The sequence below is a fragment of the Pseudoalteromonas sp. G5_S1_54_S4 genome (assembly GCF_054968565.1).
In genome coordinates, this window is sequence record NZ_JBQKUL010000001.1 from 1 (window position 1) to 57,671 (window position 57,671).

The following is a 57,671-nucleotide window of genomic DNA, read 5'->3' on the forward strand; positions in this document are numbered from 1 at the left end:
AGGTTTAAGCCCATTTAAAGCGTTCCAGGCAGACATTGGTGTTGAATGGTATTTTGATGACGATGCTATGTTAAGCGTCACATACTTCACTAAAGAAGTAAGCTCATTTATTTCTACCCAACAACAAACAAACCAACAAATTGGTATCGACATCCCAGTTTATACGACTAACCCAGATGCCGGCGAGCCACCGTGTGGTGCTCAGCAATATGACTGTTGGACAGTAAGCTCATCAACAAATGGTACGGGTGGTTCAATCGAAGGTATTGAGTTCCAAATTCAAGATTCATTCGATAACGGCTTTGGTTATTCATTTAACTACTCTTATTCAGATGCGCAAGCACCAGCAGAGAATTACCCAGACCGTGTTGGGGTATTCTCTGATTCATCGAAAAACAGCTATAACGTAGTTGGTTTTTATGAAAATGATGATTTCTCTGCTCGTTTAGCATATAACTGGCGTTCAGAGTTTATTATTCGTGAAGCACCAGGTTGGTACGGTAACCGCGAGCATCAAGACTACGGACAGCTAGATTTCAGTGCAACATACTCTGTAACTGATTACTTAGATGTTACTTTCGAAGGTATTAACCTAACAGAGGAAGACAGCGTTCAGTTGGGTAACAATGATGCATCTACCTCATTACCAAACCCTGATTTACTGAATGACTTCCCAGTGTGGAGTTTTGAAGGTGAAGCACGTTACAAGCTTGGTGTAACAATGCGTTTTTAATACGCTAAATGAGTAAAAATAACCTAGGCCCAGCATTGCTGGGCTTTTTTACGAGGTTAAACTTTATTGGTGATTTATGGATATAAAAAAAGTTGCAATTGTAGGTGGTGGAACAGCCGGTTGGTTAGCTGCAAACCACATTGGCAAAGAGATGCTCAATCGTAAAGGTATATCTGTTACTTTAATAGAGTCCCCAGATATACCGCCAATTGGTGTCGGTGAAGGCACAGTCCCCGATATTAGGAATACCCTAAAAAGCTTTGGTATTCGTGAAGATGAATTTATTAGGCAATGTGATGCAACGTTCAAGCAGTCAATAAAGTTTATTAACTGGATGGATAAGAAAAAACATGGCGAAGGCAACTTTTTTCATCATTTATTTGATGTGCCAAGCTCTTATGATGCCAAGCATTTAACTTCTTATTGGTTAAATAACAAAGAGAAAAGTCAAAGTTATGCGCAGGGCTTATCTTCTCAGCATGTTATTTGTGAGGCAGGCTTAGCACCTAAAAATATCACTAATGCTCAATATGAAGGGGAGTTGGCTTACGCGTATCATTTTAATGCAGGCAAGTTTGCGCAACTACTTGCTTGTAATGCAAAAGAAAAATTTTCTGTAGAGCATATACACACCCATGTTACACAGGTAAAGCTTGGCGATGACGGCGCTATTGCTGCACTTATTACAGATAACAATGAAGAGCTTGAGTTTGACTTTTATATTGACTGCTCAGGCTTTGAATCTTTACTTATGAGTAAAGCGTTAAAGATCCCTTTTGTTGATGTATCTGAGAGTTTATTAATTAACAGCGCATTAGTGGTGCAAGTACCAACCAAAGCCGATGATGCTATTCCTCCTTATACACTTGCCACCGCTCATCAAGCTGGCTGGATTTGGGATATTGCGCTCACCAATAGGCGTGGAGTCGGTTTTGTTTATTCAGATAACCATATGACGGATGAACAGGCACATGAAAAACTTGACCGTTATTTAGGTGACAGTAAGCAAGATCTTACCTACAGAAAAATACCAATGCGGGTCGGTTACCGGAAAAAGTTTTGGCATAAAAATTGTGTTGCCCTTGGTTTAGCGCAAGGCTTTTTAGAACCATTAGAGGCAACGTCAATATTATTAACTGACTTTTCAGCTAAATTTTTAACGTTGCGCTTTCCATCATCAACAACGCAGCTAGAGCAATTAGAAGAGCGTTTTAATCATGCTATGGGGTATGCATGGGAGCGGGTGATTGATTTTATTAAACTTCACTACTGTATATCAGACCGCACTGATTCAGCTTTTTGGATAGCAAATAAAAACCAAGACACTATTTCCACGTCATTAAAAGAAAAACTTAATTTGTGGAAAGAGTTTACCCCAGTCAGAGATGATTTTTTTAGTCAGTTTGAAGTGTTTTATCTAGAGAACTTCTTATTTGTACTTTATGGAATGAATTACAATACTAAGGCGTCTAACAGCCCCGATAAAGAACAGGCACACTGTTTAGCGCGTTTAAAACAAAGAGCTGAGATTGATCACTATTTAATAAATAAGCTTCCTGATCACAGAGCGCTTTTAAATAAAATTAAACAGTATGAGCTTCAGTCAATCTAACCCTTATCTTACACTTGCAAAAGAGGCTATCGACAGACGGCCTTTTTTAGCATCGGCTAAGCAGCTTTGCTCAGAGTAAATATTTGCACTGTGCAATAAGTTGCCTTGGTAAATAACAAGGCGGTTAAATTTAGCATCAACTTTAAAGATCTGCTCAAATAAACTGGTGTTGCCAGATAAATAGCCTTGATGTTCATCAGGGGCTTTTTTAACATCATTAACTATATCTGCAAGTAGTGGCTTATGTTGTTGCTTAAATTCAATAATGTTTTTAGGTATATACTTATAAATACTTGTTCCACCAAGCTCCTCTGGCGATAAGTAATGTACAAATGCGTAATCTCTTTCATCACATGAATCAATATGTGGTACTTTTTGATCAGCAATTAAATTTGCAGGTTTGCATGAAACTAATGAAAGTAAACTTTTATGAAGAATAGACTCTCGATAATTTTTATTGTCTATTTTAGGCAGTATTTCATTTTGAAAAAATGCGTGCAGCAACCTCAAGTACGGTTGTGGCATATTATCGCGGATCCCCGGATAAAAGGAATTATCTGAGAACATAGGATTAAAGTAAGCTATGTTATGAGCAAAATTCATTACACTGCTTGTATCTAAAAGAAAATCATCAACAACGTAAGCGTATACCTGTGTGCCAGGGATCATCAACTTTTCAATTTTTAACTGTGGATTTATGGTTAAATTTTTCATTTTTAAGGTCTAATTTTTGATGAGAATATTTAAGTGTAAACATCATACCTCGCTGTAAAATTAATATATCACCTCTGACAACGCTGTCAAAGCTATCAGCAAGTGTATTTAATGGCTAATAGACCAGTGAACGTTGGCAAAAGTAACGTTTTTTATATATTTGTCTAAATAATCAACGATAATTTTTTGTTAATTAATATCCTACAAACTGCCACAAAATTTTCACTTCCTTTTTGTTGCCAAAACCTTTAGCCTTATGGCACTAACAGTAAAAAATCAAATTTATAAAATAACGGAGCAGTAACATGGCGGAGCAACAAGTACAGCCTTTACACAACGAAAAACATGCCAACACTAAAATTAAAAATGGCATCAATATCGAATTTATGAAAACTCAACACTTAGTGCCAGTTGTAGCACACGAGTTTGCGCGTATCGCCAATGAGTTTCCAATGTCTTTTGTTAAAAATAACGAAACAGGTACTTTTCAAGCGGTTGCTATGTTTGGCTTAGAGCCTGGCGAAAACTTATTTGTTGATGGCGACAAATGGACAGCAGCATTTGCACCTATGGCAACAACGCGTTACCCATTAGGTTTAGTAAAGCATCCTGAGCAAGATCAATTTGGTATTGTAATTGACGAAGCGAGCTCATTAGTTGGTGAAGAAGAGGGTAATGCATTATTCGAAAACGGTGAAGAAACTGATTACCTTAAGCGTCGTAAAGAAGCGTTAGTATCGTTCATTGAGTTTTCACAAGTCACTGATGCGTTTACTAAATTCCTTGCTGATAAAGAACTACTTGTAGCACAAACGCTAACGGTTGATATTAAAGGCGAGAAAAAAGACATCAACGGTATTTACCTTATCGATGAGAAAAAACTAAATGAGCTAAGCGATGCAGACTTTCTAGAGCTTCGTAAACGCGGTTATTTAGCACCTATCTATTCTTTCTTAACGTCTACTCACCAAGTAGCACGTTTAGCACGTTTAAAAGCGCAACAAGCGTAATTTTTAAACAGAATTTAAAAAGCGCCTCAGGGCGCTTTTTTTATGCCATTAAACTCAGTTCACTTGAAAAACCCCACGTAACCATTCACATTAGTTTTAATCCTAACTAACGAAAGAACGCACAATGAAAAAATCACTATTACTAGGACTGCTTTGCGGTAGTTTAATGAGTGTGAGCTCATCTGCATTGAGTGCGAGCACGCCGTTTGCCATTGCGATTCATGGCGGGGCAGGCACAATCGAAAAAAGTAAATTTACACCTGCTCAAGAGCAAGCTTACCGCGATAAATTAGCTCAAGCTGTTGAGGCTGGGTATAAGGTACTTGAACAAGGCGGAGAAAGCCTTGATGCAGTCACAGCAGCCATTGAAGTGTTAGAGCAATCGCCTTATTTTAACGCCGGACGCGGCGCGGTATACACCTATGATGGTAGCCATGAGTTAGATGCCTCTATTATGGATGGTCGTAAACGCCAAGCTGGAGCGGTTTCGGGCATTAAGCACATAGAAAGTCCAATTAAACTTGCCCGTTTAGTGATGGAAAAATCAGTGCATGTGATGTTAAGTGGTCAAGGTGCAGAAGAGTTTGCTAAAGAGCAAGGCGTTAGCTTAGTAGAGAATAATATATTTGATACAAAGCATCGCTATGAAGCTTTATTAAAAGCAAAGGAAAAACTAGAGGCGAGCAAAAGCACCAATAAAGATTATCAAGCAGCGCACAAGGCGTTACCTGCTAATTATAAAATGGGGACTGTGGGTGCGGTGGCACTGGATAAACAAGGTAATTTAGCCGCGGGTACGTCAACTGGCGGAATGACCGCAAAACGTTTTGGCCGTATTGGTGATGCACCAGTTATTGGCGCGGGTACCTTTGCAGAAAACGCCTCGTGTGCGGTATCGGCAACTGGCCATGGCGAATATTTTATTCGTTATAATGTGGCAAGCGATATTTGCGCACGAGTAAAATATCAAGGTAAAACCATTGCTCAAGCTGGGAATGAAGTAATAAATGGGGTGCTTAAACCGATTGGCGGCACAGGCGGTGTTATTATTGTTGATACAAAAGGCAATATTAGCCTGCCGTTTAACACCACAGGCATGTACCGTGCGAGTAAATCGAATACGCAAGCGACTTATGTAGGTATTTTTAGCGACGAATAAGCGTTTTTCTTTAGTGGCTGGAGGTTTATATAATAATCCGCTGATTGTTATGTCCTTTACAGGATTAACCCCAGCCATTTAATTTGCTACAATCGGGGCTCTTTGACTAATTTTTATAAGGTATGCAGGTGGTAAACCTAGGTCAGTTGTTTGGCGAGCTAAAAACGTGCTTAAAAAAAGATCAATTCAGTTTTAAAAAGCGCCTTCATGGCGTAAAAAAAATTACCGACGAGGCAAAACTTACCAGTGCGCTTGAAAAAATTACGGCTGATATCAGTCGCAGTCAATCGCTTCGCGAGCAGCGTTTAGCTGGGCTACCTAACGTTACTTATCCTGAGCAATTACCGGTCAGTCAAAAAAAAGACACCATTAAAGAAGCCATTGCTAATAATCAAGTGGTGATCATTGCTGGTGAAACCGGCTCAGGTAAAACCACACAAATTCCTAAAATGTGTTTAGAGTTAGGACGTGGGGTTGATGGGTATATAGGCCATACTCAACCTAGACGTTTAGCTGCACGTAGCGTTGCCAATCGTATAGCAGAAGAAATGCAATGCGAGCTTGGTCAGCAAGTGGGTTTTAAAATTCGTTTTAGCGATCAGGTTTCTAATAACAGTTATATAAAACTGATGACCGACGGTATTTTATTAGCTGAAATACAACAAGACCGTTTTTTGAATCAATACGACACCATTATTATTGATGAGGCGCATGAGCGCAGTTTAAACATTGATTTTATTTTAGGTTACCTTAAAAATTTACTTCCTAAACGTCTTGACTTAAAAGTTATTATTACCTCAGCGACCATTGATCCAGAACGTTTTTCTAAGCACTTTGATGATGCGCCAATTATTGAAGTATCAGGCCGGACATTCCCTGTGGATGTACGCTATAACCCCATCAGTGATATCCAAAAAGAAGACATGGAAGCCGAAGGCGACCAGTTACAGGGGATTTTTGATGCGGTCGATGAGCTTTGCGCTGAAGGCCCCGGTGATATTCTGATCTTTTTAAACGGTGAACGAGAAATACGCGATACCGCCGATGCACTAAGTAAGCGCAATTTAAAACACACCGATATATTACCTTTGTATTCAAGGCTATCGAACGCTGAGCAAAATCGTATTTTTGCGCCGCATTCGCGCCGCCACATTATTCTCTCAACCAACGTCGCTGAAACATCGCTAACGGTGCCAGGTATTCGTTATGTTATTGACCCGGGTACGGCGCGTATTAGTCGTTACAGTTACCGTACAAAGGTTCAACGTTTACCCATAGAGCCTATTTCGCAAGCTAGTGCTAATCAGCGAATGGGGCGTTGTGGACGTGTTGAAGCGGGTATTTGTATTCGCTTGTATTCAGAGGACGATTTTTTATCACGTCCTGAATTTACCGATCCTGAAATATTGCGTACTAACTTAGCGTCAGTTATTTTACAAATGCTGGCATTAGGGTTGGGTGATATGGCGCAATTTCCTTTTGTGCAAGCACCAGATAGCCGCAACATTAACGATGGTTTAACACTGCTTGAAGAGTTACAAGCGGTAAAAGAAGCTAAACGTCATCAAAAAACCAGTTTAACGCAATCTGGTCGAGAGCTGAGTCGTTTGCCAGTGGATCCGCGTTTAGCAAAAATGGTGCTGACTGCGTATAAGCTGGGTGCATTGCGTGAGGTGATTATTATTGTTGCTGCGCTCTCAATTCAAGACCCACGAGAACGACCACAAGAAAAACGCCAGGCAGCGAATGAAAAACACGGTCGCTTTGACGATCCAGACTCTGACTTTATCGCCTTTTTAAACTTATGGAATTACCTCGAAGAGCAGCAAAGTGAGCTGACCAATAGCCAGTTTAGAAAGCTATGTCAAAAAGATTTTTTAGCGTATATGCGCATTCGTGAATGGCAAGATATCGTTTATCAAATCAGCACTGTGTGCAATGAAATGAAAATGAAAGCCACCACTAATGTTGCAGACAGCGAGCTTATTCACAAAGCACTGTTAAGTGGCATGCTCAGTCATATCGGTTTTAAAGACGAAAAGCAGCTGTATAAAGGCGCACGTAATAGCCAATTTCATATTTTTCCAGGATCTGGCTTGTTTAAAAAGAGCCCCAAGTGGATGATGTCGGCTGAATTGGTAGAAACCAGTAAACTCTATGCCCGTATTAATGCCAAAATAGATGTGAACTGGGTAGAACCGTTTGCTCAACATTTGGTAAAACGAAGCTATACAGAGCCACACTGGGAGAAAAAGCCCGGTGCAGTCATTGCCTTTGAGCAACAAACACTTTACGGCCTGCTTATCGTTAATAAACGCCGGTGTGTGTATAGCAAGATTGATCCTAAAGTAAGCCGCGAATTATTTATCCGCTCGGCGCTGGTTGAACAAGAGCTTGGATTAAATGAAGCATTTTTAGCGTATAACCGCGAATTAATTGAAGATATTCAAGTGCTCGAGAACAAGTCTCGTAGACGCGATATTTTAGTTGATGAGCAAACCTTGTTTGAGTTTTACGAGAAGAAAATACCCAGCGATATTAACAATCGTGCTGCGTTTATTAACTGGTATAAAACACAAAAACAACAAGACAAACACTACCTGCACATGACGCGCGAAGAGCTCATGCAACATGGCGCCAGCAGCATTACCGAATTTGACTACCCAGATACATGGCAGCAAGATAATTTGATGCTGCCGCTTACCTATCACTTTGATCCAGGCCAAGCGGTTGATGGCGTTGCCGTACAAATACCCGTTGCACTGTTAAACCAAGTGCAAGAAAGTGGCTTTGATTGGCATATACCGGCATTTCGTCATGAGTTAATTTGTGGGTTAATTAAGTCATTACCAAAGTCATTGCGTCGTAACTTTGTCCCTGCGCCCAATTATGCCGATGCGGTGTTAGCGGCTATAGAGCCATTACAAGGCTCGTTAATCGACTCGCTAAGCAATCGATTACTGCGTATGACCGGCGTCCGTGTAGACCCTGAGGCGTGGGATTTAACTGCGCTTGCTCCGCATTTAAGGCTACAATTTGAAGTGCGCGATGAACACGACAAGCTACTGGCACGTGGACTCGATTTAGCTAAACTTAAAGCGCAGCTACAAGGCAAGGTCACCGACACCTTATCTAAAGTCGCCGACAAAGGCATAGAGAAAACCGATTTAACACAGTGGGATTTTGGAGAGTTACCAACATCCTATGTGAAAAAGCAAGGTCAGTACGAAATTAAAGCGTACCCTGCGCTGGTGGATAAAAAATCAACGGCGGCAGTGGAGTTATTCGATAACGAAATTAAAGCGCAATTAGCGCACCAGCAGGGGTTGCGTCGTTTAGTGTTATTAAACGTGCCATCACCCATTAAATACCTGCAGCAAAATTTACCAAACAAGGCTAAGCTAGGGTTGTATTTTAATCCTTTTGGTAAAATTGCCGATTTAATAGATGACTGCATTGCATCGGGTGTTGATAGCCTATTAGTTAAATATGGTGATATTCGTACAAGTGATGCATTTGAAGCGGTTAAAGAGCATATTCGCGGCGAATTAGGCGACACCGTAGTAGCAATTGCAACCCAAGTAGAACAAGTACTGAGTATTGCTCATGCGCTGCATAAAAAAATGAAAGGGCGAGTAGATTTAACCATGATCACTGCCCATGGCGATATTAAATCTCAGTTAGAATCGCTTATTTTTAAAGGTTTTGTGAGCCAGCATGGGGCGGATAAGCTCGGCGATTTAATTCGTTACTTAAAAGCGATTCAAAAACGACTAGAAAAGCTACCCGTTGACCCAAATCGTGATAGATTATGTGTGCTAGAGCTTGAAAAAGTGGCGCAAGAATATAAAAAACTGACGAATAAAACCCCTAAAGGAATGCCATTGCCTGATGATGTTGAGGCTATTTTTTGGATGCAGCAAGAATTACGCGTATCCTTATTTGCGCAAACCTTAGGTACACCTTATCCAATTTCAGCAAAACGTGTGTTAAATGCGATAAAAGAAATTGAATAATCCCTTTATTCGCTATTAAGCTAGGGTCTGTTGACCTTTGTGGATTAAAATTTGTTCAAACTAAGGGCGGTTTAATCGCGGCGCGAGGTTTGTAACCTAGTGGGCTAAGTAAAAACTACACCACATAGGCTCTGCCTTGCCTAAATACCAAACAGGCTACTGCAAATTCAACCTTGAACGGTCAACAGACCTTAAGGGACTAACTTGAGAAGGAAATGACATTGCTATGTCCTCATTACTAAAACACCAAGCGCGACAATTGTTAGTGGTTGATGATGAGTATTTCAATTTTGAAATACTCAAAGCAGGGTTAGCATCAACATTTGATTTAAGCTATGCTGATTCTGGTAAAAGTTGTTTAGCATCTGCCATTGCTAATCCGCCTGATATTATTTTGCTTGATGTATGTATGCCGGGGCTTGATGGTTATGATACCTGTCGCATACTTAAACATACGCCAGAGACAAAACACATTCCGGTGGTGATGATATCAGGACTTGAGTCAGAGCTTGAGCAACAAGCAGGCTTTGACTCAGGGTGTGATGCTTACGTTGTAAAACCTTTTTCTATCGCCGTACTACGAGAAAAAATTAATAATATTGTGTAGAGGGAATTATGTTTACTGAAGATAAGCGAAACTACAGACGTATGCAGGTTAACACACCCGCTAAGTTAACCTCGATTGAGCCCGTCGCAGGACTAAGTTACACAGGCACCTGCCTTGACTTAAGTGCAACAGGGCTCTCCTTGCAGCTCGATGATTTATTAGAGCTTAACTCAATTTTATCGGTTGATATTGCATCAACCCATCCAAGCATTGCACCGTTAAAAGCCACTGCAAAGGTGATACGTGCCAGCACAGAAGAGGATGGCACGATAACCGCAGGGCTAGAAATTATTGAGTTTAACTAAAATTAGTGTTTAGTAAACCTTACAAATAAGGCCTTTAAGATAAAAGCCTTCAGGGTAGCTGCCCGCAATAGGGTGGTCAGCTGCTTGATTTAAGCGCTCCATGATCAGCAAATCTTTACCTGCATCAAGTGCTGCATCTGCAACCACTTTTTGAAACAAATTTTGTTCCATTAAACCAGAGCATGAGAAAGTAAGCAGTGTGCCGCCTGGTTTTAATATTTGCATCGCAATCATATTAATATCTTTGTAACCCCGACATGCCCCAGTTAACTGCGCTTTATTATCAGCAAATTTAGGCGGATCCATCACAATCGTATCAAACATCACGCCGTCTTCACGGTATTGGCGCAATAACTTAAATACATCTTGTTTTACAAAGTCGACTTTATTTAAATCAAGGTTGTTATGTTCAACATTGCGCTTTGCTGTATCAAGAGCTGGTTGTGAAACATCGACATTGGTTACATGCTTACAGCCACCACGCAGGGCATAGAGAGAAAACGTCCCCGTATAACTAAAGCAATTTAATACGGTTTTATCTTTTGAAAAACGCTCCAGCGCAGCACGGCTATCACGTTGATCTAAATAAAAGCCGGTTTTATGGCCTTCAAGAATATCAACTTCAATTTTTAAACCATTTTCTTCAATGATAACTGACGCTGTGGGTTCATTACCCCAAAGCACTCCTTTAATTGGCTCCAAGCCTTCTTTAGTGCGCACATCTACATCTGAGCGCTCATAAATATTAGAGCCTGGGAAAATAGCCATTAATGCGCCAACAATTTCACCTTTGTGGCGCTCAGCACCGGCACTGAGTAACTGACAAACCAAGGTGTTATCAAATTTATCTATGGTAACACCCGGTAAATAATCTGATTCAGCGGCGCAAAGCCTAAAACCGGTCAGTCCACCTTCTTCAATCGCATGGCTGCGAGCTTCTAAAGCACGACGTAGGCGACGCTCGAAAAAATGTTGATCTATGACTTCTTTTTCATCAAAGCTCCATACGCGCGCGCGAATTTGTGAATGCGGGCTGTAAGCCGCGGTGGCTAAAAACTTACCTTCACTGTCGTGTATGGTTACCGTGTCACCTAATCCAGGTTTACCTTTAATTTTTTTGATGGCTTTAGAAAATAACCAAGGGTGTTTTCTTTTTAATGATTTATCGCGACCAGCTTGCAGGTAAACGGCAGATGACATAGGGCTTCTCTGTAGTAATAAATAAGCGCTGTATTTTAGTCAAGCCACGCGCAACATACAATGAATGTTTTGCAAGGGCCTTATAAATCGCGTTAAAGTAGCGGATATTACCTCGTTTAAATAGATTTTTGGAAATTCGGTGGACAATTCAGCCCTTAGCCCTTCATTAAAGCAACTTGATCAGCAATGCAGAGAATTTATAACAGCGCTTATTCATGCTGATGTAGCCCATGATATCACTCATATTGAACGCGTTGTCCGTGTCGCAGTTAAATTATGCACTGCTGAAAAAGCCAATATGAATGTTGTTTTACCTGCTGCTTGGTTACATGATTGTGTTGCGGTGGCAAAAAATCATCCAGACAGAGCGAAAGCATCAACACTGGCTGCCGATAAAGCGATTAGTTTTTTAGCGTCTATTGGCTATGATGAAGCGCTATTTGATGATATTCACCATGCTATTGCCGCGCATAGTTTTAGCGCCAATATTGCTATTAAAACCGTTGAAGCACAGATTGTACAAGATGCTGACAGAATGGATGCTTTAGGGGCTATTGGTGTTAGTCGTTGTATGAAAGTGGGGGGCTCAATAAGCCGACTTTTATACAATCCTAATGATCCATTTTGTTTAGAGCGTGAACCTGATGATAAACAGTACACCTTAGATCATTTTTTTATAAAGTTGCTGCATATTGCAAAAAGTATGAATACACCTTCAGCTAAAGCTGAAGCACTTAGAAGAACAGATTATATGTATGACTTTTTAGAGCAGTTAAAATCTGAAATTGGAGGGTAAGACAGTGAGGCCAAAATTGAGCGGTATTGATCATTGTCATTTAAATGTTCAAAGCCTCACCCAAGCCGTTGATTGGTATGAAAAGGTGCTTGGTTTTACTGTAGTAGAGGAATTAGCATTTTGGAATGAAGAAGGCAAAGGCCCTTTAACGCTTGAAGATGAAAACGGATCGACACGTTTAGCTTTATTTGAGGCGCCAGGGCGAAGTAAAGGAATCGCTTTTGCTGCAATCGGTGAGCAATTTATAGCGTGGTTAGCACATTTTGAGCAGCTTGAAATTAAAACGATACTGGCTGATCATGGCGTGACTTTTTCTATGTATTTTAAAGATAACAGTGGGAATAGCCATGAGATCACTTCCCATGACTACCGCATTATAAAACAGCATTTTCCAGCTGTAGCGTTAGGCTCTCACAATGCCAAAAGAGGCTAGGTCCTGTTGAACTTTGTGCAGTAATATTTGTTCAAAAAAGAGACGATTTAATCACGTTCTTGATGAGCCTTTTTTATCGCTAAAATAGCGTCTATTTTGCTAATAAAAAGATCAACCAGCTGAGGGTCAAAGTGTTTTCCTGCTTGTTGTTGCATATGCTCTAGTGTTTGCTTAATGCTCCACGGCTCTTTATAAGGACGTTTTGATGTAAGTGCATCAAATACATCAGCAATCGCTACAATCCGCCCCTCAATAGAGATTTCCTCGCCTTTCAATCCATTAGGATAACCTGTGCCATCCCATTTTTCATGATGTTCGATAGCCAATACATGGGCAAGTTGCAGTAAGGGGGAAGGTGAGTTGGCCAATATTTTAGCCCCTATAGCGGCATGCTCTTTCATGTGTGCAAATTCGTCGGGGGTTAATTTGCCAGGTTTTAACAGTATCGAATCAGGAATACCTATTTTTCCGACATCGTGCATTGGCGCAGCTTGGCGTAATAATTCTGCGTGTTGTTCGTTCATTCCCAACGCTAAAGCAAGTACTTTGCTGTATTGGCTCATTCGTGCAATATGCTCACCCGTATCAGTATCTTTATACTCTGCCGCGCGACCCAATCGCTCAACTAAATCTACATGTGCTTGTTTTAGTTGCTCGGCTTGTACTAAAGAAAGATGAGTTTTTACCCTTGCCTTTACTATCGCAGGGCTAATAGGTTTGGTTATATAGTCAACCGCACCTAGCGAAAACCCTTCCGATTCATCTTGTTCTTGCGTGAGTGCGGTGACAAAAATGACCGGAATGTGTGCGGTTTTAGGATTAGCTTTTAAAATTTTGCACACTTCAAAGCCATTCATATCTGGCATCATTACATCAAGTAAAATGAGTTTTGGCGGATCGTTTTCTATTAATTGCAGTGCCACAGCCCCCGATTTAGCAAACGATAAACGGTAGTTACTCGCTAAGACCTCGCGCATTACTTTTAAATTTGCAGGTTCATCATCGACGATTAATATTCGCGCCTGACTTATCGATTGATCCATCGTCATCCTCAGAAGAGCTAGTTATTGAGTGTTGTTAATAATGCGTTGATCTGTGTTTGTGCATTATCAAATTCAAAGTCATTAAACTGCTCATAAATATTCAAAATAGCAGCTTTGTGTTGTTCGGGTGTTATTCTTTCAATATAACTTAATAACGTATCATCCAACTCTGCTCGTTTAGCTTGGCTGAGTAAAAGCGTTAATTGGTGAATAAATTCAGCATCTGACACGGTTTCTTTTTGTAATTCATTCTCTTTAAAAGCAATGTGTAAGTGTGATAATTCATCTGCTAGCTGCTGCCACTCTTGCTGACATTTTAATATGCACTGAGTATAACTTGTTATATCACGTTGTTTTTCAGCTTGCGTAATTAAGTAAGATAAATTATTGAGCGCTAAATTACCGGCAAGACCTTTTAAATTATGCAAAATATGAGCATGATGTTTATCGTTTAGCTTAATGGCCGCCAAGGTTTGCATACTATTTTGATGCTGAGCTAAAAAGAGTACAACCTCTTTGAGATGTTTCTCTTTGCTGCCCCACATTTTTTCACCTTTATTAAAATCTATACGAAGTTTTGAATCTATTGGATCGTTAGTTACTAACTGGCTGATAGCAAGCCCAAGCACCCGCGCTATTTCTTGGTTGAGTTGGTTTATGTCAACGGGTTTCGTTGTAAAACCATTCATACCCGCTTGTTTGGCTGTTAGCTTATCTTGCTGTAGCACACTGGCCGTTAAGGCAATTATTGGCGTGTGCTTTAGTTGTTTTTGCTGCTCTAAAGAGCGAATTGATGCTGTGGCACTGATCCCATCACATTTAGGCATATGAATATCCATTAGGATAATATCAAAGCGATGCTGATTAAACATGTCAATGGCCTCAAAACCATTATTTGCTTTACTTACCTGGTGGCCTGCTTGGGAAAGCATAATAGTGAGTAGTTCGATATTTTGTTCAATATCATCCACCACTAAGATTTTTAATGGGGGTAAGCTAAATGCGTTTTTACTAATGGCTTGCACCTGACTTTTTTCGCCTGCCTCAAGCCCAACAGTAAAGGAAAAACAGCTACCTTGACCAAGGGTACTTTGTGCATATATTTTGCCGCCCATTAATTCAACCAGCTGCTTACTAATTGTTGTGCCAAGCCCTGTGCCACCAAATCGGCGTGTTGTGGTGCCATCTGCTTGCTCAAAGGGTTTAAAAATAGCTTCAAGGCGACCTTTTTCGATACCTATACCACTATCTTGTACTTCAAATAAAATGGGTTGATTGGGTTTATGAGTAACCGAAACAGTAACATGGCCTTGCTCAGTAAACTTTATCGCATTGCCGATTAAATTGGTTAGCACTTGGCGTAAACGCGTATCATCACCAAAATAAAATGGATTTACATTGTCAGCTATTTTTAAAATGAGCTGTAAGTCTTTTCGTTTTGCATCAAGCCAAAATGTCGACACAATATTATCGAGCAATTCTTGCAAGTTAAAATGTACTTTTTGAATTTCGAGTTTACCTTTCTCTAGCTTTGCTGAGTCAAGGATATCGTTGAGTAAATGCAATAAAGAACGCGCAGCGTTATTAACGGTAATAATTTGTTTTTGTTGGTCTTTATTAAGCGGACTATCCATTAAAATATCACTAAAGCCAATAATTGCATTCATGGGGGTACGTATCTCATGGCTCATATTTGCCATAAAAGACTGTTTAGCTTGCGCGGCTGCTTCAGCCTCGTATTTAGCTTGCTTTAAGCTTTGCTCATATTCATGGCGCTTGGTTATATCAACTAAAACGCCATCAACCCAGCGTGTATCATCTTTAGAGTTAGTGATAATACTTGCTTGATCAAGTACCCAAATAATATTGCCGTTGCGATGGCGAATGCGATACTCAATTGAGTATTGACTGGTCGATGCAACTGCTTGATCAATCGCTAAAGAAATAGCCGCTTCATCTTCTTTAACAATAAGCTCGGCAAAGGTAATACGCTGCTCAGTAAATTCTTCAGCGCGATAACCCGTTAGTTCATAGACGCTAGGGCTGATAAACAACATACTCCAGTGTTCATCTAACAAGCAGCGAAATACCACACCGGGCATATTGTTCATCAAGGTACGGTATTGTCGCTCTTTTTCAATTAAGCTTTGTTGTAACGCTCTTTGCTCAGTTAAATCGGTAATAAAGCCCACAAACAATGTTTCAGTTTGTAATTGCTTTACTTCACCAATCCCTAAGCGAATTGGAAATTGATGACCATTTTTATGTTTTGCCCACACATCGCGATTAACACCAATAACACGTTTTACCTCATGGTTTGTTGTATTTTTTAAAAAAGCATCGTGTTGATTAGCAATATCATCAGCCATTAATATTTTTACATTCTGGCCAATGACCTCATTATCTTGCCAGCCAAAAATTGTTTCTGCGGCTTTATTAAAGCTCAAAATAGTGCCTTTAATATTGATAGTAACGATGCCGTCAATGGCAGTTGATAAAATAGCATCAAGGCGAGACTCTTCAGCTGATTTTTTCCCCAACAGCATTCTGTAACGGATCATGCCATTGATGATCACAACCACCGCTGTTAATAAAAGCGTGGCGAACGACACACTAATAGCAATAAAGGTTAGATGTGATTGGTTTGTTTGCTCGTTAATTATCGGGCTTGTTGCAATAAATCGCGTAGCAGCCATGCCCATATAATGCATACCAGCCACGGCAAGGCCAAGAATAAGGGCGCAAATAATACGATTATGCACAGGCGTTAATTTTTTAAAGTGTGCTGGTAAATGAAAACGTGCATAGAGACTTATAAAAGACAGCAGCACTGCAACAACAATTGAAGCGCCAAACCATATTGGATCATAACGAAGTAAAGGACTTAATTGCATCGCTGCCATACCGCTGTAATGCATGGTGCCAACACCCGCGCCAAATAAAAGAGAGCTTAGAATTAAATTGATAATACGAGGGTTAGAGCTATATGTTTTCAAACAAGAAAAAGCAATGGTACATGCCAGTAACGCCGGTATAAACGACACAAAAGTGAGTGTGGGGTCGTATTCAATTGTAGTGCACAAAGAAAATGCGAGCATAGCAATAAAGTGCATGCTCCAGACCCCTCCGGCAAGGACTAAGGCTGCGGTTATATTGGCTAACTTTCGATAAGATTTAAAATGTGTATTATTTGCTAAATCGATAACGTGCAAAGAAAAATAAGCTGCAAAAATTGCGGTGAGTATAGATAGTGTCACTAAACTTGGGTCGTATACACCATTAATAATTAGGCTTGGATCTGGTTCGTTTATAAAAAAATTAGCTAACATCAATCATTCACATAATAACTCTTAAATTCAGTCTAATATAAAATACAATAATAATCACAAGGTATTGAGTTATAAATTACAAAAGCAACGTAAGTGTTTTAAGCTCTAAACCATACTATTTATTGAGTAGCACTAAATGCATTGTTATTAAAATGGCATTTAGTGGGGATTATTTATAGATCAGCCGTTATGGTACAAGGTAAAATAAAACCCAGTGGTTAATTATAAATAGGCAGCATTCATTGTTGGATTACACTTTAAAGCGAAGTAAGCAAAGAAAAACAGTGGCTATCAAAGTCGCACAACGTGAGCTTACGGTATATGCGCCCCATTTTGTAACGAAAACACAAATTAATGAATGGCTGTTAAGTAAACAGAACTGGATTGATGCTCAGTTACATAAGCAACAAATTCAAGCCGATACACGACAGTTTCCACTCAAAACCCAGAGTATTAAATTATTTAATGAAGCTGTTAATGTGCAATTTGAAAACGCAGCACGCACTCAATGGCAGCAGCACAATGAAAGCCAAACGCTGTTACTGAGTATTTCTTCACGTGTAAAGCATCAAACGCAAATGTATCAAAGTTTGCTAGAGCAGTTTTTGCATGAGAAATTAGAAAGTTATATTGAAATGCGAGTTAACGATTATTGTCAGCTGATGGGTGAAAAGCTACCGAGTAATATTCGTATTCAATTGTATAAACGTCGCTGGGGTAGTTGTAATCGCAGGCGTGAAGTAACCTTCAACTTACACTTGGCAAGTGCACCGACATGGGTCATTGACTACGTGATTGTTCATGAATTAGCACATTTAAAATATTTAAATCACAGCGCTCAATTTTGGCAACGTGTGGAATTATTTTATTCAGATTATAAACAAGCAAGTAACTGGTTAAACAATCATGGTATGAGTTTACAGTGGGTATTTGAATAAAAAGAAATAAGGTAGAGAAGAGAAGTGGTGGAGGGAGCTGGATTCGAACCAGCGAAGGCTGAGCCGTCAGATTTACAGTCTGATCCCTTTGGCCGCTCGGGAACCCCTCCACACTAATTGTTATTGCATTTGGCCCCACTTAACTTAGCCTAAGAAAAGTGGTGGAGGGAGCTGGATTCGAACCAGCGAAGGCTGAGCCGTCAGATTTACAGTCTGATCCCTTTGGCCGCTCGGGAACCCCTCCAATGCAACGCGGCAGATAATAGCAAACTTCTTATTTAAGTAAAGAAAAAAGCTAAAGAAAATTCAAATTTAGCCGATAAATACTTATTAATTAGTTAAATAGGCTAAAGTCTATGCAGATTGGTGATTTGTTAATCACGGAGAGCCAGTTAAAAACGAGGCTTAACGAAAGTGTGCACGAAAACCGCCGAGGCGAGTTTGCACTTTTATTAGCAATGCTCTCTCACGATGCACTCGATTTTAGTGAATTCCACCTACCCAAAAGTGACACTAAGCATTATCAAGCTGATGAAGATGCTCTGCGTAAACAATTTGGCGCAGGTCCAAAGCAGCCATTAGCGCCAGATACCTTTAATATGTTAATTGGTAAAAATAACACAGAGCTTTTAGCAAAAATGGGAAGCGCTGTAGGGATGAGTGATATAAAGTTAACTCAGTGCTTAAAGCCTGAGCCATTTAATATTCGTGATGATAAAAACCACATTCCACTGACTGTCATTGATAACTGTGAATTAGCGGTACGTCGACGAATTAAAAATACCAACACCGAGTTATCAAACCCTCAAATGGATGCGGTGGCATTTTATGATGATTTACAAAATGAAGCTATCCACCAGCCATTACATTTGTTTAGTGCCTAATTATATGTGTTCAATTGCTGCTTTATACATGCCATTTGATTGTAATAAACTGTGTTTATAGTAGTAAGTAACTATTGGTTTTATAGGTGCTTTATTTTAATAACTGATTTAATATAAAAAAAGCATCCAAAATTTAAATGCAATTGCTATAATGGCGCAAATGGTATGACATTAAATGCCATTATCATTAAACCAAGGTAATTAGGAACGTAATGAAGAAAACATTCACGCTGAATCATGAGAAAATCAAATACCCTCGTATGGTTGATGCTGCAAAGCATGAAGTGAAAAAATATTTGAAAAGAGAACGTAATAAAACTTTACCTGTTGATGCCGACTACTGGGCATTCGATTGTAAGTTTGGCAACACGGCTGAAGAAGCCCAAGTGGTTCACGTTGCTGAAATTAACAATCACATCAGTGAAATTGAAAAGCAAGGTTTAACTTCTTTTTACTTAGAGATTTTAGCAAGACCTGCACAGCGTCAAGATTTCGATGAAGATGATGGCGAATAAAACGCTAATTTGCGTTTAGTGTAGTTTTTGAAAATGGGCCTTGTGGCCCATTTTTTGTAGCTGTTATTTATACACTATGACATTTTTTGTATTTTTTATTACTGCCACAAGGGCACGTATCATTGCGTTTTACTTTAATATCGGCAACCGGTGTAATCTCACCATCAAGGTATCGCCATTGTCCATCTTCTTTAATAAACCTTGAATTTTCTGCTAACTGGCAATATAAATCTTGATAAAAGTAGTGAGCTTTAAATGTAACAAATCCTGTTTCATCATTATAACCAGAGTCTAATACGGTTAAGTTTATAAAACGGCAACTATTTGCAAAATCTTTAATTTCTGAAATTGAATTTTCAGCTTGTTTTTCTTTTGCATAACTTTCACGAACAAAAACCGCGTTTTTAACAGCATAAGCACTGTAGCGTGCACGCATAAGTTGCTCTGGTGTGTGTGGCTGTTTGGTTTTTAAATGAAAAGGCTCGCAGCAATCAGCATAAGGTTGCTGACTGCTACAAAAACATAATAGGGCGTTAGAAGTCATGATAAATGTACTGTGTATTAAAACGCTAGTTTATCAAGCTTATTGCGTAAGTGAAATCTCAGGGTGAGCGCTTTTTTTGCTAAAGCAATACAACTTAGTGCGCGTATGGCTCAAGTTTAATGATAACTGCGACAGTTGTTGGTTATTTATTATGTCAGTCCAGGTGATCACCGCGGCAAAATTTCCATTGTGAAGTGCAGAACTTAAAACATACTCTAAATTAACTAAATGCTTTTGACGAATAACCAGCAATTTACTGGTATCAATTGAGCATGAATCAAGTAGCGCTTTGCTCGGTACGTTATCGGGTGCTATTAACAGTGTCCATGCGTTTAGGCTGTTGTATTGGTGTAATACTTTTAATAACTCAAACGTTGCTGAAATTTCATCTTCAATTTGTACAACGTTAACACAATCTGATTGGTCATCTTGTTGATAGCTTTTAACTGTTCTTAGGGTAATTGGCTGTAACATAATCTTCTCACTCACTGGGTTTTTATACAGTACATTCATACAGTAGTTTATACAGTTGTTTGGTGCAAGTGTTTTTTGCTATTTTTTTGTACAGTTATTCATCTTAAAACGCGACAGTTATTATAAATATACAAATAATCTATATATAACAAAGGTTTAATTTTTATTGGAAATTAATCCCCACAGAATTAATTTTAAGGCTGGGAGCAAATAAATACAGATGAACAGGGGGTATACAGTAGTTTAAATTAATTAAGCGTGCTTGCTTTGGCTATAAACGCTTAATTAATTTACAGATGAAATGAGTTGCTGCGCAGTGAAATTATTTTTCGCTACTAGAGGGGATCAAATGTGAGAATTGTAACTGATGAATTTGTTCATACAGGCTGGCTGCGTAGCATTGAGCATCTTTAAGTCGTTTGGTACTAATATGTTTTCGTATATCGCTCATTGCTTCTATGGCGGGTTCATAGCCTTGACTACCGGCTAAGCTAAGCCACGCAGCACCATGAAATACACTTTGCGGCACACCTTGTCCTTTTATAAAAAACAGCCCTAAATAAAACTGCGCGCGATAATTTCCTGCCATTGCTGCCAAACGTATCCATTTTGCGGCTAAGGCGCCTTGTTCATTTTTAAGGTAATAAAGGGCTTTATTTAATATGTCTTGATCGGTGTTTTTAGAGCTCGCAGGGAGATTTGCATCGCTTGGTTGCGTTACAAAAGAAAGAATGTTGTCTAATTGTTGCTCTAAGTCTTGGCCACTTGGTGTCGTTTTGATCATGCTACTTCGTTTGTTATTTTAATCACTTAGCTAGTTTAGTATATAGCAAGGTAAAATGTCCTGTAAAAAGTTATTTTTATGCTAAAATCTCGCCACTTTTTACAACCACAAGTTTATTATGCTCGAAGCCTTATTCAAAATCCGTGCAAATGATTCTTCGGTTCGCCGTGAATGTATTGCCGGTATGACTACATTTATTACGATGGTTTATATCGTATTCGTAAACCCAGCTATGCTTGCAGAAGCCGGTATGGACCAAGGTGCTGCTTTTGTTGCCACCTGTATTGCTGCTGCAATAGGGTGTTTTATTATGGGTTTGTGGGCCAATTATCCACTGGCATTGGCACCGGGTATGGGATTAAATGCATTTTTTACCTATGGTGTTGTATTAGGTATGGGTTATAGCTGGCAAGCTGCGTTGGGTGCGGTATTTATGTCAGGGTGTATATTTTTAATTCTAAGCTTATTTAAGGTGCGAGAGTGGATTATTAATGCAATCCCTTTGGTGCTCAAGCAAGCAATAGCAACGGGTATTGGCGCATTTTTAGCTCTCATCGCACTTAAAAGTGCCGGTATTATTGTATCAAGTCCTGCAACACTGGTGCAGTTGGGTGATATTACCTCGCCAGGTCCTTTATTGGCTATTTTCAGCTTTTTTGTTATTGCTGCACTGCTTTATCGCGATTTTAAAAGTGGCGTACTGATTAGTATTTTACTAGTCACCGCGATTGCTGTGTCTATGGGGTTAGTGGAGTATCATGGTGTTATTGCTATGCCACCTTCTATCATGCCGACCTTTATGCAACTGGACTTTAGTGCCGCGTTTGAACTGTCGATGTTGAGTGTTATTTTTGCGTTTTTATTCGTTGATTTGTTTGATACCTCAGGCACGTTAGTTGCGGTAACTCAGAAGGCTGGTTTAGCAGATAAAAACGGTAATATGCCGCGTTTAGGTCGTGCATTAAGCGCCGACAGCACAGCAACTATTGCAGGTGCAATGCTCGGTACTTCAACAACCACGTCATACATTGAGTCTGTTGCAGGTGTATCTGTTGGTGGTCGAACGGGTTTGACCGCTGTGGTTGTGGGTTGCTGCTTTTTACTGATGATGTTTTTTGCGCCTTTAGCTCAAATGGTGCCTGCATACGCAACCGCGGGAGCTATTTTATATGTATCTGTATTGATGCTACAAAACTTAAAGTTTGTAAATTGGGACGACATGACTGATGCAATTCCGGTGAGTGTTGTATTGTTAATGACACCGCTGACTTTCTCAATTGCACACGGTATTGCACTTGGTTTTATTTCTTATACGGCAGTAAAAGTGCTGTGTGGCAAAAAAGATCAGGTAAGCATTAGTGTTTGGATTTTAACTGCCTTGTTTATTGTTAAGTTCGCATTTTTATCTTAATGCAGGCAGCTTGTTAGAATATGTATATGTCTTAGTATGTAAACACAAAGTGGGGCAAAATCCTATTCAAAAAAAAGCCCATGCAACTGCATGGGCTTTTTTATTTAGAAAGGAGTTACCATTTCTTTTTAGGTGCAAATAATACGTCTAAATCATCTTGCTCTTGTTCGTTCTTTTTCTTCAATGATGTAGCATTTGATGCCTTGAGTTCATTACTTATCGTTTCAAGGTAGCCTTCAACTTCAGCTCGTTTTGCCGTAATGTAATCGTCATTAAATGAAACACTGTTAAGTGTGGCAGCTGCTTTTTCAAAGTACTGCCTAGCAGAGCCTATCATTCCAGCTGTTTGCGCTGATAACCCTCGTTTTATTTGGCTTTCAATGTTGATTCTTAGTTGTAGCTTTTCAAGGCGTTTGTCTTCTGCAATAAATACCTGGCTGTCTACTTTGCCTTTATTATGCTCAGAACGAATAATAGTGCGTAACTTTTTAATACCTTGTATCAGCGATATCAGTTGTTTGTCGTTGCCTGGTAATACAAAGCCATCTGAACCGTCTTGAATTGGGTTTTGTAGTCGCTCTTTTGCTTCTTTTAAGCGGTTTTTTAGTCCACTACCTCCGCTTGAAATAGACACCATTTGACTGAGCGCATCATGAATTCGTCGTTGTAATATTCGCTGAGTTGCCTCTGAAAGTGGAATGTTGGCGCTATTCATTAATGCTTCTTCGGTTTCTTCAATGATTGCTTTTTGTTTTGTTAACTCTTTGCGTCGTTCAGCTTCTTGTTTTTCTTTGTGTTGCTGAACAGCACTAACCCATAGTGCAATGACTATAAGTGCAACAATTAATACAATTATAATGGAAACTATCATGTTATAATTCTCAAATTCTTAACCTTATTATCTAATCTTACATTAAATATATAAAAGGTGGGAAACTTTGCTCAGATTAACTGAAAAAAGCGTCACCATAAAGCGTTTAAATCTTAATATGTTATGTTTCGATTGCTGATAATCATTGCTATCTCAAGTTTATTTATTGTGTTAACCTGAAATTTCAACAAATTAATTGTTATATTATGTAACATTAATCAGCCTTTTATATAGCTACCTATAGTTAGGGTGCGCTTTTATCTGTCAATGTGAATTATAACGAAACTACATAGCCATGAAATTACAACAACTTAGATATATCGTAGAAGTTCAAAATCATAAATTAAATGTTTCAGCTACGGCTGAGAGTTTATTTACCTCCCAGCCTGGTATTTCTAAGCAAGTACGTATGTTAGAAGATGAGCTCGGTGTACAAATTTTTGGCCGCAGTGGTAAGCATTTAACTCATGTTACAGGCGCTGGCGAGGAAATCATTAACATATCACGCGAAATACTCTCAAAAGTTGAGGGTATTAAAGCGGTGGCGAATGAACATACTTTACCGGATCAAGGCAAACTTAATATTGCTACCACGCATACACAAGCACGGTATGCGTTACCGAGTGTAATTAAAGGCTTTACTCAAAAATATCCTGCGGTATCACTGCATATGCATCAAGGTACACCACAGCAAATATCGGATGCAGCCGCTCGCGGTGATGCTGACTTTGCCATTGCCACAGAAGCGCTTCATTTATATTCAGATTTAGTAATGCTGCCTTGCTATCATTGGAATCGTAGTATTGTGGTTGCTAAAGATCATCCCCTTGCGAAAAAAGTGGATAATTTAACAGTGGCTGATATAGCCCAATACCCACTCATTACTTACGTATTTGGCTTTACAGGTCGTTCGGAGCTCGACAAAGCATTTAATGCTTACGGATTAGAGCCACATATTGTATTTACTGCCACCGATGCCGATGTCATTAAAACGTATGTGCGTTTAGGGCTAGGTGTGGGTGTGGTTGCATCTATGGCAATTGATCAGGTAAACGACAGCGACTTAGTGTGCATTGATGCTAGCCATTTATTTGAGGCGAGTACGACTAAAATTGGTTTTAGAAAGGGCAGCTTTTTACGCACCTACATGTATGACTTTATCGAACGTTTTGCACCGCATTTAACTAAAGAGCGAGTAGAGCGTGCGAGTTTACTGCGAAATCAAGAAGATGTTGATAAGTTATTTGCTGATATTGAACTTCCTGTAAAGTAACGGCCATAAACAGCAATGAAAAGCCGCTTAGTTTTGCAACTAAGCGGCTTTTTTTGTGCTATGTAATTAACCTGAACTGTGGATAATAAATCCATCTTAAGCAGCTATTTTCAGCGCTAACTGCGTTGAATTTACTTGCAATAGGCTAGCTATTGACGCGTAATTTCGCCTTGTTTTCACTAAAAATCTCTAGCTAGAGAAAATAAACATAAATATCATTTTGATTCAATATGTTAGTAAATCTCTTAACCAGAGTTCAGGTTAATTAGCACTCGATAATATTAACGGCTAGTCCACCGCGAGCGGTTTCTTTGTATTTTGTTTTCATATCGTTACCCGTATCGAGCATGGTTTTTATTACTTTATCCAGCGATACTTTTTGCTCACCACTACCGCGTATAGCAAGGCGCGACGCATTAATTGCTTTAATAGCGCCCATTGCATTACGTTCAATACAGGGGACTTGCACTAAGCCGCCAACAGGGTCACAGGTTAACCCTAAGTTATGTTCCATACCAATTTCAGCGGCATTTTCTACGTGTACAACGTTACCACCAACAATTTCAGTAAGTGCGCCTGCGGCCATTGAACAAGCAACACCGACTTCGCCTTGGCAACCCACTTCAGCACCAGAAATAGAGGCATTCTTTTTATATAAAATGCCTATTGCAGCGGCAGTTAATAAGTAGCGGGTAGCAATATCACGGTCTACTTCTTTAATAAAAGTATGATAATACATTAATACTGCAGGTAAAATTCCGGCTGCGCCATTTGTGGGGGCAGTTACTACACGTCCTCCGGCTGCATTTTCTTCGTTTACAGCTAATGCGAATAAATCAACCCAGTCCATGGCGCGCAGCGGATCGTTACTGACTTCTACATTAAGCTTTAAATATAAGCTTGGCGCACGGCGTTTTACTTTTAATCCGCCAGGTAAAATACCTTCGGTGCGCATACCTCGCTCAATACAGGCTTTCATTACTTGCCAAATATTAAATAGCTCATCTTTAATGGCTTCTTCACTGCGTAACGTTTTTTCGTTTTTCATCATTAACGTTGATACGCTGTAACCCGACTCTTTACACATTTCGAGTAATTCTTTAGCCGAGCCAAACGGGAACGGGGCTGGGTTTTCTTCACGGATATCTAAAGCGGCTTGTTTTTCTTTTTCAAACTCTTCATCCGTAACAATAAACCCGCCACCAATAGAGTAGTAAACTTTGCTATATACTTTTTCGCCATTGTTATAGGCAATAATTTCCATTGCGTTGGAATGTTTAGGGAGTGTCTTTCTGCGATGAAAAACAATAGCGCCCTGCTTAGGGAATTTAGCTTTATGAGTTTGGTTTAGGTAAATAACCTGTTCTTTTTCAATTTTAGCGAGTATGTCATCCACTAAATCGGCATCAATGGTTTCAGGATCATAACCGGCTAAGCCAAGTATTACTGCTTTTCCCGAACCGTGGCCAACACCTGTTTGGCCCAGTGAGCCGTAAAGCTCTACTTTTACATCGGTCACATTTGCTAATAGTTGTTGCTCGTTTAGGTCATTAACAAATAAGCGTGATGCACGCATTGGGCCAACGGTATGTGACGATGAAGGGCCAATACCAATGCTAAACATATCAAATGCACTGATCATAATGTGTGTCTCTACTTAGTTTTCTCAGCATTAAGCTGTTCTTTGAACGGTCGACTATAATAACGTGGAAACGCAGGTGTGTAACCCTTATTAGTAAAGATTTAAACTGGTATGGCGAGTTGTTTTGTAAAGTTTTTAATAATGCTGGCTGTGGCTCCCCACAAAAGCCCATGTGGGGTGATAAAGCCATTTAAGGTAATGATTTTTCCACCTCGTTCAAATGGCAAAGGTTGCCAGTTAGCCGCGTTATTCAGCGCTTTTATAGAGAGTAAAAAGCTAGCTTGCACTTCGTTGTGGTCGTTTTCCCACACTGTTTCTTTTTTAATTAAGCCTACAAAGGGGCGTATAGTAAATCCGGTCAGGGTTGAATATTCAGGTAACTGACCTAACACATGGACATTTTGCGGGGCAATATTAAGCTCTTCATGTAATTCACGCAGTGCGGTGGTGCGTAGGTTAACATCATCAATTTCAAACTTGCCGCCCGGTAAACAAATCTCCCCAGGGTGGTGATGAAGGTAGGTTGGTCGCTTACACAATAAAATGTGTGCTTCGTTATCTATATCAATCAATGGCAGCATTACTGCGCTTGCGCGCTTTTTTTTATTATCTTTGAGCTGATCCACGGCTAAACTGCGGTTTAATTGAAAACGAGCCGAAATGGTTTCACTATTCAAAGCGACCTTCATTTAATATAGGAAGTATTTTATTTACTTTATCGTAAGTTTCTTGATATTCCAATTCGACTTTTGAATCAGCAACAATACCACCCCCAGCCCAACAATATATTTGTTGTTGATGTGTGACTAAAGTTCGAATAGTAATACTGGTATCCATATTGCCGCAGCCACTAATGTAACCAATAGAGCCACAATAAATGCTACGTCTATGTGGCTCTAGTTCTTCTATTATTTCCATGGCACGGACTTTTGGTGCGCCTGTAATTGAACCACCGGGAAACGCAGCTTCCAGTTGATCAACCGCTGTTTTACCCTCATCAAGGGTTGAGGTGACCGTACTCACTAAATGGTGTACCGCCGGAAAACTTTCAATAGCAAATAATGAGGGCACAATAACCGAGCCCGGTTTAGCGACTTTTCCTAAATCATTTCGCAGCAGGTCCACTATCATGACATTTTCGGCGCGGTCTTTACTCGAATTTGCCAGCAAGGTCGCTTGTTTTGCATCCTCAAGGGCATCTGCTTTGCGAGGTAAAGTCCCTTTAATGGGTTTTGTTTCTACTTTATTGTCGTGTACTGCAATAAAACGCTCGGGTGAGATTGACAAAACAGCGCCCTGGGGATGATTAATAAAACTAGAAAAAGGCGCTTTATTAGCCTGAGTTAATTTAACATAGGCGCTCCAAGGCGAGCCTTGGTAATGCGCACTAAAACGCTGCGCTAAGTTAATTTGATAGCAATCACCACTTTTTAGGTATTCTTCAATCGCGGCAAACTTTTCGCTATAGCTAGTCTGACTCATATTTGACTGCCACGGTGATGTAAGCGAAAAGCTTTCGTGTTTAGTTGGTTGCGCTAAATGATGTTGATACAGCCAAAGGCGGTCTACATTGGGCTGCGAAACATAAAACCACGTGCGCAGTTGTTTATCGTAAATCAGTGCATCGAGGTAAAGTCCAACCGCCATTTGCGGTAAATTTATGTCGTGTAAAGCGCTGCTTGGAAGTTGCTCTATAGTACGGCCTAAGTCATAGCCAAAATAACCCAGCCAGCCACCATTAAAAGGTAAGTTGTTGGCAGCTTTAGTGCTGTCTAACTTTGCCAGTTCATTATTCATTATTTCAAAGCAGCTTTTTATGTTTGGCTGGTTATTAAAAACGCTTTGATTATTTTCGACTTCAAGGGTGCTCTGGGGGTCAATCGCAATCATGTCAAAACGACTGTTTATGTGATCGCTATCACCCGAATCTAGCAAAATAGCGTAGGGTAAATGAGCAAAATGCGAAAATACCTCAAAACAATTTTGTGATATGGCTAATTCAACACAATTTTTTTTATTGTTTAGCATTTACTACCCCTTTAATAACTGGCTCGAAACGGGCTGGGAGGGTATCATAAGTCAAATTTTTTTGGCAGCGTTTAGTGAGCGCTGTGGTTGAAAACAGTTCGAACCACCGTCACGGGTTTGATAAAGCTTACGTGCAGCGTGCGTAACAACAACTTAAGGAACCACTATGAGTACAATTCGTCAGCAAGACTTTATTGATAGCATCGAAGATGCCTTGCAATACATCTCGTTTTACCATCCTCTTGATTTTGTTCAAGCGCTAGAAAAAGCGTATAACAAAGAGCAAAGCAAAGCCGCTAAAGATGCGATTGCGCAGATTTTAATTAACTCGCGTATGTCGGCAGAAGGTAAGCGCCCGCTGTGTCAGGATACCGGGATCATCACTTGTTTCGTAAAAGTAGGGATGGATGTTAATTGGGATAAAACCGACTTAACCGTACAACAAATGGTTGATGAGGGAACGCGTCGTGCGTACTTAAATCCAGATAACCCTTTACGTGCATCGATTGTTGCAGATCCTGCGGGAACACGTAAAAACACTAAAGATAATACGCCATCAGTGGTTCACATTGACTTAGTTGCAGGCGATAAAGTCGAAGTGATGGTCGCTGCTAAGGGCGGCGGCTCAGAAAACAAAAGTAAAATGGTGATGTTAAACCCATCTGACGATGTGGCTGAGTGGGTAGAAAAAACGTTACCAACAATGGGGGCGGGTTGGTGTCCACCAGGCATGCTAGGCATAGGTATTGGTGGCACGGCAGAAAAAGCAGCGGTAATGGCCAAAGAGTCATTAATGGATCCGGTTGATATTCATGAACTCATTGAGCGCGGCGCAGAAACAACAGAAGAAAAGCTGCGTTTAGAAATCTTTGAACGTGCGAATAAATTAGGTATTGGTGCGCAAGGCCTTGGCGGTTTAACCACGGTTGTTGATATTAAAATTAAAACGGCGCCAACTCACGCGGCTTCAAAGCCAGTGGTTATGATCCCAAATTGTGCTGCTACGCGCCACGTTCACTTTACTCTTGATGGTTCAGGCCCTGCGAATTTAGAAGCACCTAAATTAGAAGATTGGCCAGAAGTGACTTTCGAAGTGGGTGAGGGCACACGCCGTGTTAATTTAGATACTCTTACTAAAGAAGACACTAAAGAATGGAAAATGGGTGAAACCGTTTTACTCTCAGGTACTATTTTAACGGGTCGAGATGCTGCTCATAAGCGTCTGCAAGATATGATCAACTCAGGGGAAGGTTTACCTGAAGGTGTTGATTTTGATAACAAGTTTATTTATTACGTTGGCCCTGTGGATGCAGTAGGCGATGAAGCAGTAGGCCCAGCGGGTCCTACAACGGCAACACGTATGGATAAATTTACCGATATGATGTTAGAAAAAACCGGCATCGTGGGTATGATTGGTAAAGCTGAACGAGGCCCTGCAACGGTTGAGTCTATTAAAAAGCACCAGTCAGTGTATTTGATGGCGGTAGGCGGTGCGGCTTACTTAGTATCTAAAGCTATTAAAAAAGCACGTGTTGTTGCCTTTGAAGATTTAGGTATGGAAGCTATCTACGAATTTGAAGTAGAAGATATGCCAGTAACAGTTGCCGTAGACAGTGAAGGAGCAAATGCTCACACCCAAGGCCCTGCTATTTGGAAAGCAAAAATTGAAGAGCTAGACAGCAAAATGAAGTAAATTTTTACTTAAAAAGCAATCATATAAGCGAGCACTGTGTGCTCGCTTTTTTATTTACTTTTACATTTGCAAAGACTTATACACCTCAGACCAGTTTATGCTGCGTAGGCAATTAGTGTATAAGCCATTGTATTTTAAGCTGTAGTATACTTTTTTAGGGTGTATGGTTAAGTTTACAAATAACTGCAAGGTGACGTTCACGTAAGCGTAAGCTTTAATTGCGATGGTGTTTTTAGCTTTTATACTTAATCAAATGGTTATTTTTGGAATTTTTATGCTTACTTTTAACGATAAGTCATTTTATTTTTCACTTTGATGCGCTTTATTTGGTTTATCTACTCATAGTGTGGCGAACCATTAACTGAAGTGATAAAGTCTCGACAATTTGTAGCGTGCTTGCCCAAAAGGGCCCATTATTTTCGGAGTATTTAAAGTGGTTGTATTTAATCAAGTTGAATTTGATAACCATGAACAAGTGGTTTTTTGTTCAGACAAAGCGTCTGGTTTGAAGGCCATTATTGCGGTACATAACACAAACTTAGGCCCTGCGGTAGGCGGTTGTAGAATGTGGGATTATGCTAACGATAAAGACGCAGTATATGATGTGCTGCGTTTATCAAAAGGGATGACCTATAAAAATGCCGTAGCACGCTTGCCATTTGGTGGTGGTAAATCGGTTATTATTGGTAATGCCAAAGAAATCAAATCAGAGCAGTTATTTCGCGCATTTGGTCGCCAGTTAGAGCGACTAAATGGTAGCTACTACTCAGCAGAAGATGTAAACATTACCTGTGATGATGTGGCGTTAATGAACAAAGAAACAAATTACGTGTTAGGCCTTGAAGGAAAAAGTGGTAACCCTTCGCCGTTTACAGCCTATGGTACGTTTTTAGGTATGAAAGCAGCGCTTAACCATCAACGCGGTATTCAAGACTTTTCTGGTATTAAAGTTGCGGTGCAAGGTTTAGGTGCAGTAGCTTATGGATTATGTAAACATTTGTCTGAAGCTGGTGCTGAGTTATTTGTTACCGATATTAATCATGTTGCAGTAGAACGTGTAGTAAATGATTTTGGCGCAACCGCAGTTGGTATTGATGAAATATACGACCTAGATGTGGATGTTTATGCACCCTGTGCATTAGGTGCCACTATTAATGACACAACAATCCCACGCTTAAAAGCAACGATAGTAGCAGGTTGTGCAAACAATCAACTTGCTGAATCACGCCATGGTGAAATTTTACGTGAAAAAGGTATTTTATATGCGCCTGATTATGTAATAAATGCAGGTGGTATTATTAACGTTTATTACGAAACTGCACCAGAGGGTTACAGTAAAGAGGCTTCTAATAAACACGTAGAAAGAATTTACGATACACTTAGTGAAATTTTTACCCGTAGTGAAAAAGAGCAAAAATCAACGCATTTAATTGCCGATGAACTGGCACAAGAAATTATTGAAAACGGACTTTAAGTTTCCACTCGGTTTAAAATAGGAGCGAAATACGCTCCTTTTTTACACCTCATGTAAGACTTTGGTATAACTACACCCAAAGCGTCATTTTAGTTAATGCGAATATAGATAAAGCACGGTAAAATTTAGTTTTACACTTTATCTATATTTTATGTCCTCTACTGATTTTTCTATTACCCCTCTTGATTTTGAGCAATGGCCTCGAAAGCAACACTTTGAGTTATTTCAGCAGTTCACTCAGCCTTATTTTAATGTGTGCGTACAACTGAATGCGAAAAAGTTATATACCGCCTGTAAACAAGCTAATATTGCTTTTTTTCATGGTTATATTTATTGCTTATTAAAAGTCTGTCATCAGTATGAGCCGATGATGCTGCGCATTATTAACCAAAAACCTTGTTACTTAAGTGCTACGCGGGCAAGTGTAGTCGAGCTTGCCGATGATGAGTCGTTTCGCTTTAGTTATTTTAAATTACACGGGTCGTTAAATAAATTTTCCCGTGAGGCGAAAGCTATTAGCGATACCACAAAATTAAACCCGCTGTTTTCTGATGCTTTTGCGGCAACAGAAGGGCAAGCTGATTTAATTCACGTTTCTGTTTTACCTTGGTTAAACTTTAGTAGCTTTTCGCATGCGTTTACCCAGGGTCAAAGCTGTGGCATTCCTAAATTTGTGTTCGGCCAATACAACCCTAATACCGGAGAAATGCCACTCTCCATTGATGTTCATCATGCGTTACTAGATGGACTACATGTGGCTAAGTTCGTTCAACAATTACAACATACATTTGATAGTTTAAGTGATAATACTTAATGAAAAAGTTGTAAATCTTATGTTATTATTTGTTGGTGATGTTTTTTAATTAAATTTTCACCTTGAATTTACTCAAATATAAAAACTAATAATTATAAAGGCAGTGTCTGATGAATCGCTTGGTGATTTTATGCTTCTTGTTGGTGATTTTTACTGTTGATGCTCAGCAACAGACTCGCCTGCCGTTGCGCGATTATTTTTTTGAAACGTGGAATACCCGTTCGGGCCTTCCTCACAATAGCATTAATAGCCTTGCACAAACACAAGATGGCTATTTATGGGTAGGTACTTGGGAAGGGCTTGCCCGCTTTAACGGTCAAGAATTCAAACTATTTACCCGCTCAGAAATTACCGATTTGCCTGACTCAGGCGTACGTGCGCTTACCCCCACATCCGATGGCGGCTTACTCATAGCCGGAGCGCGCGGCGGTATTAGTTTATATCAGCACCGACAATGGGACACTCAACCACCTGCCCAAGCTATGGTTAATCATATATTTAAAAGTAAAAATGATAACTTGTGGCTAGCGCTTGAGAATGATGGTGTGTTTTATCGTTCAGCTAGTAGCACTCAAGACATCCCAATAATACAAAATGTCAGTGCGTATCGAATCATTGAAGACCCTAAGGGGGTTATATGGGCGGCGACCAGTGATGGCCTGTATAAAATAGTCAACTACAAACCCACTTTGATGACGCCACAACAAGGGTTACCAGATGCACCTGTATATACTCTATTGATTACCCGTGAAGGACGCCTTGTTATTGGTAGTGAAAGAGGTGCGCGAGTATTAAATGGCAATGTGTTCGAGTCACCCCATCCACAGCTTAGTGCTGAGTCGATTTCTAGTTTATTAGAAGATAACCATGGTGATTTATGGTTTGGCACCATTAATAAAGGTGTTTTTAGGCTTAGCGTCGATGGTTTAGAGCAATTAGATGCTAAAAATGGTTTACCCGCCAACCGTATTCTTTCTTTGTTACAAGACAGAGAAAATAGTATTTGGGTAGGCACCAATGCTGGTGTATTTAGGTTAAGAGAAGCGCCGTTTTCATCGTGGGGCAAAAAGCGAGGTTTGTCTAGCGATTATGTCCGCACGGTCCTGTCACATTCTGATGGCAGTTTATGGATAGGGGGAAGCACTGGCTTAGATCGGCTGCAAAACAATAAAATTACCCATATTAAAGGCACTAAGCAAGGCTCTCCTTATTCAGTATTGAGCTTACTTGAACAAAGCCAAGGTGATGTTTGGGTAGGTACATACACTTCAGGTGTGTTGAAGGTGGTTAATAACGAACTCATACCTTATTTAAACCGTGATAATGGCTTAGGTAGTAATGAAGTAAGATCTTTACTTTTTGATTCAAAAAATCGTTTATGGATTGGTTCGGCTATGGGGCTGACACGCGTTAATACCGACGGCAGTTTAGTGCAATTTACTAATGAGAGAGAGTTGCCGAGTGGTTTTATTCTGGCTTTGAGTGAGGATAAAGCCGCTAACATTTGGATAGGAACTGGTAATGGCGTGGTGGTTTACAATACCAATACGGAGGAATTTCAACCAATCCAGTTCCCTAAAGCGTTTTCGGCTCAATATGCGTTTGGCTTTTATATTGACGATAAATACACGTGGATGGCGACCGATAGAGGTTTATTGCGTTATCAGCATGCAAATGGGCATATGACTATTTTAGGACGAGAGCTAGGATTACCGGTCGATAAGCTTTTTCAAATTGTGCCGTTTAAAGACTCACTCTGGCTATCAAGTAACCGTGGCATTATTGAAGTTAATTATAAACAGGTTAATGAGCTACTAGATTCACCTACAAACAATAGTCAGTCGTTAGCTTTTCAATTATACGATGAGGGTGATGGCATGCTCAGTGCACAAGCAAATGGCGGTTCAACCCCCTCTGCAACCGCTCATTCAGATGGCACAATTTGGTTTGCTACCGCAAAAGGGGTGAGTACAGTAAAACCGGAACGCTTAAAAGAAGCCACTAAAATAGCGTTACCAACGATTGTTGAAAGCTTTTCTGTTGATGGTAAACCAACGTCGTTACCTATAGACGGTGAAACTATTATTTTACCACCAGGGGTGACGCGCTTGTCATTTCAATACGCGGGACTGAGCTTTATTATGCCGCAGCGATTAAACTTTCAAACAAAATTGGAAGGCTTTAATAACGAATGGATCAACCGTCAACACATAGCGACTGCTGAATACACTAACTTACCTGCGGGCAAGTATTCTTTTGCTGTACGTGCAGCCTATCCAAATACTGATTGGCAACAAAATCACAAAGTCGTTAACTTTGAAATTCAATCGCACTTTTGGCAAAAAACAAGCTTTAAGTTATTAGTATTTTTTATTTTTGTTGTTGTTATATACAGCGCATATCGTTATCGCTTGTACCACTACAAACAAGTAGAAAAAGAATTAACGAGTCGAGTGGTGAAGCAAACGCAAGCACTGCAAGAGCAAGCCAGTGCCTTTGCGTATCAAGCCACCCATGATCAGCTTACCGATTTACCGAATCGCCGCGCATTTGATGGCTGGCTGGCGGATAACTTTTCAGACTTTAAAGCATGTAATAAATCATTTGCTATCGCTATTATGGATATTGATCACTTTAAACGGATTAACGATGGTTGGTCACACCTCATAGGTGATCAGGTTATATGTGAAGTAGCTAACATTCTTAAAGCGCACTGCGAAGGTGAGCAAGAGGTAGCTCGCTGGGGCGGCGAAGAGTTTACTTTTGTGTTTCCTGATATGAGTGCAGTGCAGGCACAAGAAATGTGCGAGAAGTTACGCAAATGTATTGAAAATAAAAACTTTTCAAATATCGCAGAAGGCCTCAGCGTAACCGTGAGTTTTGGTGTTTCCGACTCTGGTGATGTTGATGATTATGACCGATTATTATCACGGGCTGACCAAGCTTTGTATAAGGCAAAAAACAATGGCCGAAATCGAACTGAAGTGATGTGATTGAAAAACAGCCTCACTGCACCCATTACTATTTTAATAATACGGGCGCAGTATTTTGGCGTTAAAGCTAAATGGTTTGATTTAGGACGACCCAATGATAAATGGGCTATTAATTTTTGTTTTAATTGTATTTATTATAATGTTTTGGCGCTGGCCTGATATTCAAAATGCCGTGTGGCACCGTAAATACAGTGATTTATTGTTAAGTGAGCAACAACACACGTTGTTACTGCGTGCTATGCCCATATACAACAAAATGACCGATGCAGAGCGAGCCAAGTTAGCATCCCATATTGTGTGGTTTTTAAATGAAAAGCGTTTTGTTGGCTGCGATGGGTTGCAACTAACGGAGGCAATGAAACTCATTATTGCCGCCGATGCCTGCTTGCTTGTGCTTAACAAGCCTTGGCCTTTGTATAAAAACGTAAAAGAAATTTTACTCTACCCCAGTGCGTATTACGCGCCCCAATCAAGCCGCGATAACGCAGGCCTTGTCAGTTTTCATAATACAGTAAGGCAAGGTGAATCGTGGCCGGGGGGAACATTGGTGCTTAGCTGGCATGATGTGCTTGAGGGCAACCGCTTACCCAGTGATGGGCATAACTTAGTGTTTCATGAATTTGCACATCAACTTGATCAAGAAACCGGTAAAACCACCGGCACGCCACTACTTGCATCACAGGCAAAATACCAACAATGGGGGCGAGTATTTAGTCGAGCGTTTTCGCAGTTAAAAACCCATGTTGCTTATAGTATGCCGCATGTAATACATAGCTATGGAGCCACCAATGAGGCTGAGTTTTTTGCGGTGATCACCGAAACATTCTTAGAGAAACCCGCCGATTTACGCCGTGAAGACCCTGAAATTTACCATTTGCTAGTGGATTTTTATCAATTTGATCCTATTGTTTGGCACTGATTTTATGCACTTCATCCTATTACGCTGGTAACTTGCTGGCGTTTTTGTTGCAATGATGTAATAGATCAACACACAGCAACAATAATAAGTGAGATAAGCATGAAAAAAATGCTGCAAACAGCACTCGCGTTATCGGTTTCATTGGCATTAGGCCACGCACACGCAGAGCAAACGGATGAAAAAAAATGGCAAGTTGATTCACCTAAAGGGCAATTTGTTGATGCATCTATTAGTGTAGAGCAAGGCACATGGATGAATGTCGATATAAGTCCTGACGGAGAAACCTTAGTATTTGATTTACTGGGCGATATTTACACCATGCCAATGAGTGGTGGTAAAGCGACTAAAATAACCTCAGACATTGCATGGCAAATGCAGCCGCGCTTTAGCCCAGATGGCAAGCACATTGCTTTTACATCAGATCAAGGCGGTGGTGACAATATTTGGATAATGGATGTTAACGGCGAAAACCAAACCGCCGTCACTGACGAAACATTTAGATTACTCAATAGCCCTGCGTGGAGCCCTGATGGCGATTATTTAGTTGCACGTAAGCATTTTACCGCCAGTCGCTCGCTAGGTGCGGGTGAAGTTTGGCTTTATCACAAAGCCGGCGGTAAAGGGGTGCAACTGACTAAACGTGAAAACGATCAAAAAGATTTAGGTGAACCCATGTTTTCACCGGATGGTCGGTATGTTTATTTTTCGCATGATGCAACCCCGGGTAAAACTTTTCATTATTCAAAAGACTCTGTTGCCGGTATTTATAAAATTAAGCGTTATGACCGTGAAACAGGCGACATAGAAACCATTATAAGTGGCATGGGCGGGGCAATAAGACCGACGCCGTCGCCAGATGGTAAAAAACTAGCGTACATAAAGCGTGATGACTTTCAAACCAGCCTGTACTTATATGATTTAACCAGTGGTGAGCATACTAAGCTATACGACAAACTAGAGCGCGATATGCAAGAAACGTGGGCGATTCATGGCGTATATCCGACTATTGCGTGGACCCCAGATAACGAAGAGCTGGTATTTTGGGCTGGTGGCACCCTTCATAAACTCAATGTCGATGATAAATCAGTTAGCGATATTGCATTTAAAGTAGACACCACGAAAAAAATTCAAAAAGCAGTGCGTTTTACTCAAAATATCGACACTGATGAGTTTGATGTAAAAATGCTGCGTAATGTGCAAATTAGCCCTGATGGTGAAACCGCACTTTTTGAAGCGCTTGGTTATATTTACAAGCGCGATTTAGAATCAGGAAAAATAAAGCGCTTAACTAAGCAAACCGATCATTATGAGTTATTCCCGCAGTATTCTCGTGATGGCAAAAACATTGTCTACACAACGTGGGATGATAACGAACAAGGCACCGTGCGTGTCGTCTCTGCACGTAGTGGTCGTGGCGACACTATTACACAAGAGCCGGGAAAATACGTAGAGCCAACATTTAGTCCAGATGGCAAAACCGTGGTGTATCGTAAAGCCAGCGGCGGCAGCATTTTAAACCCTAAGTGGTCACTGCATCCTGGGGTATACAGTGTTAGTGCTAAAGGCGGAAAAAGTGAGCTCATTTCTAAAAGTGGCTATCAACCTCAGTTTGGCAGTGCCAACGATCGTGTTTATATTATGAGCCCATGGCCTAAACCAACGTTGAGTGTGGTAGCGCTTGAAAGTAAAAAAGTACGTAAACTGTATGAGTCAGAGCACGCCACTGAATTTAGAGTCTCTCCAGATGGTGAGTATTTAGCTTTTGCTGAGCGCTTTAAAGTATTTGTTACTCCATTTGTAGAGCGCGGCAAAACGATAAATATTGGGCCCAAAGACAGTCAATTTCCAATTGAGCAGCTATCTGTACGCGCCGGTGAAAACATTAGCTGGAGTGCAAACAGCAATAAACTGTATTGGACACTGGGGCCTGAGCTTTACCATGCCAGTTTAGAGGGGATGTTTGCGATTAATAAAGCGGATGATAAAGACGTTAAAGTAAAAAGCGGGACTAACATCGGCTTTAGTAAAAAAATGGCTGAACCGCAGGGCATGATTGCATTAACTGGCGCTAAAATTATTACCATGGAGGGTGAAAAGGTCATTGAAAATGGCGTTATTGTTACCGATGGCAAACATATCAAAGCCATTGGCACTGCTGCTGATGTGAGCATTCCTAAGGGAGCAAAGGTCATTGATGTAACAGGTAAAACAATTATGCCAGGCATTGTAGATGCCCATGCTCATGGCTCACAAGCCAGTGATGAAATTATCCCGCAGCAAAATTGGAAAAACTTAGCAGGTCTTGCGCTGGGTGTTACTACTATTCACGACCCATCAAACGATACCACTGAAATATTTACCGCGAGTGAAATGCAAAAAGCGGGGATGATCGTTGGTCCGCGTATTTTCTCTACCGGTACTATTTTATACGGTGCGAATATGCCTGGGTATACCTCGCATATTGACTCATTAGATGATGCTAAATTTCATTTAGAGCGTCTTAAAAAAGTGGGTGCGTTTAGTGTTAAATCCTATAACCAACCGCGCAGAGAGCAGCGTCAGCAAGTTATAGAAGCAGGGCGAATGCTTGAAATGATGGTAGTCCCTGAAGGGGGGTCATTATTACAACATAACTTGAGCATGGTAGTCGATGGTCATACAGGTATTGAACATTCAATTCCTGTTGAACATATTTATGACGATATTAAGCAGCTATGGTCACAAAGTGATGTAGGTTACACACCTACATTGGTGGTTGCCTATGGCGGTATTTGGGGTGAAAACTACTGGTATGATAAAACGGACGTATGGAATCATCCACGTTTAAGTAAATTTGTGCCTAAAAACCAATTATTACCGCGCTCAATGCGCCGAGTTAAAGCACCCGATCATCACTATAATCACTTTAACAATGCTCGCGTAGCGGCTGAGTTACAAGATTTAGGTGTACTTGTTAATTTGGGTGCGCATGGCCAACGTGAGGGGTTAGGTGCGCATTGGGAAATGTGGATGTTTGCCCAAGGCGGCATGACGTCACTGGAAGCAATTAGAGCATCTACACTCGATCCGGCAAAATATTTAGGCCTAGATAAAAATGTGGGTTCATTAGAGGTCGGTAAACTGGCAGATTTAATGGTTATTGATGGCGACCCACTGAAAAACATTCGTGATTCAGACAAAATTGATTACACCATGATCAACGGCCGTTTGTTCGACGCAGCTACCATGAACGAAGTAGGCAAAAAACAGCGTGAACCATTATTTTTTGAATAATGCAGCCATTTTTTAGTCAATAAGCGGCTATTTAGCCGCTTTTTTAATACTGTATTTACCTATTTAACCAACCGCTACTATCGCTTTTAAAATATTATCACTAGGTGGAGTCACTGTTACATCATGCATCACCCTTGCTCTACATATATAACCTTCCTTTAGAATAAGTAAGTGTTGCGTGGCTTCAATTGCTTTTTCTCTATTGTGAGCAAATTCAGGCGTTTCTAAAAGAGCTGATAGTATGATCTCAAAGTTCGCTTGCTTGTGCTGTTTGCAAAGTTTGGCAATAGGCTCGTTCTCTACAGGGTACTCAGCTGCAGTATTAATAAAAAAACAGCCATTAAAACACCCTAACTCTGAAACCTCATTATTAATCCACTTTTTCAGTCCAGCAAAAATTGCTTGCGCGACTAATATAGCACTAGGTTGTATACATATTTTTTTAAGCCAAGCGTTAAAGCAGATGTCACGTGCGACTAAACAAGCACAAATAAGCGCGTCTTTGCTTTCAAAGTGCTTATATAAGGTTTTTTCTGCAATGCCCGATACAGCTAAAATTTCATTAATACCAACAGCGTGTATACCCTTTTTATAAAAAAGACTCAGTGCCGTACTGATTATTTGTTGTTGTTTATCCATGATATTCCAAATTTGAGCAGGTAATATGCATAGTGAGCAAATAAAGTCGGTATTAATCGCAGGTGTTTTTTCTACTTTTGTTTTGGGGTTTTTGGCGTGGCTAAATTATATGGGTGATTACGGTATTTGGTTAATGGCGCCATTCGGCGCAACAGCTGTACTTGTTTTTAGTGTACCGCAGAGCCCGTTAGCTATGCCAAAAAAGTAATAGGGGGACATATGCTGACCGCAATGATTGGGGTTGTTTTTAGCTGATAGTGCGATTATGGTTGGGCTGGCTTTGGGTATTGCTATAACATTAATGATAATCACAAAAACTATTCACCCTGTTGCCGGCGCAACCCTATCTTAATTATTGAGTCTGGCCAAAGTTGGGATTTTTTAATAATGCCAGTACTGGCAGGAACTGTATTTATAGTTTTGTCTGGCTTTGTTGCGAGGTAGTTTATTCAATACTTGATGGATAATAAATATAAAAAAACCGCTTAACGCGGTTTCTTTTATACAAACACTCAGCTGATCAAACAACACCGCGAGGTAGGCGGCAATCGTGATCTTTGCGAGCAAGCTCAACTATCCAAAGCTCTTCTGCTGTGTAGCCTTCTTCGTTTTGTGTGATCACGGTGAAAGGCGCTTTTTTCTGTGCTTTTACAGGAGCAGCTTTTTTAGTTTTTTTAGCAGGTGCTTTTACTGCAGCTTTTTTTGTAGACTTACCAGAGCTTAATTCTTTAGTCAGCTCTGCTACATCAGCTAGGCGCATGTTCTTGCCGCCATCAATGCTATACCAGCCAGGTTTAGTTGTTATTTCAGGTTTTTTACCGTTGGCAGCTTCATATGCAGCTTCAAAGGCAGATAACACTTCTGTTTTGTCTAGTTTGCTCATCAGAGACCCAATACGTTGTTTACACAGATAAAGAAGAGGTATTTATACCTATTTTAGAACTGTTTTTCAATTTTTTGCGATTTTCCTTTCATTTTTAGCGCATAACCGCCAAAATTTGTACAAAATTCAGTGCAAAGTAAGGTAAGTAGTATGCAACGTAGAGAATTTAATCAATTATTAAACACCCTGTTAAAGCCAGAAACCATTAACGATTTTTGTCCAAACGGGCTTCAGGTAGAAGGTAAAGATGAGATACGCACCATAGTAACGGGTGTAACGGCAAGCCAAGCACTTATTGATGCCGCGATTGAAAATAATGCCGATGCCATTTTGGTACACCATGGCTATTTTTGGAAAGGCGAGTCACAACCTATCACTGGCATGAAAAAACGTCGTGTGGCTGCGCTTTTAGCTAACGACATCAATTTATTTGCCTATCATTTGCCGTTAGATATTCACCCTGAAATGGGTAATAACGCACAGCTGGCGCAATTGCTCGATATTGAAATTGAAGCAGGCCTTGAGCCAACTAACAACAGTGTAGCGATGAGAGGGCGTTTAAAAACGCCGCTAACGGGCAGTGAATTTGCTAAAAAAATAAGCCAAGTGCTTAAGCGCGAGCCACTAACGAGTTTAGTACGTACTGATAAAATTGAAACCATCGCTTTGTGTACTGGTGGCGGGCAAGGGTATATCGACTTAGCAGCCGAGCATGGTATTGATGCTTACATAACCGGTGAGGCATCAGAGCAAACCATACACAGCTCACGCGAGCAAAATATCGACTTTTTTGCCGCAGGTCATCACGCCACCGAGCGCTACGGTATAAAAGCATTAGGCGAATATCTTGCTAAGCAACATGGCTTTGACGTGACATTTATTGACATAGACAATCCTGTGTAAACACCTAGCTTAAAAGTAATTTTATTTTGAGCCCCTAAACCACCTACTTCAGTAGGTGGTTATCATCAAATAGGCTTTGCCTGTAAAAAGTACTCATGTTAATTCCTTAGTTGATTTTTAGCGAAGTCACAAAAGGAAAAAACATGAGTAGATACGAGAAAGCATCGCATGTGTATTGGCGATGTCAATATCATATAGTTTGGACACCTAAGTATAGATTTAGGCTCCTTAAAAATAAAATAGGTAGGGATGTCTACAGGTGCATTCAGGTTTATTGCGAACAGCTTGGGTGCAAAGTTGTTGAGCTGAATGTACAAATAGCTCACGTACACTTAGTAGTAAAAGTGCCGCCAAAACTGTCAATTTCAAAGTTAATGGGCGCATTGAAAGGTAAAATAGCGTTAAAAATGTTTAGTACATATCCGTACTTAAGAAAGAACAAGCTATGGGGTAATCATTTTTGGCAGCGAGGATACTTTGTTGATACGGTAGGCATAAACGAAGAAATAATACGAAGATATGTCAGGCATCAGCAGAAGGAGGAGAGACAAGAGCAAGCTCAGTTAACTCTGGAGTAAACAGCGCCCCCTTTTAGGGGGCTAATTCAAAGCCACCTTCTTTAGAAGGTGGATCTTTTACAAATAACCTACTTGTAACGTATTTAGGGTAGGTTATTTAAAATATAGCGTTCTAAATAGCTAATTTAGCAAACTATGGTAAGTCAGTATGTTGATTTTTTATATACCCGCATACCCTTTTATCCTTTTTGTGAGTTAATTATTTTTGGCTTTATACATCCAAAAAATTGAATAAACGTAATAGGTATCAACTTACGCTCAAAGCCACGATTACATCCATTCTTATATTGCAAAAAACACAGATCTTTCGCTGTACTTACCTCGTTTAAATTACAATGTTACTTTGCTTGCTACTAAGGTAGTTACTTTAAAGGAATGAAATGGAAGGGGTATTAGCTTTAATTGAGCAGTACGGGTTGTTGGTTTATCTGTTATTTTTTGGTTATTGTGCGTTAAAAAGTGGTTGGCTACCTTTGTTCGCAGGCTATGCTGCACATACTGGCGCACTAGATGTTGGTTTTGTTGCTTTGGCTGCTTTTATGGGTGGCTACTTGGGCGATGAATTACGCTTTGCTATAGCAAGAGCGTATGGCGCGGCATCGCTTGAAAAACCAGGCCGCCTTGGTCGATTATTTAAAACAGCCAGTGAGCTTGCTGAACGCCATGGCACAGCCTACATTTTTTTATATCGTTATCCTAAAGGATTACGCACGATTGGTGCCCTTCCCGTAGGGCTTAAAGCAATTAGTTGGCGCCGTTTTAGTGTGTTAAATGGATGCTCTGCACTGCTATGGGTTATTGTTTTAGTCGGTGGAGGCTACATTTTCGGTGCTACTTTTGATGCTTTAAGTGTTGAGAATTTAACAGCACTAAGTCTGCTACTTCTTTGCGTATTTTTAGTGACACTGTACCGGCTTTGGAATAAAACAGCTGAGGTTAAAACCCTCTAAGAATAACAAAACACCCAACGCTACTATAAACGAATATTCAGTTTGATTTTTTCATAACCCCCTGTGTAAAACGCAGATAATTGCGGTTTTTTAGGGGGAATTTACCCAGCGTAATAAGCGTTAACTTAATTAAAGTGCTTCAGGGTTAATTGTACGGCGTACATTTATCCACGCATTGCCAATAACTTCATGAGTATACTGGGTGACTACTAGTAGTGCTTTTGCATTGGGTATGAGTTGTTTATACCAAGGGAAAGCGGCAAAGTTGTGGTAGTCGGTTGCGGCAGGGATAACGTTAATGCCTTGCGCATTAAATAAATTTTTTGCTCTGGGCATATGGCTTACTGAGGTGACTAAAGCGACCTTGTAATCAACGAGTTTTGAGGCTAAAAGTTTTGCCTCTTGGGCGGTATCCATTGCGTTTGGATTTTGCACAATACGATTTTTATTAATACCTAAGCTAATTGCGGTTTTATACATTAACGCGCTGTTGGTGACTTTCTCATACCCCCCACCTGAAACAATCAGCTGCGCATGAGGATAAATGTTAGCAAGTCTCATTCCTTCCACCAAACGGGTTAACGCACAATTACCTAACTGACTGTTAGCACTCAATGCAGGGTTGGGGTTTATGTCACAGCCAAGCACCACAATTTTATCTAAATTGGGGTGTTTAAGATAATTAAATGCTAATGAGGTTGGTTGGCTATTTTTAATCAGTAAGTTGACCACCAAAGGGGTGCTGGCAATAAGCAGGGTTGCTAGGCTCATTAAAGATATAGCGATTGCGACTTTTCGTTGTTTGAGCGCAAAAATGAGTAATATTAGGCTTACTAAGCCCAACAAAGGTAACGGCATGAGCAAGCCGCCCAGTATTTTTTTTAGTTCAAACATAGTGAGCAACATGATTAAGTATATTTATTAGCATGTTACTCATAAGTTTAAGATTTATCGACCGTTATTTAATTTACAGGTGTTTAAAAAGTGACGATAAACTGGATTGTCTTTCATATCTTTTTTCATCGCTAAGTACATTGGACGAGTTAAACCAAGCGCGCCCAGTGGAATTGACTTAATTAACCCTTGGCTTTCATACGGGGTTACTAACCAATCGGGTAAGGCGGCCACACCCATACCTGCACTGACTAATTGAAATATAAGTAAACCTTGATCAACCGTTTTTAGCGTGCCGTCAAAACGCGCATTTTGGATGAAATGCTTAAATATATCCTGGCGCTCACGCGGAATAGGGTAAGAAATAATAGTTTCGCTTTTCAAATCAAGCGCAGTTACATAGGCTTTTTTCGCTAAGTCGTGATCTGGTGCCACAATCAGTTTCAGCTTAAAGTCAAACAAATGGGCGTATTCGAGTTTGTCAGGGTCGCGAATATCTGATGTAAGCACGAGATCTAATTCATCATTTAATAAGTCTGGGATAGCGTCGTAACTAAAGCCACGCTCGTAATCAATTTTTATATCAGGCCAAAAGTTATTAAATTCTTTGATAGTAGGCAATAACCAATGAAAACAGGCGTGACATTCAACGCTTAAACGCAGCTGCGAAATAGGCTGGTTTAGGCTTTCTTTGAGTCGGCACTTGGTGGCTTCTAATTTAGGTAATATTTCGTGTGCTAATTCAAGTAATAACATACCTTGAGGTGTAAATCGGACTGGCTGAGTTTTACGCTCAAACAACTGGCAGTCTAATTTGCTTTCTAAATCTTTGATTTGATGTGATAAAGCTGACTGAGTTAAAAATAGTTCGCGGGCTGTATTGACGAGAGAACCCGTTTCTTTAAGGGTAGCAATTGTTTTTAAGTGTTTAATGTCAATCATCTTTAATAATTCTCAAGGGAAAAGTGAGTTTGGCTCAGATTGACTACATACTACGCCTTTACAAAAAACGTTTCAACGTCTAGATGGCTAAAATGATCTATTATTTACTAAAATATGCCCTTAAAGTTAAATTAACTAATGTGGGTACTTTAGTTGTTACTGGTTTGATGAGTTTGGCATGAGTTTAGCTCAAGTTGTATTGTTGGGTTATGCAGCGGCTATTAAAAGCGCGTTATGGGCAGGGCAGCTTAATAAATGGCACTGGTTTTTAAGAGGGATAAGTAATTATCACAACGGGCAATAACAGGTATGTTTTTAATGGGCTAAAGCTTAAAGAGCAACAACATGTTTTATTACTTCAAAACTAAGCGCTTAAATAAACGAATGGGTATTACGGGGCTTACTTTTTACACCTTTTTGGTTGTGAAAAAGTAAGCCTTTTGATAACAGCTACTACAGCGGTTTGTGGATAAGCTTAATGGCGTGTTGTGCTGTAACTGGTTTTGACTTTAAAAAGCCTTGCCCGTAATTACATTGGGTGGCTTGTAAAATACTTAGTTGCTCTTGGGTTTCGATTCCCTCAGCCACAACTTCAAAGTTTAGTGATTGCGCTAATGAGAGAATGGCCTCTACTAATGGGTTATTGGTTTTGTTGAGGTGATCGATAAAGCTTTTATCTATTTTTAAAATATGAATAGGTAATTGGTGTAAGTAACCAAGTGCTGAGTATCCAGTACCAAAGTCATCTAAGCATAACTTTACTTTAAGTGGGGCTAGCCCTTCTATTATTTGAGTTGCTAAATCAAGGTTAGCAATAAGCCCTGATTCAGTGATTTCTAAACACAACGACCCTAAAGGCAGTTGGTATTTATTATATAATGCGTGAACTTGGGCAACAAAGTCGAGGCTGGCAAAATGACGCGATGACACATTGACCGTTACTTTTAAAAAGCGATGCCCTAATGTGTGCCAGTGCGCAATATGTTGTGCAGCGAGGTCAAGCAAGTGCAAATCGAGGTTAATAATTTGCCCGGTGGTTTCGGCTATCGGAATAAATTCATTTGGTGGCACAAACCCTTTTTTGGGATGGTGCCATCTCACTAATGCCTCAAAGCCGACAACTTCGCTTGTCGCTATAGTAAAAATAGGTTGAAAATAAAGCTCAAATTCGTTGTGTTCAATGCCGTGTTGTAAGTCGTTTTCTATATCGGCATGTGTTTTGAGCTTTTTACGCATGGTGTTATTAAAAAACTTAACTTGGCCACGCCCGCTTGATTTAGCTTCGTACATAGCGGCATCGGCTTGCTGTAATAGCAAATAGGCTTTATCGTCGCTGCTTTCACTAAAGGCGATGCCAATGCTGGTTGATGCTTGCAATAAATGACTATCCACATTAAGTGGCTTAGCAAGGGCTGTGTTTATTCGTTTTAACGCTTCGCTAACCTGGTTTCTGTGCGTGATGTTTTCCATAAAAATAGCAAATTCGTCGCCACCAAGGCGTGCAAACGTATCAGTATTTCTTACGGTGCCTTTTATTAGCTCACAAATTTTAATTAAAAAGTGATCGCCAACCTCATGGCCAAGCGAATCATTGATACTTTTAAATCGATCAAAATCTAAATAAAGCAAGGCATGGCTCGTGCCTTTTTTAACACGCGATAAACGCAAAATTGCATGTTTAATACGCTCAATAAGTAACGAGCGATTAGCTAGGCCTGTTAGCTCATCATGCAATGCTTTGTGTTCAAGCTCTTGCCTTGCAAGCTGCCTATCTATGGCCATACTAATTTGCCTACTTACGTAGGTTAAAAGGGCGCTGTCGTGTTCGTTGTAATGCAGCTTTTTATCGTAACTTTGAACAACAATTACACCGCTTATTCTATCATTTGCTTTAAAAGGCACACCTAGCCAGGATTCAGAAAGACGGCCAACAAGTTTAAAGTCGCCGTTATCTATATGTTGCTGATAATCGTTTTGATTTAATAGCAGTACACGGTCTGATTTTAGTAGGTAATACGAAGCTGTGTCTTTTAATTGCTCTTTTGATATTTTTTTGTGGGCGTGCGTTTGAATGCCTTCTTCAACGATGTAAACCAAATCGAGTATGTCTACTTGCTTATCGTAAAGGGCAATAAAAAAGTTATCTGCAGGAAGTAAGCTATTTATTATGCTGTGAAGAGACTCAAAAAAGGTATCTAGGTTACTGGCTTTATACGTTAAGTTAGCTATTTGCAGTAAGCTGTTTTCAAGCTTTTGCGCATCATTTAACTGTTTTACTGTGTGCTTTAAGCTATTGACCGTGTTTACTTGGTTTAGCTTAGCACTTAATAAATGTGCAACCGTGGTTAATATTTCTAGGTGGGCGTTTGTGAAGTAGTTTTTTATTGGATGTTCACAATCAATAACCCCTAAAACATGATCCTTGTATATAAGTGGCACGCACAACTCTGATTGAGCAGGGCGCTCATCAGCAATGTAGCGAGGGTCTTGTGTTACGTCGCCAATAATAATAGCTGTGCCTGTACGGGCAACATAACCGGTTATACCTTCGTTAAAGCCAATAACTTTGCGCTCTGCTTGGTATTCGTCCCTGGCGTGGGTTATGCCCATAGAAGCGACTTGATTTAGCTGTAAACGTGTTTCATCAGCCAGGTAAATAACACAATCAACAAACCCAAGGCGGTTTACTACTTGAGTGGTTACATACTCAAATAACTCTTCTAGGGTATCGAGCTGTAATAAGCTTGAGGAAAACTGATTTATTATGCTCAGCTGTTCAGTTTTAACTTCGAGCGCTTTATAGGTATCGATATGATTCGACATAGGGTAATTTTATTCTTTTTATTTATGTTAGCACTGGCAAGTTAACATAAATAAAAAGCATGTTCAAAATAAAACGCTTAAACGAGTGTAATCGTCGTTAAACTTAAACCCAATAGCATTTTGCAGCACTCATAGAAGGGAATAGTTTAGATAACACTTTACTAGATCTTTCCATATGCCTATGATCGGATAAATTCAGCCGTGGAAAAAAGTAATGAGCATTAATACCGATTCAAAAAACACATTAACCATAACTCGTCCTGATGATTGGCATGTCCATTTACGTGATGGTGAGCAACTTAAAGATACAGTACGTGATATTAGCCGCTACATGGGCCGCGCGATCATTATGCCAAACCTAGTACCGCCAGCCACGTGTACTAAAACCGCATTATCGTACCGAGAGCGCATTATGGCAGCGAAACCTCAAGGGCAGTTTGAGCCACTAATGGTACTTTATCTTACTGATAAAACGACACCAGAAGAGATAAAAAAGGCAAAAGCAACGGGTAAAATATTTGCAGCTAAATTGTACCCAGCGGGTGCAACCACAAATTCAGATTCTGGCGTAACATCGGTTAAAAATATTTATCCGGTGTTAAAAGCTATGCAAGAAGTTGGCATGCTGTTACTCGTCCATGGTGAAGTAACCGACTCGTCTATTGATATATTTGATCGTGAAAAAGTGTTTTTAGAGACTATTCTAGGCGATGTTGTCGCTGACTTCCCTGAGCTTAAAATTGTTCTTGAACACATAACAACGAAAGATGCGGTAGAATTTGTAGAAAGTACCTCTGATAACGTAGCCGCTACAATTACTGCGCATCATTTACTATACAACCGTAACCATATGTTAGCAGGGGGCATTCGCCCACATTATTATTGCTTACCTATATTAAAGCGAAACATTCATCAGCAAGCACTTATGGCGGCGGCAACGAGTGGCAATAAAAAATTCTTTTTAGGCACTGATTCAGCGCCACATTATAAAGATAAAAAAGAAGCTGCATGCGGTTGTGCAGGTGCTTACACTGCACATGCTGCTATTGAACTTTATGCTGAAGCTTTTGAAGAGGCTGGTGCGCTTGATAAGTTAGAGGGCTTTGCAAGCCATTTTGGTCCAGATTTTTATGGCTTAGCACGTAACACCGACACTATTACCTTAGAAAAATCGCCTTGGACAGTGCCGGCAAGCTACTCGCTAGGTGACTCTGAAGTAGTACCAATCAAAGCCGAGAGCGTTATTGACTGGCAAGTTAGATAGTAATATTTAAACACTAAACTTTAAACCACCTTAAATTCAAGGTGGTTTTTTATTTTAAGTGGCTAAAAAACATACTGATAAAAACTATTTTAAAGCAATTGTAATCTGTTTATAAAAAATACAATATTTTGCTTGTTATTTTCTATAAAAATTAAAAGGTTACACCGTAGTTAGTAAAACAATGAAACTTCAAAAATAAATCCTAATTAATAGAGCTAAAAAAATTTTAATGTGTTAATCTTAATTGGCTTTGAGTTTTTGCGTATTGAATTACGGTATTGTGCTGCGTTTAAGGTTACCGGTTTGGTTATTACTTCTTCCTGTACTATCACCTCCAGTTTTTTGGGCATTGACTCAGGGAGGATATTGCCATAATTATATGGCTGAATTTTAATTATTGACTTACAGGAAAATTTAGTATGTCGGTTACTGGTAAAGTAAAATTTTTCAACGAAGCTAAAGGCTTTGGTTTCATTGAACAAGAAAATGGTCCTGACGTGTTTGTACATTTCAGCGCAATCACTGGTTCTGGTTTTCGCACTCTTAGCGAAGGTCAAGCTGTGACTTTCAGCATCAAGCAAGGTCAAAAAGGCCCTGAAGCTGAGAACGTAGAAGTAGCATAATTTATTATGTGAACCTAAGTTCATCTTGGTGAAGCAGTTTTCTGTTTCACCATAATTCTTAAATAATTATCAACTCTATTTTTAATCTCTCTGTATTGCCTTTCATTTCTGATATCCGTTATTCATATTTTTAACTCCGATATACCAAATTAAACGTAAACCTTTATGGCTAGTCCGTTGTTGGCCAATGATCGCCTAGCGATTTAAATTTAGTCTACTGCTTGATGTAAGTTTAATTATATTGAGTTCATAAAAGTGCGTAAGATTGATATTTCTCCATGGAAAAATATAAAAAATCGGCAGGATATTAATGATCAGTAGAAACAAAAAAACACAGGTGTTAATAAAAATGATTCTTTGTAATCTATTTCCCCTCCTTTGTATTGCTTTTTAGATAATCGGCACGTCATTATTACTATGCGACGAATGCGCGAATAATAACGATTAGCTGTATTTTTAGCTTAAAAAGTCTCAAAAACCACTAAAAAAGAATATTCGGGAGAGAATATAAGCTTATTTTTAATTTTTTTTCAGCCACGATTAAGTTAATTTTAAATGTTATATTTTTGTTTACTTTAACTAGGTGGTTTATCATTATTCTTACTATATCTGGCTTTGCTGAAATTGCATTTGTCACGTTGGTTACGATAATGTTAATTTTTTTGTGTGAGCCCTTTAAATATCTTACAAACAAGCTGATTTATTTATAGGTTATGCGAAACATGAAGTTGACATGACTTAATGCATTTAGCATTATTGGTAAGTTGATATCTATTAAAAGATATCAGGGTTGTCTTCCCCTTACGGGTTGATAATTAAATTATAAAAGTAACATTACTTAATTGGTTGGGAACTATGTCTGTTAAAATCAGAAAGAGTCTTGTAGCAACTGCGTTGGTTGGCGCTTTTGCATTTGCAAGCAGCAATGTGATTGCAGATCCTTTGAATGACGTGCAAAAAGCAGGTCAAACAATTCAAAAGGCTGCGGTTAAGTCTCAAACTAAAATTGACAATGTATATGGTCAAACTCAGGAGCTAATCGCTGAGTACCGTAGCATCGTTGATGAGACTGAACTTATGAAAGTGTACAACGATCACGTAGCACGTTTGGTCGCAGACCAAAACGCGTCTATCGCATCGTTCGATCGTCAAATCGCGACTATCGATAACACTAAACAAAACGTTGTGCCTTTGATGTATCGCATGATCGATACGCTTGAGCAATTCATCAAAGCGGACGTTCCATTTAACCTTGAAACACGTCTTGGACGTGTTGAAAGGTTACGTGAGATCATGGCATCTGCATCTGTAACAACGTCTGAGAAGTTCCGTCAGGTACTTGAAGCGTACACTGTTGAAACAGCATACAGTTCAGCTGTAACTGCTTCTCAAGGTACTTTAGATGTTGATGGTCGTAGCATTAACGTTGATATCGGTCGTTTAGGTCGTATCACTTATGTAGCGCAATCATTCGATCTAAAACACGCTTGGGTGTGGGATAACAACACTAAACAGTGGAAAGAATTAGGTGAAGAATACCTAAAGCCTGTTAAAGAAGTGATCCGTATGGCGCGTAAGCAAGCGACACTAGAACTTGTTAAACTACCAATTTTTGGCGCGGAGTAATCAATAATGAAGAAACTATTTAAAGGTTTTGCTGTTGCAGCAGTACTGTCTGTTTCTGCCGGTACCGCGCTTAATGCACATGCAAATACTGATGCTTTAGATAAAATTCTTGAGCAAGTAAAGCAAGAGCGTATTTCTGAAGGGAAAATCAATAAGCAACGTGAACAAGAGTTCTTATCAGATCGTGCTGATAAGCAAGCGTTACTTAACAAAGCGAAAAGCCAATTAGCTGCTGAAAAAGCACGTGGTGATCGTCTTAGCAAAGAATATGCACAAAACGAAAATACTTTAGCGGAAAAAGAGCAAGCTCTTCAAAACGCGCAAGGTACGTTAGGTGAAATGTTTGGTGTTGTTCGTCGTGCAGCAGCTGACGCGATTGGTTCAATTGAAGCATCTTTAGTAAGTGCTGAAAAACCAGGTCGTGCTGAAGTACTTCGTTCATTAGCTGCGGCTAAAGAACTTCCAACAGTTCGTGAACTAGAAGAACTTTGGATTTCACTTCAAACAGAAATGACTGAGTCAGCTAAAGTTTCAACGTTTGAAACTGAAGTTGCAGGTCTTGACGGTAACCCGTCAATGAAAAAAGTAACACGTATCGGTAACTTCAACTTAGTTACAGACGATGGCTACTTAATCTACTCACCAGAGACTAAGTCTATACAGCCTCTAGGTAAGCAACCTGACAGCTATATCTTAAAAGGTATTTCTGATCTAGAAGGTACTTCAGCTGATAACTACGCTGGCGTATACGTGGATCCTACACGTGGTGCAATCTTACGTATCAACACGCAGAAGAAGTCTCTTATGGAGTACTACGAGCAAGGTGCTGAAGTTGGTTACATCATCACCGTATTGCTTGCTGTAGGTCTTTTAATCTTCTTAGTACGTTTCGTTGATTTAGCGCTTACTACTTCTAAGATCAAAGCTCAGCTTAAGAACTTGTCTACACCGAATACAAACAACCCATTGGGTCGTATTCTTAAAGTGTACTCTGACAACAAAAATCAAGATGTTGAAAACCTTGAGCTTAAACTTGATGAAGCGATTCTACGTGAAACGCCACGCATCGAAGCGGGTATTAACATCATCAAGATCCTTGCTGCTATCGCACCATTACTGGGTCTACTAGGTACGGTAATCGGTATGATCCTAACGTTCCAAACAATCACATTGTTCGGTACGGGCGATCCGAAGATCATGGCTGGTAACATCTCTCTAGCACTTGTAACTACAGCGCTAGGTCTAATTGCAGCACTACCACTTATCCTACTTCATTCAATTGTTGCAGGTCGTAGTAAGTCGGTACTACATATCCTTGATGAGCAAAGCGCGGGTATCATCGCGACTCACGCGGAGAAGGAGAAAGCCTAATGCTAGTCCTGATGGAGATCTGGGAATCTATCAGGGATTTTGTTGGCACAGGCGGCCAGGTTTTATACGTGGTCGCGATAGCACTCTTTCTTATGTGGGTTTTAATGATTGAGCGCTATTGGTTCTTACTTGCTGAGTTTCCTCGTTTAACGAAGGAAATTGTAGCTAAGTGGGATGCCCGCCAAGACACTACGTCTTGGTACGCACACAGAATCCGTGAAGCATGGATTTCTGAAGCGTCTGAAAAATTAGATCAGCGTATGTTGTTGATTAAAACATTAGTAGCTATATGTCCTTTAATAGGCTTACTTGGTACTGTTACGGGTATGATCGCGGTTTTTGAAACCATGGCAACCCAAGGTACAGGTAATGCACGTTTAATGGCATCAGGCATATCAATGGCAACAATCCCAACAATGGCTGGAATGGTTGCGGCACTATCTGGGGTATTCTTTAGCTCACGCCTTGAGGCAAGAGCGAGAATGGTGAAAGCCAAGCTTGTAGATAGTATGCCTCATCACTAGAGAGAGAATTAAATATGGCACGTAAACAACGTTTTCGTGAAGAAGAAGAAGCAGCGGTAGATATGACGCCAATGCTTGACATCGTATTTATCATGCTTATTTTCTTTATCGTAACTACATCGTTCGTTAAAGAGGCTGGTATCGAGGTCAATAAACCAAAAGCTGCCCAAGCTACGAAGCAAAAAAATGCTAACATTTTTATTGCAATTCGCAGTGACGGTGCAATCTGGATTGATAAACAGCAAGTTGATGTTGAACGTGTTTCAGCAAAAATCGAAAGTTTATTAGCAGAACAACCTACTGATGTTGTAATTTTGCAAGCTGATAAAGAAGCAAAACACGGCACAGTGGTTAAAGTGATGGACCAGATTAAAGCGACGGGTGATAACCTGAGAATTTCAATAGCTGGAGATCAGTAATGATTCGTTTTCTGTTTTCACTGATTGCAGGTGGGGCAGTTACTTTCGGCTTGTTCTACTTCATGGCATACCTCATCTCTGGTGGGGCTGACCGTAATACGGAACAAAAAGAGCAGATCATAGTCGAAATTATGACGAATCCGCCTGAATCTAAGGTGCAGGAGAGGAAGCGTGTACCGCCTCCGCCTCCGCCACCGCCAAAGCAGCCGCCTAAACCGCAGCCGCCACAGCCGGAAAATAGCAACCCAAATACTGGTGGCTTGTCATTTAATATGCCAAGTATCGATGTGGGAAGCACGGCCGGTGGACTAAGTGGTCCAGGTGCATTTGGACGAGATGGTGATGCGACACCTATCGTTCGTATTGAACCAAAATATCCAACACAAGCAGCACGTGATGGTAAAGAAGGTTGGGTTCAACTTTCATTCACAATTGATGAGTTAGGTGGCGTGATTGACGTTGATGTTATCGACGCAGAACCAAAACGTATCTTTGACCGTGAAGCTAAACGTGCATTGCGTAAGTGGAAATACCGTCCTAAGATCATTGACGGGAAACCACAAAAGCAAGTTGGTTTACAAGTTCAACTAGACTTTAAACTTAACCAAGGCAACTAAGGAGGCGAGTAATGAGAAATTTTTCCAAAGTAACTGCACTTGCAATTCTTATGTCTGTGTCAGGTGCATCATTAACTGCACCTGTTTTAGCGGCGCCAGATTACGCAAAGATTGAAGAGCGTAAGAAAGCAAAAACTAAAATCATGGGCGAACGTACTGGTAAAAAAGTAATTAAAGCGTTTGATTTGTATAACGAAGATGATGTTGATGGTGCAATAGCGTTATTGAAAGAGTTAGAACCGTCTAATGACTTTGATAAAGCAACTGTTAATCGTTACTTAGGCAGCATGTACGCTCAAAAAGAGCAATACAAAGTTGCAATTAAGTATATGAAAGCAGCGATTGCACCTGATGTATTGAACTTTGCTGATCAGGCTCAAGGTTTAAAAACCTTGGGTGATATGTACGCGGGTACTGAACAATACAGTGCTGCCAAGCAAGCATATTCTGATTGGATGGACTTCACAGGTGAAGAGGACCCGAAAGTTTACACTCGTATTGCGCAAGCAAGCTATGAGCTTAAACAATTTGATCAGGTTCTTGAGCCGGCAAACAAAGCAATTAAGTTAGCTGAAGAGCCAAATAAAGCTCCTTATCAACTTAAATTAGCTGCCTATTTTGAGAAAAAGCAATATCAAGATATGGTTAAAGTTGCAGAAGAAATCGTTCGTGTATGGCCTGAAGACAAAAAATCTTGGGTAGGTTTAGGTAAGTATTATTTACAAACCGAAGACTACCAAAAAGGTCTAGCAACTATGGAAGTTGCATACAAGAATGGTTACTTCGAAAACGAAGTTGAATACAAAGTACTGGCTAACTTTTATTCTTTAAACGAAATTCCTTACAAAGCAGCAGTAACGCTTGAAAAGGCTGTTAAAGAAGAGAAAGTAAAACGCACTAAGCAAAATATTAGCGCGATTGCTAGTAACTACCATCGTTCGAAAGATATAGAGAAAGCTGCTAAGTATTACGAAGAAGCTGCTAAATTTGATGACGACGCTGAGCTCTACCGCAAAGCAGGTTCATTACTTTTACAATCTGAAAAATTCAGCGCTGCTGTTGTTCGTTTGAACAAAGCATTAGAGCTTGGCTCTGATAAAAAAGGCACTATTTATTCAGATTTAGCTGAAGCGTTTTACTACCAAGGTAAGTATAAGCAAGCTTATGCTGCTATTACTAAAGCCATGGACGACCCAAGCACACGTAGGTTTGCTAAAGGTTGGGCTACATATATTAAAGATAAAGCCGCTCGCAACGGTGTTAAAATTTAGTATTTAATGTACTCTAGTATTTTTAAAAAGCCCCATTGGGGCTTTTTTTATTGGAATTGACATGAAAAAAACGCCTATTATTTCACTGCTATTTTGTTTGCTGTTAACGTCTTGCTCTAAGCCTACAGATATATTTTCATCTTATGAAGAAGCGCAAAGCGCGTTAATATCACTTAATACTGCTTTAAGTGCGCAACCGAATTCACAGGTTACACAGCTCAGTAATGAGCAGCTCCCTTTTACAGATGCTTATTTAGAGCGTCGCCACGCTATTTATCAGCAGCTAATGCAAATGCAGTTATCAGCAGAGCAAACCAATCAGGTTAATTATTTAGTTATTGCTGAGCGATTCCCAGAGCGCTATTTTGCATGGCCTGCACAAACAAATGTTTTGGCTAATATGCTCACTATGGCGAAAAATGATGCCCAGTATAAAAATATTGAGCAATGGTTAAGGTTTGTAAAATCTCAGCTAGAAGCTGCCGAGCAAAGTAATTTAAAGCTAAATAAAGTTGAACATAGTTATTTAAAAAAGTACGTGCAACAAGCCATAAATCGCACTAACACACCGGTTGAACTTAATGCAGCGTTGAGTGAGTTAAACAATTATTTGGCGGACTATAAGCCAAGAGGCAGCATTGGTTTATCAGGCCTTGCTAATGGCAGTCAGTGGTATCAAAGTAAATTAAATTATTTTGCAAATGCTGTGCTCTCACCGCTTGAGTGGCTAAGTCGTATTGATAGCAAATTCAAATCAATGCAGAGTCAAAAACAGCAAACAACGGTAGAAGCCTCAAATGCCTCACAGCTTACCACATTACTTTTAACTGATTCGAAAATAGCGGGTTTAGACTGGTTAACGGGTTATACGCTATTACCTCTGAGGGCTAACGCTTCACAATTAGAACCAGCCGATGAATTGCTCTATATGGCTATGATGGAAACTGATCTAGGGGTGCATTATCACGCTTGGACATTGTCACAAGCACGCTTAAATTTACTTAAACGATTAAACATAAGTGAAGAGGAAGCGACTTTATTAGTTGAAGATATTCTTTTTTATCCAGGGCAAGCGTTTAGTTTTGCTCCACAACTACTTAATTAAACTTTAGTGCGCTATTAACTAGCGCACTGATCACATCGCTGCGCTGCAGGGTCTTGCTCCAAGCGCTGCGCTGATATTTTTTCCTCACAGTCACAACAGTAACCATACTGGCCAATGTCAATTTGGCTTATTGCCGCTTCAAGCTTATTCATACGCTCAATCAAGGGATTATACTCGGTGCCTAATTGCTGAGCTGCTATATCAAGCCACTCTTCATTTGAGGTACGGGTTAGTATACAAAGCAAATTTTGATGTGTAGGGTGTGTAGATTGTGATAGCAAGCCTAATATAGTCGCTTTAACACTTTCAATTTCATCGTTTAGTCGTTGCTGATGATGCATTAGCAGTATAACCCTTAAATTAGTCCTCAGTGATACTGCTATTATCTAGTTAGATTATCTTAGATGTTATGATTTGTATCAAATTGTGGCGCTTTCGCATACTTCTTTAACACTTCGGCTACTTCATCCTTGGCTTTTAAACGACGAATTTCATCAAATAATAGTCCTGCTTGTGGATATTGGCGTTTTAAATAACCAAGCCATTGTTTTGTGCGTGAGGCAAAGTATTTAGTATCTTTGCTTGCTGTTTGGTGCATAGATGAATGAATAATATGGTGTAAAATATTTTCCCATGTCAGTTCACTGTAGCTTTCTTTATTAACCTGCGCTTTAATTTTTCTTGCTAGATCAGGATGTGAAAGCGCGCCACGACCAATCATTAAGTCAGTGCAACCGCTGCGCTTTTGGCAT

General features: G+C 40.0%; 51 protein-coding genes, 2 tRNA genes and 1 pseudogene (1 of these 54 running past the window's edge). 34 read left to right on the plus strand and 20 right to left on the minus strand.

The features are described 5' to 3' along the window. Together ACTRWE_RS00005 and ACTRWE_RS00010 are read left to right on the plus strand one after the other, a co-directional pair. Nucleotides 1-733 (plus strand): TonB-dependent receptor domain-containing protein (locus tag ACTRWE_RS00005; RefSeq protein ID WP_462879283.1); only part of this gene is annotated, 733 nt, incomplete at its 5' end. Between the two features lie 76 nt (nt 734-809). After that, the gene (locus ACTRWE_RS00010) at nt 810-2,345 is read left to right on the plus strand and encodes a tryptophan halogenase family protein (RefSeq protein WP_350314785.1); all 1,536 of its coding nucleotides are present in this window, start codon (nt 810-812) and stop codon (nt 2,343-2,345) included. Between the two features lie 3 nt (nt 2,346-2,348). Here ACTRWE_RS00010 and ACTRWE_RS00015 read toward each other — a convergent pair whose 3' ends face one another. Further along, a complete protein-coding gene (locus tag ACTRWE_RS00015; protein WP_138687219.1) occupies nt 2,349-3,059 on the minus strand; it encodes a DUF6445 family protein in 711 nt (236 codons plus the stop codon). Nucleotides 3,060-3,364: 305 nt separating this feature from the next. Here ACTRWE_RS00015 and ACTRWE_RS00020 point away from each other — a divergent pair, with 305 nt between their 5' ends. The 5 genes from ACTRWE_RS00020 (at nt 3,365) to ACTRWE_RS00040 (ending at nt 10,156) form a co-directional block, all read left to right on the plus strand. Next, nucleotides 3,365-4,069 carry a SapC family protein gene (locus tag ACTRWE_RS00020; RefSeq protein WP_013465241.1) on the plus strand — a complete coding sequence of 235 codons (705 nt, stop codon included), beginning with the start codon at nt 3,365-3,367 and terminating at the stop codon, nt 4,067-4,069. Nucleotides 4,070-4,193: 124 nt separating this feature from the next. Then, nucleotides 4,194-5,228 (plus strand): isoaspartyl peptidase/L-asparaginase family protein, encoded by a 1,035-nt coding sequence (locus ACTRWE_RS00025; RefSeq protein WP_138687220.1) that lies wholly within the window; start codon nt 4,194-4,196, stop codon nt 5,226-5,228. 128 nt (nt 5,229-5,356) lie between these two features. Next, the gene (gene hrpA, locus ACTRWE_RS00030) at nt 5,357-9,244 is read left to right on the plus strand and encodes an ATP-dependent RNA helicase HrpA (RefSeq protein ID WP_171040140.1); all 3,888 of its coding nucleotides are present in this window, start codon (nt 5,357-5,359) and stop codon (nt 9,242-9,244) included. 226 nt (nt 9,245-9,470) lie between these two features. Next, nucleotides 9,471-9,851: a response regulator gene (locus ACTRWE_RS00035; protein ID WP_013465238.1), complete on the plus strand. Its 381-nt coding sequence runs from the start codon at nt 9,471-9,473 to the stop codon at nt 9,849-9,851. Between the two features lie 8 nt (nt 9,852-9,859). Continuing rightward, on the plus strand, nt 9,860-10,156 hold the full coding sequence (locus ACTRWE_RS00040) for a PilZ domain-containing protein (protein ID WP_013465237.1): 297 nt from the start codon (nt 9,860-9,862) through the stop codon (nt 10,154-10,156). A 9-nt stretch (nt 10,157-10,165) separates the two neighbouring features. Here ACTRWE_RS00040 and ACTRWE_RS00045 read toward each other — a convergent pair whose 3' ends face one another. Then, a complete protein-coding gene (locus ACTRWE_RS00045) occupies nt 10,166-11,356 on the minus strand; it encodes a class I SAM-dependent methyltransferase (RefSeq protein ID WP_138686816.1) in 1,191 nt (396 codons plus the stop codon). Between the two features lie 139 nt (nt 11,357-11,495). On the opposite strand from ACTRWE_RS00045, the gene ACTRWE_RS00050 reads away from it, so the two are divergent. Next, a complete protein-coding gene (locus ACTRWE_RS00050) occupies nt 11,496-12,152 on the plus strand; it encodes an HD domain-containing protein (RefSeq protein ID WP_462879285.1) in 657 nt (218 codons plus the stop codon). Nucleotides 12,153-12,156: 4 nt separating this feature from the next. Beyond that, nucleotides 12,157-12,585, plus strand: a complete 429-nt coding sequence (locus tag ACTRWE_RS00055) for a VOC family protein (protein WP_029750301.1) — start codon at nt 12,157-12,159, stop codon at nt 12,583-12,585. A gap of 47 nt (nt 12,586-12,632) precedes the next feature. Here the strand turns inward: ACTRWE_RS00055 and ACTRWE_RS00060 are convergent, their stop codons facing one another. Then, nucleotides 12,633-13,628 (minus strand): response regulator, encoded by a 996-nt coding sequence (locus ACTRWE_RS00060; RefSeq protein ID WP_138686814.1) that lies wholly within the window; start codon nt 13,626-13,628, stop codon nt 12,633-12,635. A 17-nt stretch (nt 13,629-13,645) separates the two neighbouring features. Next, nucleotides 13,646-16,957 (minus strand): PAS domain S-box protein, encoded by a 3,312-nt coding sequence (locus ACTRWE_RS00065; protein ID WP_138686813.1) that lies wholly within the window; start codon nt 16,955-16,957, stop codon nt 13,646-13,648. Nucleotides 16,958-17,202: 245 nt separating this feature from the next. Between ACTRWE_RS00065 and ACTRWE_RS00070 the strand changes: the two genes are divergently transcribed. Next, nucleotides 17,203-17,895: a M48 family metallopeptidase gene (locus tag ACTRWE_RS00070; protein ID WP_036954315.1), complete on the plus strand. Its 693-nt coding sequence runs from the start codon at nt 17,203-17,205 to the stop codon at nt 17,893-17,895. Nucleotides 17,896-17,920: 25 nt separating this feature from the next. Here the strand turns inward: ACTRWE_RS00070 and ACTRWE_RS00075 are convergent. Together ACTRWE_RS00075 and ACTRWE_RS00080 are read right to left on the minus strand one after the other, a co-directional pair. Beyond that, nucleotides 17,921-18,005: transfer RNA gene (locus ACTRWE_RS00075), tRNA-Tyr, on the minus strand. Between the two features lie 49 nt (nt 18,006-18,054). Then, nucleotides 18,055-18,139 (minus strand) — tRNA-Tyr (locus ACTRWE_RS00080). Nucleotides 18,140-18,251: 112 nt separating this feature from the next. Here ACTRWE_RS00080 and ACTRWE_RS00085 point away from each other — a divergent pair. Together ACTRWE_RS00085 and ACTRWE_RS00090 are read left to right on the plus strand one after the other, a co-directional pair. Next, the gene (locus ACTRWE_RS00085; RefSeq protein WP_138686812.1) at nt 18,252-18,779 is read left to right on the plus strand and encodes a VC2046/SO_2500 family protein; all 528 of its coding nucleotides are present in this window, start codon (nt 18,252-18,254) and stop codon (nt 18,777-18,779) included. A 212-nt stretch (nt 18,780-18,991) separates the two neighbouring features. Then, nucleotides 18,992-19,294 carry a DUF6172 family protein gene (locus ACTRWE_RS00090; protein ID WP_008113037.1) on the plus strand — a complete coding sequence of 101 codons (303 nt, stop codon included), beginning with the start codon at nt 18,992-18,994 and terminating at the stop codon, nt 19,292-19,294. A 67-nt stretch (nt 19,295-19,361) separates the two neighbouring features. Here the strand turns inward: ACTRWE_RS00090 and ACTRWE_RS00095 are convergent, their stop codons facing one another. From ACTRWE_RS00095 to ACTRWE_RS00105, 3 genes are all read right to left on the minus strand, one after another. Next, the gene (locus ACTRWE_RS00095) at nt 19,362-19,838 is read right to left on the minus strand and encodes a YchJ family protein (RefSeq protein WP_036954321.1); all 477 of its coding nucleotides are present in this window, start codon (nt 19,836-19,838) and stop codon (nt 19,362-19,364) included. A 39-nt stretch (nt 19,839-19,877) separates the two neighbouring features. After that, nucleotides 19,878-20,312 carry a SulA-like leucine-rich domain-containing protein gene (locus ACTRWE_RS00100; RefSeq protein WP_024601139.1) on the minus strand — a complete coding sequence of 145 codons (435 nt, stop codon included), beginning with the start codon at nt 20,310-20,312 and terminating at the stop codon, nt 19,878-19,880. A gap of 322 nt (nt 20,313-20,634) precedes the next feature. Continuing rightward, complete coding sequence (locus tag ACTRWE_RS00105) at nt 20,635-21,096, minus strand: sel1 repeat family protein (protein ID WP_462879287.1); 462 nt, start codon at nt 21,094-21,096, stop codon at nt 20,635-20,637. 118 nt (nt 21,097-21,214) lie between these two features. Here ACTRWE_RS00105 and ACTRWE_RS00110 point away from each other — a divergent pair, with 118 nt between their 5' ends. Then, complete coding sequence (locus ACTRWE_RS00110; protein ID WP_008113045.1) at nt 21,215-22,507, plus strand: NCS2 family permease; 1,293 nt, start codon at nt 21,215-21,217, stop codon at nt 22,505-22,507. Nucleotides 22,508-22,622: 115 nt separating this feature from the next. On the opposite strand, the gene ACTRWE_RS00115 is transcribed toward ACTRWE_RS00110, so the two are convergent. Next, nucleotides 22,623-23,378 (minus strand): hypothetical protein, encoded by a 756-nt coding sequence (locus ACTRWE_RS00115; protein ID WP_013465225.1) that lies wholly within the window; start codon nt 23,376-23,378, stop codon nt 22,623-22,625. Nucleotides 23,379-23,673: 295 nt separating this feature from the next. Here ACTRWE_RS00115 and cysB point away from each other — a divergent pair, with 295 nt between their 5' ends. After that, nucleotides 23,674-24,651, plus strand: coding sequence for an HTH-type transcriptional regulator CysB (gene cysB / locus ACTRWE_RS00120; RefSeq protein WP_008466190.1), 978 nt, complete (start codon nt 23,674-23,676; stop codon nt 24,649-24,651). Between the two features lie 265 nt (nt 24,652-24,916). On the opposite strand, the gene ACTRWE_RS00125 is transcribed toward cysB, so the two are convergent. The 3 genes from ACTRWE_RS00125 to pabB all read right to left on the minus strand — a co-directional run bounded on the left by ACTRWE_RS00125 (nt 24,917) and on the right by pabB (nt 28,321). Further along, nucleotides 24,917-26,293, minus strand: a complete 1,377-nt coding sequence (locus tag ACTRWE_RS00125; protein WP_008112780.1) for an L-serine ammonia-lyase — start codon at nt 26,291-26,293, stop codon at nt 24,917-24,919. A 101-nt stretch (nt 26,294-26,394) separates the two neighbouring features. After that, entirely contained in the window at nt 26,395-26,970 is a 576-nt protein-coding gene (locus tag ACTRWE_RS00130) for an NUDIX hydrolase (protein ID WP_008112778.1), read from the minus strand. Further along, a complete protein-coding gene (gene pabB / locus ACTRWE_RS00135; protein ID WP_138686811.1) occupies nt 26,963-28,321 on the minus strand; it encodes an aminodeoxychorismate synthase component I in 1,359 nt (452 codons plus the stop codon). Before pabB ends, ACTRWE_RS00130 begins: the two co-directional genes overlap by 8 nt. Nucleotides 28,322-28,487: 166 nt before the next feature. On the opposite strand from pabB, the gene ACTRWE_RS00140 reads away from it, so the two are divergent. The 6 genes from ACTRWE_RS00140 (at nt 28,488) to ACTRWE_RS00165 (ending at nt 39,487) form a co-directional block, all read left to right on the plus strand. Continuing rightward, a complete protein-coding gene (locus ACTRWE_RS00140) occupies nt 28,488-30,014 on the plus strand; it encodes a fumarate hydratase (protein WP_138562907.1) in 1,527 nt (508 codons plus the stop codon). A 433-nt stretch (nt 30,015-30,447) separates the two neighbouring features. After that, a complete protein-coding gene (locus ACTRWE_RS00145) occupies nt 30,448-31,488 on the plus strand; it encodes a Leu/Phe/Val dehydrogenase (RefSeq protein WP_016900411.1) in 1,041 nt (346 codons plus the stop codon). A 151-nt stretch (nt 31,489-31,639) separates the two neighbouring features. Beyond that, entirely contained in the window at nt 31,640-32,302 is a 663-nt protein-coding gene (locus ACTRWE_RS00150; protein WP_013465220.1) for a CatA-like O-acetyltransferase, read from the plus strand. 110 nt (nt 32,303-32,412) lie between these two features. After that, on the plus strand, nt 32,413-35,295 hold the full coding sequence (locus tag ACTRWE_RS00155; protein WP_013465219.1) for a ligand-binding sensor domain-containing diguanylate cyclase: 2,883 nt from the start codon (nt 32,413-32,415) through the stop codon (nt 35,293-35,295). Nucleotides 35,296-35,389: 94 nt separating this feature from the next. Next, nucleotides 35,390-36,214: a M90 family metallopeptidase gene (locus ACTRWE_RS00160; protein WP_013465218.1), complete on the plus strand. Its 825-nt coding sequence runs from the start codon at nt 35,390-35,392 to the stop codon at nt 36,212-36,214. A 99-nt stretch (nt 36,215-36,313) separates the two neighbouring features. Beyond that, the gene (locus ACTRWE_RS00165; protein WP_462879289.1) at nt 36,314-39,487 is read left to right on the plus strand and encodes an amidohydrolase family protein; all 3,174 of its coding nucleotides are present in this window, start codon (nt 36,314-36,316) and stop codon (nt 39,485-39,487) included. Nucleotides 39,488-39,550: 63 nt separating this feature from the next. On the opposite strand, the gene ACTRWE_RS00170 is transcribed toward ACTRWE_RS00165, so the two are convergent. Then, a complete protein-coding gene (locus ACTRWE_RS00170; protein ID WP_462879290.1) occupies nt 39,551-40,126 on the minus strand; it encodes a TetR/AcrR family transcriptional regulator in 576 nt (191 codons plus the stop codon). 25 nt (nt 40,127-40,151) lie between these two features. Between ACTRWE_RS00170 and ACTRWE_RS00175 the strand changes: the two are divergent. Next, nucleotides 40,152-40,478: pseudogene (locus tag ACTRWE_RS00175) on the plus strand (HPP family protein). 168 nt (nt 40,479-40,646) lie between these two features. Here the strand turns inward: ACTRWE_RS00175 and ACTRWE_RS00180 are convergent. Continuing rightward, the gene (locus ACTRWE_RS00180) at nt 40,647-41,009 is read right to left on the minus strand and encodes a hypothetical protein (protein WP_008114254.1); all 363 of its coding nucleotides are present in this window, start codon (nt 41,007-41,009) and stop codon (nt 40,647-40,649) included. A gap of 150 nt (nt 41,010-41,159) precedes the next feature. On the opposite strand from ACTRWE_RS00180, the gene ACTRWE_RS00185 reads away from it, so the two are divergent. The 3 genes from ACTRWE_RS00185 (at nt 41,160) to ACTRWE_RS00195 (ending at nt 43,440) form a co-directional block, all read left to right on the plus strand. Beyond that, on the plus strand, nt 41,160-41,912 hold the full coding sequence (locus tag ACTRWE_RS00185) for a Nif3-like dinuclear metal center hexameric protein (RefSeq protein ID WP_036982289.1): 753 nt from the start codon (nt 41,160-41,162) through the stop codon (nt 41,910-41,912). Between the two features lie 143 nt (nt 41,913-42,055). Beyond that, nucleotides 42,056-42,490, plus strand: a complete 435-nt coding sequence (gene tnpA, locus ACTRWE_RS00190; RefSeq protein WP_462879291.1) for an IS200/IS605 family transposase — start codon at nt 42,056-42,058, stop codon at nt 42,488-42,490. A 380-nt stretch (nt 42,491-42,870) separates the two neighbouring features. Beyond that, nucleotides 42,871-43,440: a DedA family protein gene (locus ACTRWE_RS00195; RefSeq protein WP_462879292.1), complete on the plus strand. Its 570-nt coding sequence runs from the start codon at nt 42,871-42,873 to the stop codon at nt 43,438-43,440. Between the two features lie 129 nt (nt 43,441-43,569). On the opposite strand, the gene ACTRWE_RS00200 is transcribed toward ACTRWE_RS00195, so the two are convergent. Next, nucleotides 43,570-44,334, minus strand: coding sequence for a YdcF family protein (locus ACTRWE_RS00200; RefSeq protein ID WP_462879293.1), 765 nt, complete (start codon nt 44,332-44,334; stop codon nt 43,570-43,572). A gap of 54 nt (nt 44,335-44,388) precedes the next feature. Continuing rightward, nucleotides 44,389-45,276, minus strand: coding sequence for a LysR family transcriptional regulator (locus ACTRWE_RS00205; RefSeq protein WP_462879294.1), 888 nt, complete (start codon nt 45,274-45,276; stop codon nt 44,389-44,391). A gap of 178 nt (nt 45,277-45,454) precedes the next feature. On the opposite strand from ACTRWE_RS00205, the gene ACTRWE_RS00210 reads away from it, so the two are divergent. Continuing rightward, nucleotides 45,455-45,580, plus strand: a complete 126-nt coding sequence (locus tag ACTRWE_RS00210) for a hypothetical protein (RefSeq protein ID WP_417671575.1) — start codon at nt 45,455-45,457, stop codon at nt 45,578-45,580. A 149-nt stretch (nt 45,581-45,729) separates the two neighbouring features. Here the strand turns inward: ACTRWE_RS00210 and ACTRWE_RS00215 are convergent, their stop codons facing one another. Continuing rightward, the gene (locus ACTRWE_RS00215) at nt 45,730-48,099 is read right to left on the minus strand and encodes a GGDEF domain-containing protein (RefSeq protein ID WP_008114246.1); all 2,370 of its coding nucleotides are present in this window, start codon (nt 48,097-48,099) and stop codon (nt 45,730-45,732) included. Nucleotides 48,100-48,313: 214 nt separating this feature from the next. Here ACTRWE_RS00215 and pyrC point away from each other — a divergent pair, with 214 nt between their 5' ends. The 9 genes from pyrC to ACTRWE_RS00260 all read left to right on the plus strand — a co-directional run bounded on the left by pyrC (nt 48,314) and on the right by ACTRWE_RS00260 (nt 56,919). After that, nucleotides 48,314-49,363 carry a dihydroorotase gene (gene pyrC, locus ACTRWE_RS00220; protein ID WP_462879295.1) on the plus strand — a complete coding sequence of 350 codons (1,050 nt, stop codon included), beginning with the start codon at nt 48,314-48,316 and terminating at the stop codon, nt 49,361-49,363. Nucleotides 49,364-49,782: 419 nt separating this feature from the next. Further along, nucleotides 49,783-49,986, plus strand: coding sequence for a cold-shock protein (locus ACTRWE_RS00225; protein WP_004588138.1), 204 nt, complete (start codon nt 49,783-49,785; stop codon nt 49,984-49,986). Nucleotides 49,987-50,841: 855 nt separating this feature from the next. After that, nucleotides 50,842-51,612: a DUF3450 domain-containing protein gene (locus ACTRWE_RS00230; RefSeq protein ID WP_013465204.1), complete on the plus strand. Its 771-nt coding sequence runs from the start codon at nt 50,842-50,844 to the stop codon at nt 51,610-51,612. A gap of 6 nt (nt 51,613-51,618) precedes the next feature. Next, nucleotides 51,619-52,983 (plus strand): MotA/TolQ/ExbB proton channel family protein, encoded by a 1,365-nt coding sequence (locus ACTRWE_RS00235; RefSeq protein WP_013465203.1) that lies wholly within the window; start codon nt 51,619-51,621, stop codon nt 52,981-52,983. Next, nucleotides 52,983-53,507: a MotA/TolQ/ExbB proton channel family protein gene (locus tag ACTRWE_RS00240; RefSeq protein ID WP_008109346.1), complete on the plus strand. Its 525-nt coding sequence runs from the start codon at nt 52,983-52,985 to the stop codon at nt 53,505-53,507. Before ACTRWE_RS00235 ends, ACTRWE_RS00240 begins: the two co-directional genes overlap by 1 nt. Nucleotides 53,508-53,521: 14 nt before the next feature. Beyond that, entirely contained in the window at nt 53,522-53,926 is a 405-nt protein-coding gene (locus ACTRWE_RS00245; protein ID WP_006792384.1) for an ExbD/TolR family protein, read from the plus strand. Then, nucleotides 53,926-54,543: an energy transducer TonB gene (locus tag ACTRWE_RS00250; RefSeq protein ID WP_013465201.1), complete on the plus strand. Its 618-nt coding sequence runs from the start codon at nt 53,926-53,928 to the stop codon at nt 54,541-54,543. Before ACTRWE_RS00245 ends, ACTRWE_RS00250 begins: the two co-directional genes overlap by 1 nt. An 11-nt stretch (nt 54,544-54,554) precedes the next feature. Beyond that, complete coding sequence (locus ACTRWE_RS00255) at nt 54,555-55,814, plus strand: tetratricopeptide repeat protein (RefSeq protein ID WP_013465200.1); 1,260 nt, start codon at nt 54,555-54,557, stop codon at nt 55,812-55,814. A 61-nt stretch (nt 55,815-55,875) separates the two neighbouring features. Next, nucleotides 55,876-56,919: a hypothetical protein gene (locus ACTRWE_RS00260; RefSeq protein WP_013465199.1), complete on the plus strand. Its 1,044-nt coding sequence runs from the start codon at nt 55,876-55,878 to the stop codon at nt 56,917-56,919. A gap of 14 nt (nt 56,920-56,933) precedes the next feature. On the opposite strand, the gene ACTRWE_RS00265 is transcribed toward ACTRWE_RS00260, so the two are convergent. Next, on the minus strand, nt 56,934-57,260 hold the full coding sequence (locus tag ACTRWE_RS00265) for a TraR/DksA family transcriptional regulator (RefSeq protein WP_013465198.1): 327 nt from the start codon (nt 57,258-57,260) through the stop codon (nt 56,934-56,936). Between the two features lie 59 nt (nt 57,261-57,319). Continuing rightward, nucleotides 57,320-57,671 carry the 3' portion of a tRNA-dihydrouridine synthase gene (locus tag ACTRWE_RS00270; RefSeq protein WP_008466224.1) on the minus strand. The gene runs 629 nt beyond the window's last position, so 352 of the gene's 981 nt are visible here — the last part of the coding sequence; its start codon lies beyond the right edge, outside the window; the stop codon is at nt 57,320-57,322.

What these genes read in the sequence shown, in the direction of transcription:
- ACTRWE_RS00010 (WP_350314785.1), top strand. Translation starts at nt 810, where the DNA reads ATGGATATAAAAAAAGTTGCAATTGTAGGTGGTGGAACAGCCGGTTGG.
- ACTRWE_RS00015 (WP_138687219.1), bottom strand. Translation starts at nt 3,059, where the DNA reads ATGAAAAATTTAACCATAAATCCACAGTTAAAAATTGAAAAGTTGATG.
- ACTRWE_RS00020 (WP_013465241.1), top strand. Translation starts at nt 3,365, where the DNA reads ATGGCGGAGCAACAAGTACAGCCTTTACACAACGAAAAACATGCCAAC.
- ACTRWE_RS00025 (WP_138687220.1), top strand. Translation starts at nt 4,194, where the DNA reads ATGAAAAAATCACTATTACTAGGACTGCTTTGCGGTAGTTTAATGAGT.
- ACTRWE_RS00035 (WP_013465238.1), top strand. Translation starts at nt 9,471, where the DNA reads ATGTCCTCATTACTAAAACACCAAGCGCGACAATTGTTAGTGGTTGAT.
- ACTRWE_RS00040 (WP_013465237.1), top strand. Translation starts at nt 9,860, where the DNA reads ATGTTTACTGAAGATAAGCGAAACTACAGACGTATGCAGGTTAACACA.
- ACTRWE_RS00045 (WP_138686816.1), bottom strand. Translation starts at nt 11,356, where the DNA reads ATGTCATCTGCCGTTTACCTGCAAGCTGGTCGCGATAAATCATTAAAA.
- ACTRWE_RS00060 (WP_138686814.1), bottom strand. Translation starts at nt 13,628, where the DNA reads ATGGATCAATCGATAAGTCAGGCGCGAATATTAATCGTCGATGATGAA.
- ACTRWE_RS00065 (WP_138686813.1), bottom strand. Translation starts at nt 16,957, where the DNA reads ATGTTAGCTAATTTTTTTATAAACGAACCAGATCCAAGCCTAATTATT.
- ACTRWE_RS00085 (WP_138686812.1), top strand. Translation starts at nt 18,252, where the DNA reads ATGCAGATTGGTGATTTGTTAATCACGGAGAGCCAGTTAAAAACGAGG.
- ACTRWE_RS00090 (WP_008113037.1), top strand. Translation starts at nt 18,992, where the DNA reads ATGAAGAAAACATTCACGCTGAATCATGAGAAAATCAAATACCCTCGT.
- ACTRWE_RS00095 (WP_036954321.1), bottom strand. Translation starts at nt 19,838, where the DNA reads ATGACTTCTAACGCCCTATTATGTTTTTGTAGCAGTCAGCAACCTTAT.
- ACTRWE_RS00100 (WP_024601139.1), bottom strand. Translation starts at nt 20,312, where the DNA reads ATGTTACAGCCAATTACCCTAAGAACAGTTAAAAGCTATCAACAAGAT.
- ACTRWE_RS00105 (WP_462879287.1), bottom strand. Translation starts at nt 21,096, where the DNA reads ATGATCAAAACGACACCAAGTGGCCAAGACTTAGAGCAACAATTAGAC.
- ACTRWE_RS00110 (WP_008113045.1), top strand. Translation starts at nt 21,215, where the DNA reads ATGCTCGAAGCCTTATTCAAAATCCGTGCAAATGATTCTTCGGTTCGC.
- ACTRWE_RS00115 (WP_013465225.1), bottom strand. Translation starts at nt 23,378, where the DNA reads ATGATAGTTTCCATTATAATTGTATTAATTGTTGCACTTATAGTCATT.
- cysB (WP_008466190.1), top strand. Translation starts at nt 23,674, where the DNA reads ATGAAATTACAACAACTTAGATATATCGTAGAAGTTCAAAATCATAAA.
- ACTRWE_RS00125 (WP_008112780.1), bottom strand. Translation starts at nt 26,293, where the DNA reads ATGATCAGTGCATTTGATATGTTTAGCATTGGTATTGGCCCTTCATCG.
- pabB (WP_138686811.1), bottom strand. Translation starts at nt 28,321, where the DNA reads ATGCTAAACAATAAAAAAAATTGTGTTGAATTAGCCATATCACAAAAT.
- ACTRWE_RS00140 (WP_138562907.1), top strand. Translation starts at nt 28,488, where the DNA reads ATGAGTACAATTCGTCAGCAAGACTTTATTGATAGCATCGAAGATGCC.
- ACTRWE_RS00150 (WP_013465220.1), top strand. Translation starts at nt 31,640, where the DNA reads ATGTCCTCTACTGATTTTTCTATTACCCCTCTTGATTTTGAGCAATGG.
- ACTRWE_RS00155 (WP_013465219.1), top strand. Translation starts at nt 32,413, where the DNA reads ATGAATCGCTTGGTGATTTTATGCTTCTTGTTGGTGATTTTTACTGTT.
- ACTRWE_RS00160 (WP_013465218.1), top strand. Translation starts at nt 35,390, where the DNA reads ATGATAAATGGGCTATTAATTTTTGTTTTAATTGTATTTATTATAATG.
- ACTRWE_RS00165 (WP_462879289.1), top strand. Translation starts at nt 36,314, where the DNA reads ATGAAAAAAATGCTGCAAACAGCACTCGCGTTATCGGTTTCATTGGCA.
- ACTRWE_RS00170 (WP_462879290.1), bottom strand. Translation starts at nt 40,126, where the DNA reads ATGGATAAACAACAACAAATAATCAGTACGGCACTGAGTCTTTTTTAT.
- ACTRWE_RS00180 (WP_008114254.1), bottom strand. Translation starts at nt 41,009, where the DNA reads ATGAGCAAACTAGACAAAACAGAAGTGTTATCTGCCTTTGAAGCTGCA.
- ACTRWE_RS00185 (WP_036982289.1), top strand. Translation starts at nt 41,160, where the DNA reads ATGCAACGTAGAGAATTTAATCAATTATTAAACACCCTGTTAAAGCCA.
- tnpA (WP_462879291.1), top strand. Translation starts at nt 42,056, where the DNA reads ATGAGTAGATACGAGAAAGCATCGCATGTGTATTGGCGATGTCAATAT.
- ACTRWE_RS00195 (WP_462879292.1), top strand. Translation starts at nt 42,871, where the DNA reads ATGGAAGGGGTATTAGCTTTAATTGAGCAGTACGGGTTGTTGGTTTAT.
- ACTRWE_RS00200 (WP_462879293.1), bottom strand. Translation starts at nt 44,334, where the DNA reads ATGTTTGAACTAAAAAAAATACTGGGCGGCTTGCTCATGCCGTTACCT.
- ACTRWE_RS00205 (WP_462879294.1), bottom strand. Translation starts at nt 45,276, where the DNA reads ATGATTGACATTAAACACTTAAAAACAATTGCTACCCTTAAAGAAACG.
- ACTRWE_RS00210 (WP_417671575.1), top strand. Translation starts at nt 45,455, where the DNA reads ATGAGTTTAGCTCAAGTTGTATTGTTGGGTTATGCAGCGGCTATTAAA.
- ACTRWE_RS00215 (WP_008114246.1), bottom strand. Translation starts at nt 48,099, where the DNA reads ATGTCGAATCATATCGATACCTATAAAGCGCTCGAAGTTAAAACTGAA.
- pyrC (WP_462879295.1), top strand. Translation starts at nt 48,314, where the DNA reads ATGAGCATTAATACCGATTCAAAAAACACATTAACCATAACTCGTCCT.
- ACTRWE_RS00225 (WP_004588138.1), top strand. Translation starts at nt 49,783, where the DNA reads ATGTCGGTTACTGGTAAAGTAAAATTTTTCAACGAAGCTAAAGGCTTT.
- ACTRWE_RS00230 (WP_013465204.1), top strand. Translation starts at nt 50,842, where the DNA reads ATGTCTGTTAAAATCAGAAAGAGTCTTGTAGCAACTGCGTTGGTTGGC.
- ACTRWE_RS00235 (WP_013465203.1), top strand. Translation starts at nt 51,619, where the DNA reads ATGAAGAAACTATTTAAAGGTTTTGCTGTTGCAGCAGTACTGTCTGTT.
- ACTRWE_RS00240 (WP_008109346.1), top strand. Translation starts at nt 52,983, where the DNA reads ATGCTAGTCCTGATGGAGATCTGGGAATCTATCAGGGATTTTGTTGGC.
- ACTRWE_RS00245 (WP_006792384.1), top strand. Translation starts at nt 53,522, where the DNA reads ATGGCACGTAAACAACGTTTTCGTGAAGAAGAAGAAGCAGCGGTAGAT.
- ACTRWE_RS00250 (WP_013465201.1), top strand. Translation starts at nt 53,926, where the DNA reads ATGATTCGTTTTCTGTTTTCACTGATTGCAGGTGGGGCAGTTACTTTC.
- ACTRWE_RS00255 (WP_013465200.1), top strand. Translation starts at nt 54,555, where the DNA reads ATGAGAAATTTTTCCAAAGTAACTGCACTTGCAATTCTTATGTCTGTG.
- ACTRWE_RS00260 (WP_013465199.1), top strand. Translation starts at nt 55,876, where the DNA reads ATGAAAAAAACGCCTATTATTTCACTGCTATTTTGTTTGCTGTTAACG.
- ACTRWE_RS00265 (WP_013465198.1), bottom strand. Translation starts at nt 57,260, where the DNA reads ATGCATCATCAGCAACGACTAAACGATGAAATTGAAAGTGTTAAAGCG.